This window comes from Ottowia sp. (assembly GCF_035325765.1).
In the GTDB taxonomy this organism is placed as follows: domain Bacteria; phylum Pseudomonadota; class Gammaproteobacteria; order Burkholderiales; family Burkholderiaceae_C; genus Ottowia.
Genome location: NZ_DAOKZG010000028.1, coordinates 1 through 43703, shown reverse-complemented (window position 1 = coordinate 43703; position 43703 = coordinate 1). Strand labels below are relative to the sequence as shown.

General features: G+C 69.8%; 43 protein-coding genes. 16 read left to right on the top strand and 27 right to left on the bottom strand.

Annotated features, from left to right (window positions below):
* Positions 1-494: 494 nt before the first annotated feature.
* Positions 495-2477 (bottom strand): cation:proton antiporter, encoded by a 1983-nt coding sequence (locus PKA16_RS10360; RefSeq protein ID WP_324402978.1) that lies wholly within the window; start codon positions 2475-2477, stop codon positions 495-497.
* A gap of 54 nt (positions 2478-2531) precedes the next feature.
* On the opposite strand from PKA16_RS10360, the gene PKA16_RS10355 reads away from it, so the two are divergent.
* From PKA16_RS10355 to PKA16_RS10340, 4 genes are all read left to right on the top strand, one after another.
* A complete protein-coding gene (locus tag PKA16_RS10355; protein ID WP_324402976.1) occupies positions 2532-3509 on the top strand; it encodes a KpsF/GutQ family sugar-phosphate isomerase in 978 nt (325 codons plus the stop codon).
* A gap of 230 nt (positions 3510-3739) precedes the next feature.
* The gene (locus PKA16_RS10350) at positions 3740-4297 is read left to right on the top strand and encodes an HAD hydrolase family protein (RefSeq protein ID WP_324402974.1); all 558 of its coding nucleotides are present in this window, start codon (positions 3740-3742) and stop codon (positions 4295-4297) included.
* A gap of 26 nt (positions 4298-4323) precedes the next feature.
* Positions 4324-4920, top strand: coding sequence for an LPS export ABC transporter periplasmic protein LptC (gene lptC / locus PKA16_RS10345; protein WP_324402972.1), 597 nt, complete (start codon positions 4324-4326; stop codon positions 4918-4920).
* Positions 4917-5726 carry an SDR family oxidoreductase gene (locus tag PKA16_RS10340; RefSeq protein WP_324402970.1) on the top strand — a complete coding sequence of 270 codons (810 nt, stop codon included), beginning with the start codon at positions 4917-4919 and terminating at the stop codon, positions 5724-5726. The genes lptC and PKA16_RS10340 overlap by 4 nt, the downstream gene beginning before the upstream one ends.
* 104 nt (positions 5727-5830) lie before the next feature.
* Here the strand turns inward: PKA16_RS10340 and PKA16_RS10335 are convergent, their stop codons facing one another.
* A complete protein-coding gene (locus PKA16_RS10335) occupies positions 5831-6421 on the bottom strand; it encodes an RNA-binding protein (RefSeq protein WP_324402968.1) in 591 nt (196 codons plus the stop codon).
* 387 nt (positions 6422-6808) lie between these two features.
* Here PKA16_RS10335 and PKA16_RS10330 point away from each other — a divergent pair, with 387 nt between their 5' ends.
* The 3 genes from PKA16_RS10330 (at position 6809) to metW (ending at position 9271) form a co-directional block, all read left to right on the top strand.
* Complete coding sequence (locus PKA16_RS10330) at positions 6809-7375, top strand: TMEM165/GDT1 family protein (RefSeq protein ID WP_324402966.1); 567 nt, start codon at positions 6809-6811, stop codon at positions 7373-7375.
* A gap of 175 nt (positions 7376-7550) precedes the next feature.
* Positions 7551-8693, top strand: a complete 1143-nt coding sequence (locus tag PKA16_RS10325; protein ID WP_324402964.1) for a homoserine O-acetyltransferase — start codon at positions 7551-7553, stop codon at positions 8691-8693.
* Positions 8690-9271 (top strand): methionine biosynthesis protein MetW, encoded by a 582-nt coding sequence (metW, locus tag PKA16_RS10320; RefSeq protein WP_324402962.1) that lies wholly within the window; start codon positions 8690-8692, stop codon positions 9269-9271. The genes PKA16_RS10325 and metW overlap by 4 nt, the downstream gene beginning before the upstream one ends.
* Before the next feature lie 467 nt (positions 9272-9738).
* On the opposite strand, the gene PKA16_RS10315 is transcribed toward metW, so the two are convergent.
* Genes PKA16_RS10315 through PKA16_RS10305 form a run of 3 tightly spaced genes read right to left on the bottom strand, consistent with a single transcriptional unit; the run spans position 9739 to position 13874 of the window.
* The gene (locus tag PKA16_RS10315) at positions 9739-11481 is read right to left on the bottom strand and encodes a biotin carboxylase N-terminal domain-containing protein (protein WP_324402982.1); all 1743 of its coding nucleotides are present in this window, start codon (positions 11479-11481) and stop codon (positions 9739-9741) included.
* Positions 11481-13112 (bottom strand): 5-oxoprolinase/urea amidolyase family protein, encoded by a 1632-nt coding sequence (locus PKA16_RS10310; RefSeq protein ID WP_324402960.1) that lies wholly within the window; start codon positions 13110-13112, stop codon positions 11481-11483. The genes PKA16_RS10315 and PKA16_RS10310 overlap by 1 nt, the downstream gene beginning before the upstream one ends.
* 3 nt (positions 13113-13115) lie before the next feature.
* Positions 13116-13874, bottom strand: a complete 759-nt coding sequence (locus PKA16_RS10305) for a 5-oxoprolinase subunit PxpA (RefSeq protein ID WP_324402958.1) — start codon at positions 13872-13874, stop codon at positions 13116-13118.
* Between the two features lie 57 nt (positions 13875-13931).
* Between PKA16_RS10305 and PKA16_RS10300 the strand changes: the two genes are divergently transcribed.
* From PKA16_RS10300 to PKA16_RS10280, 5 genes are all read left to right on the top strand, one after another.
* Positions 13932-14627, top strand: a complete 696-nt coding sequence (locus tag PKA16_RS10300) for a GntR family transcriptional regulator (RefSeq protein ID WP_324402956.1) — start codon at positions 13932-13934, stop codon at positions 14625-14627.
* A gap of 223 nt (positions 14628-14850) precedes the next feature.
* Positions 14851-15837, top strand: coding sequence for a TRAP transporter substrate-binding protein (locus PKA16_RS10295; RefSeq protein ID WP_324402954.1), 987 nt, complete (start codon positions 14851-14853; stop codon positions 15835-15837).
* An 89-nt stretch (positions 15838-15926) separates the two neighbouring features.
* A complete protein-coding gene (locus PKA16_RS10290) occupies positions 15927-16433 on the top strand; it encodes a TRAP transporter small permease subunit (RefSeq protein WP_324402952.1) in 507 nt (168 codons plus the stop codon).
* Complete coding sequence (locus PKA16_RS10285; RefSeq protein WP_324402950.1) at positions 16426-17721, top strand: TRAP transporter large permease subunit; 1296 nt, start codon at positions 16426-16428, stop codon at positions 17719-17721. The genes PKA16_RS10290 and PKA16_RS10285 overlap by 8 nt, the downstream gene beginning before the upstream one ends.
* A gap of 116 nt (positions 17722-17837) precedes the next feature.
* Entirely contained in the window at positions 17838-19223 is a 1386-nt protein-coding gene (locus tag PKA16_RS10280) for an amidase (protein WP_324402948.1), read from the top strand.
* 207 nt (positions 19224-19430) lie between these two features.
* On the opposite strand, the gene PKA16_RS10275 is transcribed toward PKA16_RS10280, so the two are convergent.
* From PKA16_RS10275 to PKA16_RS10260, 4 genes are read right to left on the bottom strand one after another with little or no spacing between them, the layout of a single operon-like run.
* Positions 19431-19754 (bottom strand): AzlD domain-containing protein, encoded by a 324-nt coding sequence (locus tag PKA16_RS10275; protein WP_324402947.1) that lies wholly within the window; start codon positions 19752-19754, stop codon positions 19431-19433.
* A complete protein-coding gene (locus PKA16_RS10270) occupies positions 19751-20455 on the bottom strand; it encodes an AzlC family ABC transporter permease (RefSeq protein ID WP_324402945.1) in 705 nt (234 codons plus the stop codon). The genes PKA16_RS10275 and PKA16_RS10270 overlap by 4 nt, the downstream gene beginning before the upstream one ends.
* 7 nt (positions 20456-20462) lie before the next feature.
* Positions 20463-21170 (bottom strand): transglutaminase family protein, encoded by a 708-nt coding sequence (locus PKA16_RS10265; protein ID WP_324402943.1) that lies wholly within the window; start codon positions 21168-21170, stop codon positions 20463-20465.
* A 43-nt stretch (positions 21171-21213) separates the two neighbouring features.
* Entirely contained in the window at positions 21214-21870 is a 657-nt protein-coding gene (locus tag PKA16_RS10260; protein ID WP_324402941.1) for an HAD family phosphatase, read from the bottom strand.
* A 149-nt stretch (positions 21871-22019) separates the two neighbouring features.
* Here PKA16_RS10260 and PKA16_RS10255 point away from each other — a divergent pair, with 149 nt between their 5' ends.
* Positions 22020-22601, top strand: a complete 582-nt coding sequence (locus PKA16_RS10255) for a histidine phosphatase family protein (protein ID WP_324402939.1) — start codon at positions 22020-22022, stop codon at positions 22599-22601.
* Between the two features lie 103 nt (positions 22602-22704).
* On the opposite strand, the gene PKA16_RS10250 is transcribed toward PKA16_RS10255, so the two are convergent.
* The 11 genes from PKA16_RS10250 to PKA16_RS10200 form a co-directional block, all read right to left on the bottom strand.
* The gene (locus PKA16_RS10250) at positions 22705-24165 is read right to left on the bottom strand and encodes a potassium transporter TrkG (RefSeq protein WP_324402937.1); all 1461 of its coding nucleotides are present in this window, start codon (positions 24163-24165) and stop codon (positions 22705-22707) included.
* A gap of 12 nt (positions 24166-24177) precedes the next feature.
* Complete coding sequence (gene trkA, locus PKA16_RS10245) at positions 24178-25563, bottom strand: Trk system potassium transporter TrkA (RefSeq protein ID WP_324402935.1); 1386 nt, start codon at positions 25561-25563, stop codon at positions 24178-24180.
* A gap of 121 nt (positions 25564-25684) precedes the next feature.
* The gene (locus tag PKA16_RS10240; RefSeq protein WP_324402933.1) at positions 25685-26107 is read right to left on the bottom strand and encodes a YchJ family metal-binding protein; all 423 of its coding nucleotides are present in this window, start codon (positions 26105-26107) and stop codon (positions 25685-25687) included.
* Positions 26108-26116: 9 nt separating this feature from the next.
* A complete protein-coding gene (locus PKA16_RS10235; RefSeq protein ID WP_324402931.1) occupies positions 26117-27253 on the bottom strand; it encodes an acyl-CoA dehydrogenase family protein in 1137 nt (378 codons plus the stop codon).
* A 43-nt stretch (positions 27254-27296) separates the two neighbouring features.
* Positions 27297-27968 (bottom strand): SDR family oxidoreductase, encoded by a 672-nt coding sequence (locus PKA16_RS10230; RefSeq protein ID WP_324402929.1) that lies wholly within the window; start codon positions 27966-27968, stop codon positions 27297-27299.
* A 251-nt stretch (positions 27969-28219) separates the two neighbouring features.
* Complete coding sequence (locus tag PKA16_RS10225) at positions 28220-29401, bottom strand: acetyl-CoA C-acyltransferase (protein WP_324402926.1); 1182 nt, start codon at positions 29399-29401, stop codon at positions 28220-28222.
* 98 nt (positions 29402-29499) lie between these two features.
* Positions 29500-31404, bottom strand: coding sequence for a bifunctional isocitrate dehydrogenase kinase/phosphatase (aceK, locus tag PKA16_RS10220; protein ID WP_324402924.1), 1905 nt, complete (start codon positions 31402-31404; stop codon positions 29500-29502).
* A gap of 11 nt (positions 31405-31415) precedes the next feature.
* The gene (gene can / locus PKA16_RS10215; protein WP_324402922.1) at positions 31416-32084 is read right to left on the bottom strand and encodes a carbonate dehydratase; all 669 of its coding nucleotides are present in this window, start codon (positions 32082-32084) and stop codon (positions 31416-31418) included.
* A 31-nt stretch (positions 32085-32115) separates the two neighbouring features.
* Positions 32116-33291: an isovaleryl-CoA dehydrogenase gene (locus PKA16_RS10210; RefSeq protein ID WP_324402920.1), complete on the bottom strand. Its 1176-nt coding sequence runs from the start codon at positions 33289-33291 to the stop codon at positions 32116-32118.
* Between the two features lie 25 nt (positions 33292-33316).
* The gene (locus PKA16_RS10205; protein ID WP_324402918.1) at positions 33317-33769 is read right to left on the bottom strand and encodes a PaaI family thioesterase; all 453 of its coding nucleotides are present in this window, start codon (positions 33767-33769) and stop codon (positions 33317-33319) included.
* A complete protein-coding gene (locus tag PKA16_RS10200; protein WP_324402916.1) occupies positions 33766-34188 on the bottom strand; it encodes a MerR family DNA-binding transcriptional regulator in 423 nt (140 codons plus the stop codon). Before PKA16_RS10200 ends, PKA16_RS10205 begins: the two co-directional genes overlap by 4 nt.
* Positions 34189-34315: 127 nt before the next feature.
* Between PKA16_RS10200 and PKA16_RS10195 the strand changes: the two genes are divergently transcribed.
* From PKA16_RS10195 to PKA16_RS10185, 3 genes are all read left to right on the top strand, one after another.
* Positions 34316-35395: an MBL fold metallo-hydrolase gene (locus PKA16_RS10195; protein ID WP_324402914.1), complete on the top strand. Its 1080-nt coding sequence runs from the start codon at positions 34316-34318 to the stop codon at positions 35393-35395.
* A 177-nt stretch (positions 35396-35572) separates the two neighbouring features.
* On the top strand, positions 35573-36343 hold the full coding sequence (locus PKA16_RS10190; RefSeq protein WP_324402980.1) for an SDR family oxidoreductase: 771 nt from the start codon (positions 35573-35575) through the stop codon (positions 36341-36343).
* Between the two features lie 86 nt (positions 36344-36429).
* Entirely contained in the window at positions 36430-37104 is a 675-nt protein-coding gene (locus PKA16_RS10185; RefSeq protein ID WP_324402913.1) for an MT-A70 family methyltransferase, read from the top strand.
* Positions 37105-37116: 12 nt separating this feature from the next.
* On the opposite strand, the gene PKA16_RS10180 is transcribed toward PKA16_RS10185, so the two are convergent.
* The 7 genes from PKA16_RS10180 to glyQ form a co-directional block, all read right to left on the bottom strand.
* Positions 37117-37941, bottom strand: coding sequence for a BglII/BstYI family type II restriction endonuclease (locus PKA16_RS10180; protein WP_324402911.1), 825 nt, complete (start codon positions 37939-37941; stop codon positions 37117-37119).
* 22 nt (positions 37942-37963) lie between these two features.
* Positions 37964-38821, bottom strand: coding sequence for a SprT family zinc-dependent metalloprotease (locus PKA16_RS10175; RefSeq protein ID WP_324402909.1), 858 nt, complete (start codon positions 38819-38821; stop codon positions 37964-37966).
* Positions 38822-38838: 17 nt separating this feature from the next.
* The gene (locus PKA16_RS10170) at positions 38839-39612 is read right to left on the bottom strand and encodes a lysophospholipid acyltransferase family protein (RefSeq protein ID WP_324402907.1); all 774 of its coding nucleotides are present in this window, start codon (positions 39610-39612) and stop codon (positions 38839-38841) included.
* Positions 39609-40214 (bottom strand): D-glycero-beta-D-manno-heptose 1,7-bisphosphate 7-phosphatase, encoded by a 606-nt coding sequence (gene gmhB / locus PKA16_RS10165; RefSeq protein ID WP_324402905.1) that lies wholly within the window; start codon positions 40212-40214, stop codon positions 39609-39611. The genes PKA16_RS10170 and gmhB overlap by 4 nt, the downstream gene beginning before the upstream one ends.
* Positions 40215-40299: 85 nt before the next feature.
* Positions 40300-40446, bottom strand: coding sequence for a hypothetical protein (locus PKA16_RS10160; RefSeq protein WP_324402903.1), 147 nt, complete (start codon positions 40444-40446; stop codon positions 40300-40302).
* A gap of 309 nt (positions 40447-40755) precedes the next feature.
* The gene (gene glyS / locus PKA16_RS10155; RefSeq protein ID WP_324402902.1) at positions 40756-42891 is read right to left on the bottom strand and encodes a glycine--tRNA ligase subunit beta; all 2136 of its coding nucleotides are present in this window, start codon (positions 42889-42891) and stop codon (positions 40756-40758) included.
* Positions 42892-42897: 6 nt separating this feature from the next.
* Positions 42898-43703 (bottom strand): glycine--tRNA ligase subunit alpha (gene glyQ / locus PKA16_RS10150; protein ID WP_324402900.1); only part of this gene is annotated, 806 nt, incomplete at its 5' end.

Genomic DNA, 43703 nt, shown 5'->3' with positions numbered 1-43703 from the left:
AACGTCCATGGCCATGCGGGTTTGGAGAAGGTTGCAAGCGGTCAACTGCCGTTTCTGGGATCACTGGTTACATCGCGCCTGGCGCGACCGAGGACGCATGAAACGCCACGGCTCCAAAGGCCGCGGAGCAGGCCAGGCGGGGGCACCCGTGGCCGGGGTCTTACTGGACACTGGGTGCGTCCCCCTTGCAGGGGGATCGAGCGCAGCGACATAGACAGTATTTCATTCTAGTGCAGTGTTTCACGCTATCAGGTACTTATAACGAGTCGCCAAGGGGCCAGCTGCGCGGCGCGTGGCCGCAGGCATGGTGGGTCCATGTCAAGGCCACGCAACAAAGCAGATGGCCCCTTGGCGGCTCGCCCTGCGGGAAGCCAGAAAAAGGCTCGCGGCGGCGTTGCAGTTCTTGCCAAGGCCGCCAGCATTGGCTGCGAACCGCGCCTTGCCGCAAACCTTTTTCTGGCTTTTATAAGTGCCTGATAGCGTGAAACACTGCACTAGCCCGCGAGCGCGCGCTCGGCGCGCTCCAGTGCCTCCGCCTGGCCGGCCAGCACCAGGGTTTCGCCGCCTTCCAGCACCAGGTCGTCCTCCGGCGCGACGGGCTGGCCCTCACGGCTGCGCAGCCGCACCACGCGCGCCGACGTGGCGTCCAGCAGCGCTTCGCCGAGCCGGCGCCCGGCCAGCACGGCGGGTACCGTGAGCGTCAGCAGGCGGTCGGCCTGCAGCTCGTCCTCGTGGCTGTCGCCGGCGCCGTGGAAGAAGCCGCGCAGCAGGCCGTAGCGCTCGTCGCGGTGCTGCTGCACGATGCGGATTACGCGCCGCGTCGGCACGCCCACCAGGGCCAGCGCGTGGCCGGCCAGCATCAGCGAGCCCTCCTGCGATTCGGGCACGACCTCGGTGGCACCCGCGGCGCGCAGGCGATCCAGGTCGTGATCGGTCTGGGTGCGCACGATCACCGGCGTGTGCGGCGCCAGGCCGCGGATTGTGGCCAGGGTCTTGAGCGCGGCCGCGACGTCGAGGTAGGTCAGCACCACCGCGCTGGCGCGCGTCAGTCCGGCCGCCACCAGGGTCTGCGGCTTGGTGGCGTCGCCGAACACCACGGCGTGGCCGGCGGTGCGCGCCTGGCGCACGCGGTCGGGGTCGAGGTCGAGCGCCATGGTGACGATGCCTTCGCGCTCCAGCAGGCGGTCGATCGCCTGGCCACTGCGCCCGAAGCCGCAGATCAGCACGTGGCCGCTGGCGTCGATCGACTCGGCCGCGATCGCCGTCATCTGCAGCGACTGCTGCAGCCATTCGCTGGCCACCAGGCGCAGCACGATGCGGTTGCTGGCCATGATGATGAAGGGCGTGGCCAGCATCGACAGCACCATGGCCGCCAGGATCGGGTGGAACAGCTCGGGCGCCAGCAGGCCTTCGCGCCGCGCCAGCGTCAGCAGCACGAAGCCGAACTCGCCGGCCTGCGCCAGGTACAGGCCGGTGCGCAGCGCGACTCCGGCGCTGGCGCCCAGGCCGCGCGCCAGCAGGGTCACCAGCGCCAGCTTGAGCAGCACTGGCACGACCAGCAGGAGCAGCACCAGCGGCCACTGCAGCGCCACCTGGCGCAGGTCCAGCAGCATGCCGATGGTGATGAAGAAGAGGCCCAGCAGCACGTCGTGGAACGGCCGGATCTCGGACTCCACCTGCAGCTTGTACTGGGTCTCGGAGATCAGCACGCCGCAGATGAAGGCCCCGAGCGCCATCGACAGCCCGGCCTGCTCGGTGAGCCAGGCCAGGCCCAGCGTGAGCAGCAGCAGGTTGAGCATGAACAGCTCCTGGCTGCGCCGGCGCGCCACCAGCGTGAGCCACCAGCGCATCACGCGCTGTCCGCCCCACAGCAGCAGCACGATCACCAGGGCAGCCTTCAGGCCGGCCAGACTGAGTTCGGCCAGCAACTGCTCGGGCGGCGAGCCGAGCGCCGGGATCAGCACCAGCAGCGGCACCACCGCCAGGTCCTGCAGCAGCAGCACGCCCATCACGCGCTGGCCGTGTGCGGTCTCCAGTTCCAGCCGGTCGGCCATCATCTTGACGACGATGGCGGTGCTGCTCATCACCAGCGCGCCCGACAGCGCCAGCGCGGTCTGCCAGCCGACGCGCCACAGCGCAGGCAGCAGCCAGGAGAGAAACAGCGTGCCCAGCGTCGCCAGCAGCATCGTCAGTAGCACCTGCGACAGGCCGAGCCCGAACACGTAGGCGCGCATGGCGCGCAGCTTGTGCAGGTTGAACTCGAGCCCGATCACGAACATCAGGAACACCACGCCGTATTCGCCGAGCTGGCGGATGCTCTCGGCGTCCTGGCCGAACGCCAGTCCCAGCGTGTGCGGCTCCATCAGCACGCCGGCGATCAGGTAGCCGAGGATCGGCGGCAGGCGAAAACCGCGGCACAGGGTCACGCCCAGCACCGCGGCCAGCAGGTAGAGCAGGGTCAGCTCGAGCGAGCTCATGCGCCATGGTAGAGCAGGCCGGCCCCCGCGGGGTGGACCGATAAAATCCACGGCATGACCCTGGATCCGCAACAGGTACTGCGACTGGCGCGCCAGACGCTCGACATCGAGGCCGAGGCCCTGCTGGGGCTCAAGAGCCGGCTGGGCGATGGTTTCACGCGCGCCGTCTCGCTGATGCTGGCGGTGCGCGGGCGCGTGGTGGTGATGGGCATCGGCAAGAGCGGCCACGTCGGGCGCAAGATCGTCGCCACCCTGGCCTCCACCGGCACGCCCGCCATGTTCGTGCACCCGGCCGAGGCCAGCCACGGCGACCTCGGCATGATCAAGCCGGTCGATGTGGTGCTGGCGATCTCCAACAGCGGCGAAAGCGAGGAGCTCAACGCCATCGTGCCGCTGCTGCGGCGCCTGGGCGCGCCGCTGGTGGCGATGACCGGCCACCTCGACTCCACGCTGGCGCGCCACGCCGACGTGGTGCTCGACAGCGGCGTCGCGAAGGAGGCCTGCCCGCTCAACCTCGCGCCCACCGCCAGCACCACCGCCCAGCTCGCCCTGGGCGACGCGCTGGCCGTGGCGCTGCTGGACGCGCGCGGCTTCAAGGCCGAGGACTTCGCGCGCTCGCACCCGGGCGGCGCGCTCGGACGGCGCCTGCTCACGCGCGTGTCCGACATCATGCGCACCGGCAGTGAGGTGCCGCGCGTCGCGCCGGAAGCCTCCTTCAGCGAACTCATGCGCGAGATCACGCGCAAGGGCCTGGGCGCCTCGGCCATCACCGACGTCGCCGGTCATCCGCTCGGCATCTTCACCGACGGCGACCTGCGCCGCCTGGTGGAAACCGGGCGCGACCTGCGCGCGCTCACCGCGCGCGAGGTCATGCACGCCGAGCCGCGTACCATCCGCGACGACGTGCTGGCCGCCAGCGCCGCCGAACTGATGGAGCGCCACCGCATTTCGGTGCTGCTGGTGGTCGACGCCGCTGGCTGCCTGGTGGGCGCGCTCAACACGCACGACCTGATGCAGGCCAAGGTGATTTGATGTGAAACACCGCCGTGTCTCCACTCGCTGCGCGATGTTGCGCCTGCGCGTGAGCGCCGCTCGGCCGCCCGAGGGCGCGAGGGCTCCCCCTGGGGGCGTCGTCCTGGGGGCGCAGCCTGTGGCCAGGGGGACCTCGACCACGGCGGCTGCTGGCGCGGCCTGCTCCGCGGTCATTGGAGCGCAGCCGATTCGTGCGCCGCAGGTGGTGCGCCACACCCCGGGCAACTGACGTGATCGCTCCAGCGCAGGCCTGGCCTCCCGAACTGCTGCTGCGCGCGCAGGGCGTGCGCGTGCTGCTGCTCGACGTCGACGGCGTGCTCACCGACGGTGGCCTGTACTTCGGCGCCGAGGGCGAGGCGCTCAAGCGCTTCCACACGCTGGATGGCCACGGCCTGAAGCTGCTGCGCGCGGTCGGCATCGCGCCCGCCGTGATCTCGGGGCGCGACTCGCCCGCGCTGCGGGCCCGCCTGGCGGCGCTCGGCATCGACCGGCTGCGCCTCGGCACCGAGGACAAGCTGCCGGCCGCCGAGGCGCTGCTGCAGGAGCTGGCGGCCGACTGGTCGCAGGTCGCGGCGATCGGCGATGACTGGCCCGACCTGCCGGTCCTGCGGCGCGCGCACTTCGCCTGTGCGCCGCCCGGCGCGCACCCGGAGGTGCTTGCCGTGGCCAGCCACGTGACGCGCGCGCCGGGTGGGCAGGGCGCGGTGCGCGAGTTGTGCGACCTGCTGCTGGCCGCCGGCGGCCACTACCGGCGCCTGCTCGATCACGCCTGCGGGGCGCCGGCGTGAATGCACGTCGCCTGTGGCGCCGCGGCATGGATCAGCTGGCCGCCTGGCTGCCGGCGGCGCTGATGATGTTGTTCGCCCTCGGCACCTGGTGGCTGGTGCGCAGTACCGAGGCCTTACGCGTGCCGGGCATCGAGCGGCCGGTGCTGCACGAACCCGATTACGACATGCGGGATTTCACGGTGCGCAACTTCGATGGCGACGGGCGCCTGAAGTCCGAGCTGACCGGCACCCAGGGACACCATTACCCGGACACCGACACCTACGAGATGAGCCAGCCGCGCGTGCGTGCCTACGACGCGCAGGGTCAGCTGACGATCGGCCGTGCCGAGCGCGGTGTCTCCAACGGCGACGGCAGCGAAATCCAGCTGTACGGCGACGCCCACGTGTTGCGCGGCGCAGGCGTTGCGGCTGACGGGCGTGCCACGCCGCGGCTGGAGTTTCGCGGCCCGTACCTGCAGGCCTGGCCCGAGGCCCGGCGCGTGCATTCGGACCAGCCGGTGGAGCTGTTGCGCGGCGTCGACCGCTTCACTGGCGACGCGCTCGACTACGATGCCCAGAGCGGTGTCGCCGAGCTGCGCGGCAACGTGCGCGGGCTGATCCGGCCCGCGCCCGCGCGTCCGTGAGCCCGCCTCCGAACCTTGCGCCAGGCGACGCCGCGCCCCTGGTCTTCATCACCGGTGCCTCCAGTGGCATCGGCCAGGCGCTGGCGGCGCGCTATGCGGCCGCCGGCTGGCGCCTGGCGCTGGTGGCGCGGCGCGGCCCGTTGCTGCAGGCCTGGATCGAGGCGCAGGGCCTGCCGCCCGAGCGCTGCCTGGTGCAGGCGGCCGACGTGGCCGACGTCGATGCCATGGTCGCGGTGGCGCGCGCCTGCGTCGAGCGCCTGGGCGTGCCCGACGTGGTGATCGCCAACGCCGGCATCAGCATCGGCATGGACAGCGCCGAGCGTGCCGACCTGGACATCATGGCGCGCACCTTCGCCACCAACAACCTCGGCCTGGCCGCCACCTTCCATCCCTTCATCGAGCCCATGCGCCGGCGTGGCAGCGGGCGCCTGGTCGGCATCGCCAGCGTGGCCGCGATGCGCGGCCTGCCTGGGCATGGCGCTTACTGCGCCAGCAAGGCGGCCGTGGTGGCGTACTGCGAAAGCCTGCGCGGCGAGCTGCGTGGCAGCGGCGTGCGCGTGGTGACCCTGCTGCCCGGCTGGGTCGACACGCCGCTCACGCGCGGCAACCGCTACCCCATGCCCTTCATCCTCACGCCCGAGGCCTTTGCCGAACGCGCGCAGCGCGCCATCGAGTCTGGTGCAAGCTGGCGCGTCATCCCCTGGCCGATGGCGCTGGTGGCGCGCGTGCTGCGGCTGCTGCCCAACCGCCTGTTCGATCGTCTGCTGGCCGGGCGACCGCGCAAGGCGCGCGCCAGCGGCCATTGAGGGTCTGGCCAGCGCGGTGCGCGCGCGCGAAAAAAAGAGCTCCCAAGCGGGGGCTCTCGAGGCCGCACCCGACAGCCGCGTCGCGGTTGCCGGGCCGAGTGGCTTCAATACTCGTCGTGACCGCCGCCGTGGCCTTCACCACCGCCGCGGCGACCGCCGCCGCGCGGGCCGGTGCCGTAGGGGCTGCGGAAGTGGCCGTCCTGGCCGTCGCTGCGGCCGTAGCCACCTTCGCGCCGACCGCCACCGCTGCCGCCGTAGCCACCTTCGCGCCGGCCGCCGCTGAAGCCGCCTTCGCTGCGGCCACCGCCACCGCCGCCGTAGCCGCCTTCACGGCGACCACCGCCGCCATAGCCGCCTTCGCGCCGGCCGCCGCCGAAGCCACCGCCTTCACCGCCGTAGCCACCACCACCGCCACCGCCATAGCCGCCGCCGCGCGGGGGACGCGGCTCCATCGGACGCGCCTCGTTCACGACCAGGTTGCGGCCGCCCATGGCGTGACCGTTCATGCCGGAGATGGCAGCCTGCGCCTCGGCGTCGCTGCCCATCTCGACGAAGCCGAAGCCCTTGGAGCGGCCGGTGTCGCGCTCCATCATGACCTTGGCGCTGGTGACCGCGCCGTATTCGCCGAATGCCTGCGCGAGATCTTCATCGCGCACGGAATACGGCAGGTTGCCCACGTAAAGTTTGTTGCCCATCGAACCGGGACTCCTCATTGACAAAGAAAAAGCGATGGAGTCCGGAAAACGCCTTCGACAAAGCTTCGTGGGGCTGCGCCCGAAGGGAAACTGACTGCTGTCACCGCAGGATCAAATCGTGCACGGATGCGCACGGGCGCGATTATGCGGCAAAAACAGCGACGTCAAGCATAGGGAAAATAACCATTCGTCGCGCTCAACAATACCGGGGTCGGTGTCGGCGGCGGTGCCGCAGGCGCGCCACGTCCGTACAATCGGAAAGCATCCCGGGATCTCCAGGAACCGCCAGGTTGCTCTTGTAATGGGAGCGGTATTTCAATCTGGGGCGTGGCCTGTCAGGCAGTCCTGTTCATCGGTCCGGCTTGTTTCCGGATCTTTCGAGACCGCATGGAAGCCTTCTTTCTGTCCGCTGGAATTGTCGCGCTGGCAGAAATGGGCGACAAAACCCAGCTGCTCTCGCTGTTGCTCGCCGCACGCTTTTGCCGGCCCTGGCCGATCGCCCTGGGTATCCTGGTTGCAACACTGGCCAACCACGCGCTGGCCGGCGCGCTCGGCGCCTGGGCGACGACGCTGCTGGGCGAGCAGGTGCTGCGCTGGAGCCTGGGATTGTCGTTTCTTGCCATGGCCGGCTGGGTGCTGGTGCCCGATCGGCTGGATGGCGCGGCACCGGTCGGCGCCTCGCGCCTGGGCGTGTTCGGCGCCACGTTGCTGGCGTTCTTCCTGGCCGAAATGGGCGACAAGACCCAGGTCGCGACGGTGGCGCTGGCGGCCCGCTTCGACGCCTGGGCCCTGGTGGTGGCCGGCACCACGCTCGGCATGCTGCTCGCCAACGTTCCGGTGGTGTGGCTGGGCGACCGGCTGGTGCAGCGGGTGCCGATCCGGCTGGTGCATGGCGTGTCCGCCGCGATCTTTGCCATCATGGGGGCGGCCGTGCTGGCGGGGTGGGGCAGATGAAAGGGTAGGGGCGGCGCCGCGGGTGACTCCGCACCCCGCGGTCGCGCCGAGCCGCGCTATACTGGATTTTTAGCGCCGATTTGCCTCAGCTTGCGGGCGCTCAACAAATTCCGCTAAATCCGAGCCCGCACGACATCCGGCCCCGAATTTGGCGAGCTGGATCGTCTGTCTGCCCATGTCGTTCGTTGCCCATCCACAGACCCTGCACTTCGATGCCCCGCTGCCCCTGCAGAGCGGCGCCTCGCTGCGCGACTACGACCTGAGCTACGAAACCTACGGCCAGCTCAACGCCGCCCGCGACAACGCGGTGCTGATCTGCCATGCGCTCAACGCATCGCACCACGTGGCCGGGGTGTACGAAGGCCAGGAGCGCAGCGAGGGCTGGTGGGACAACATGATCGGGCCGGGCAAGCCGGTCGACACCGAGCGCTTCTTCGTCATCGGCATCAACAACCCCGGCTCCTGCTTCGGCTCCACCGGCCCGATGCACCGCAACCCCGACACGGGCGAGATCTACGGCGCCGACTTTCCGGTGGTCACGGTGGAGGACTGGGTCGACGCGCAGGCGCGGCTGCTCCATGCACTCGGCATCGAGCAGCTTGCCGCCGTCATGGGCGGCAGCCTGGGCGGCATGCAGGCGCTGTCCTGGACGCTGCAATATCCAGAGCGCGTGCGCCACGCCGTGGTGGTGGCCAGCGCGCCCAACCTGTCGGCCGAGAACATCGCCTTCAACGAGGTCGCACGCCGCGCCATCGTGACCGACCCGGACTTCCATGGCGGGCACTTCTACCGCCATGGGGTAGTGCCCAAGCGCGGCCTGCGCATCGCGCGCATGATCGGCCACATCACCTACCTGTCCGACGACGTGATGAACGCCAAGTTCGGCCGCGAGCTGCGCGAGGCGGTGGCGCAGAACGCGGGCGGCTACAAGTTCAGCACGCAGGACGTCGAGTTCCAGATCGAAAGCTACCTGCGCTACCAGGGCGACAAGTTCAGCGACTACTTCGACGCCAACACCTACCTGCTGATCACGCGCGCGCTCGACTACTTCGACCCGGCGCGCGCGCATGGCGACAACCTGACGCGGGCGTTCGAGGCCACGCGGGCGAAGTTCCTGCTGGTCAGCTTTTCCACCGACTGGCGCTTTCCGCCCGCGCGTTCGCGCGAGATGGTCAAGGCGCTGCTGGAGAACCGGCGCGACGTCAGCTACGCCGAAATCGACGCACCGCACGGGCACGACGCCTTCCTGCTCGACGACGCGCGCTACCTGAACGTGGTGCGCTCCTACTTCGAGCGCATCGCCGGAAGCGCGTCATGAGCGACCAGGCCGTGCTCGACTGCATCGCGCGCATGGTGCCGGACGGCGCGCACGTGCTCGACCTGGGCTGCGGCGACGGCGCGCTGCTGGAGCAACTGCAGCGGTCCAGGCGCTGCACCGGCTACGGCATCGAGATCGACGACGCCAACGTGCTGGCCTGCGTGCGCCGCGGCGTCAACGTGCTGCAGGTCAACCTGCGCGAGGGCCTCAGGGCCTTCGGCGACCAGAGCTTCGACGTCGTGCTGCAGATCAACACCCTGCAGCACCTGCGCAACGCGGAAGTCATGTTGCGCGAGACCGCGCGCGTCGGGCGCATCGGCATCATCGCCTTTCCCAACTTCGCCCACTGGCCGAACCGCATCAGCGTGCTGCGTGGCCGCATGCCGGTCACGCGCCATCTGCCCTACCAGTGGTACGACACGCCCAACATCCGCGTCGGCACCTACAAGGACTTCGAGGTGCTGGCGGGCAAGAATGGCCTCAAGGTGCTCGATGCCTTCGGCCTGGAGGACGGGCGCGAGGTGCGCACGCTGCCGAACCTGCTGGCGGGGACGGCGGTGTTCAAGCTGCAGCGGTAAATGACGCCACCCCCTATGTCGCTGCGCTCCTTCCCCCTGCAAGGGGGACGCACCCTGTGCCCAGGGGGACCCTGGTCACGGGTGCCCCGCATGGCCTGCTCCGCGGCCTTCGGGCGCCCACCGAAAGCGGCGGGCGCAGCCGGGTTGGACGCCTGGTGAGCGTGGCAACGACGAGGGCGATCCGGCCAGACGCTCTCGCGCAGCCCGTTGCCTCGCTTTGCTGGGCCAAGCCCAGGGGGACTCTGGTCACAGGTGCCCCTTATGGCCTGCTCCGCGGCCTTCGGGCGCCCACCGAAAGCGGCGGGCGCAGCCGGGTTGGACGCCTGGTGAGCATGGCAACGACGAGGGCGATCCGGCCAGACGCTCTCGCGCAGCCGGTTGCCTCGCTTTGCCGGGCCAAGCTCGGGGGGCCCTGGTCACGGGTGTCCGCGCATGACCTGCCCCGCGTTCGTTGGAGCCGCGAAGTCTCATCCGACATGGCTTGAGGTTCGGATCCGCGCGAGCAGCGTGTCGGCCTGCAGCAGCTCGCCGGGCGTCGCCAGGCATTCCAGCGTGCCGGCGCAGGGGGCGCTGACGGCGGTTTCCATCTTCATCGCTTCCAGCGTGGCGATCACCTCGCCGGCTTCCACCAGCGCGCCGGACTCGCAATGCCAGCGCACCAGGGTGCCGGCCAGCGGGGTCAGCACGTCGCCCGGGTCGGTTGCCGGGGCCGCCGGTGGCGTGGCGGCGGGCGCGCCGCCGGAGCTGACGCCCAGCGCCAGTCCGGCAGGCAGGCCCAGGCGCAGGCGCCGGCCGTCGACCTCGATGAAGCTGCGCACCATCGCGGGGCCATCCTCCGTATCGGGCCGCGGCGCGGGCTCGAAGCGCGCCTGCAACTCGGTCTCGATCCAGCGCGTGTGCACGCGAAAGCCATCATCGCCGGTGAAGGCGGGGTCATCCACCACCGCGCGGTGGAACGGCAGCACCGAGGCCACGCCCTCGATCTCGAATTCGGTCAGCGCCCGCCGTGCACGCGCCAGTGCCTGGTCGCGCGTGGCGCCGGTGACGATGAGCTTGGCCAGCAGCGAGTCGTAGCTGCCGGGTACCGTGCTGCCGGGGCCAAAGCCGGTGTCGACGCGCACCCCCGGGCCGCCCGGCACGTCGAAGCGCGTGATGCGGCCGGGCGTGGGCAGGTAGCCGCGCCCCGGGTCCTCGGCGTTGATGCGGAACTCCAGGCTGTGGCCGCGCACCGGCGGTGTCTCGGTGAAGGACAGCGGCAGGCCGTCGGCCACCCTCAGCTGTTCGATCACCAGGTCGACGCCGCTGGTCTCCTCGGTCACCGGGTGTTCCACCTGCAGGCGCGTGTTGACCTCGAGGAAGGAGATCTGGCCGCCCTGGCCCAGCAGGAATTCCACCGTGCCGGCGCTTTCATAGCCGGCGGCGGCGCAGATGGCGCGCGCTGCGTCATGCACCTGCGCGCGCTGGGCGTCGGTGAGGAAGGGCGCTGGGGCTTCCTCCACCAGCTTCTGGTTGCGCCGCTGCAGCGAGCAGTCGCGCGTGCCGACCACCACCACCTGGCCGTGGCGATCCGCGATGACCTGGGCCTCGATGTGGCGCGGGCGGTCGAGGAACTGCTCCAGGAAGCATTCGCCGCGCCCGAATGCGGCCGTGGCCTCGCGCACCGCCGACTCATACAGCTCGGCCACCTCGTCCATCTGCCAGGCCACCTTCAGCCCGCGCCCGCCGCCGCCGTAGGCGGCCTTGATCGCCAGCGGCAGGCCGTGCTGCTCGGCAAAGGCCAGCACCTCGGCGGCGCTCGCCACCGGCTCGGCGGTGCCGGCCACCAGGGGTGCACCGACCTTCAATGCGATCTTGCGCGCCGCCACCTTGTCGCCCAGCATCTCGATCGTCTCCGGGCGTGGGCCGATCCAGATGAGACCCGCGTCCAGCACGGCCCGCGCGAACTCGGCGCGCTCGGACAGGAAGCCGTAGCCCGGGTGCACGGCGTCGGCACCGGCCTTGCGCGCTACCGCCAGCAGCTTGTCGATGGCGAGGTAGGTATCGGCCGGGCGCGTGCCCGGCAGCGCCCAGGCCTCGTCGGCGGCGCGCACGTGCAGGGCATCGGCGTCCGGGTCGGCGTAGACCGCCGCCGAGTGCACGCCGTAGTCACGGCAGGCGCGCGCGATGCGCACGGCGATCTCGCCGCGATTGGCAATCAGGACCTTGGTGATCATGCGGGGGTCTCCTTGGCGGGCGCGCCCAGGTCGGCAAACGGCGCGATGACGCGAAAGCGCAGCCGGCAGCCCACCGGCAGTTGCGCCGCCAGTGGCAGGTGGTGGCTGGCCACGGCGGCGATCACCGGGTAGCCGCCGGTGAGCGGGTGGTCGGCCAGGAACAGCACCGGCTGGCCGCCGGCCGGCACCTGGATGGCGCCGGTGACCGTGCCCTCGCTGGGCAGTTCGTCGTGGCGCGCGCGCGTGAGCGGCTGCGCGCCGTGCAGGCGCAGGCCGATGCGGTTGGATTGCGGCGTGACCTGCCACGTCTGTCGTTCGAGCCGGGCCAGCGCGTCGGGCGTGAACCAGTCGGTGCGCGGGCCCGCCACCACGTCCAGCGTGACTTCATCGCCGGGGCGCGGCAGGTCGGCCGGTGCGGCCTCGGCGGGCTGGGTGGCGCGCAAAGCGTGCGGCGGCACGGAGCCGATGGCGATGCGCTGGCCCGCCTGCAGCGCGGGCGGGCCGACGTGGGCCAGCGTGTCGGTGGCGCAGCTGCCCAGCACCGGCGCCACCTGCCAGCCGCCGCGTACGGCCACGTAGCAGCGCACGCCGGCGGTCGGCGTGCCCACGACGAGCACGTCGCCATCGTCCAGCGCCACGGCAGCATGGCTGGCGAGCGCCCACTGGCGGCCGTCGGCGCCGTGCAGGGTGAGCGGCACTGCAGCGCCGGTGACCGCCAGCGTGGCGCGGCCATGGCAGCGCAGGCGCAGGCCGCCGAGCAGGTTCTCCAGCACCGGCGTGTGGACCGGGTTGCCCACGAGGCGGTTGGCCTGGCGCATCGCGGGCTGGTCCAGGGCGCCCGAGGGGGAAATGCCCAGCCCCGCCATGCCGTGGCGGCCGGCGTCCTGCACCAGGGTCTGCAGGCCGACGCGCTCGAACTCGATCGCTGTCGTCGCGGTGGGTTCGGGCGCAGGATCCGGTTCGGATGCCACTGTCGGCGGCAGGCTGACGTGGCGGCCGCCGGCGTCGGCGTCGACGAACTGCACCTGGAAGCCCGGCTGCACGTAGGCGGGCTCGGTGCGCCGCAGGTCCCACATCGGCACGTCGGTGACGCCGATCAGCTGCCAGCCGCCGGGCGAGGCGGCGGGATAGACGGCGCTGAAGTCGCCCGCCAGCGCCACCGAACCCGCGGGCAGGCGCGTGCGCGGGGTCGGCCGGCGCGGGATGCCGCGAAAGCAGGGGTGGCCACCGGCCAGGTAGACGAAGCCGGGCGCGAAGCCCGCGAACGCGGCCTGCCAGGGCTGGCCGGTGTGGCGCGCGATCAGTTCTGCCACCGGGATGCCCAGCAGCTCGGCCACCTCGGCCAGGTCCTCGCCGCGGTAGTGCACCGGGATCTCGACCTGGCGCGTGGCCGCTCGGTCGGACGGTCCGCGATCCGCGACCGCGGATCGTTCGCGCAGCGCCGCGATGAGGGCGGCGGGCGCCACGGCCTCGGGCCGGTAGTGCACCAGCAGGGTGCGCGCCGCTGGCACCAGCTCGTGCACGCCTGGGATCGGCCTCTCCTGCACGGCGCGATACAGCGCCAGCGCATGATCGAGGTCGGCCAGCTCGACCAGCAGCGCGCAGTCGCTCGCGGGCAGGAAGCGCATGGCTCAGGCGGCCGGGACGAAGGGCGCCAGCGGCACGCCGGCCGCCTGCAGGCGTGCCCGGATGCGCCGCGCCATCTCCACCGCGCCGGGGCTGTCGCCATGCACGCAGATCGAGTCGGCCTGCACGCGCACCGGCTTGCCATTGATCGACGTCAGCGTGTCGCTCTCGACCCAGCGCAGCATGCGCTCGGCGACCTCGTCGGCATCGTGCAGCACCGCGCCCGGCAGGCGGCGCGATACCAGGGTGCCGTCGTCGTTGTAGGCGCGGTCGGCAAAGGCCTCGGCCACCACGGCGAGGCCGCGTGCGCGGGCGCGCTCGATCAGCGCCGAGCCGGCCAGCGCCAGCAGCGTGAGGCCAGGGTCGACTTCCAGCAGCGCCGTGATCACGTCGCCACCCTGGCGCTCGTCGTGCGCGATGGTGTTGTAGAGCGCGCCGTGCGGCTTGACGTAGCGCACTTGCGTGCCGGCGGCGCGCGCCAGCCCCTGCAGCGCGCCGATCTGGTAGATCACGTCGGCCACCAGCTCGCGGCTGCTCGGGTCCATGTTGCGCCGGCCAAAGCCGACCAGGTCGGGGTAGGCCACGTGCGCGCCCACTGCCACGCCACGCCCGGCGGCCGCCTTCAGGGTTTCCAGGATGCCGGCCGAATCGCCGGCGTGAAAGCCGCAGGCCACGTTGGCGCTGGTGACGATGCCCAGCATCGCGGCGTCATCGCCCATGCGCCAGGCACCGTAGCTCTCGCCAAGGTCGCTGTTGATGTCCATGATGTATCCTGATTCCGGTTGATGATTCAGGTTGATTGTTCAACGATCCACCCTGCCATGCCAAGCTCGACCGGTCCTGCCGTCTCTTCCCGTGCTGCATCCGGTCGCGTCCAGCCGGTCGGCCTGGCCGACAGCGTGGCGGCGACCATGCGCCAGAAGCTGATCGACGCCGAGTGGCGGGCCGGCCAGCGCCTGTCCGAGTCGGCCCTGACCGAGCAGCTCGACATTTCGCGCAACACGCTGCGCGAGGTGTTCCGCATCCTCATCACCAAGGGCCTGCTGCGGCACGAGCCGAACCGGGGCGTTTCGGTGGTGGTGCCCACGATTGCCGACATCATCGACATCTACCGCGTGCGCCGCATCATCGAGTGCCAGGCGCTGGAGAAGTCGTGGCCGATGCATCCCGCGCACAAGCGCATGCGCGAGGCGGTGGAGAGTGCCGTCGCGGCGCGCGATGCCGGGGATTGGCGTCATGTCGGCTCGGCCAACATGCGCTTTCATGCCGCCATCGTCGCGCTCAGCGACAGTCAGCGCCTGTCGGCCCTGTTCGAGGACATGGCCGCCGTGCTGCGGCTGGCGTTCGGCCTGCTCGACGACCCCGAGTATCTGCACGCGCCGTTCGTCGAATACAACGCCCGGCTGGTGCAGCTCTTCGTCGAGGGTCAGGCCAGCCTCGCGGCGCGCGAGCTGGAAGCCTATCTGGTGCAATCGGAGCGCATGGTGCTGGCGGTGTACGCACACGAGGCGGCCTGAACTGCAGCGAATCGCAGGCACGGTGGTCTCGTAATATGTTGAACGATCAAACATTATGTGATCAACAATTACTGGGATATTGTCGAAAACCCCTATGGTGGCGCGTTCAACGCAGGGCTATCTTCATGTTCTCGCAAGCGTGCCGCGGCACGTGTGGCGAATCGGTGCGGGCGACGTGGGCTTTGCACGCGCGCCGGTTCATGGACTGATTCCGGAGACCCCCATGAAACGTCGAGACTTTTGTGCAACGGCAGCCCTGGCCACGGGCCTGGGCTTCGTGCCCCAGGCCGGGGCGCAAACCAAGTGGGATTTTGCGACGGCCTACCCGGCCATCAACTTTCACTCGAAGAACAACGAGCAGTTCGTCAAGGATGTGGCGGCGGCCACGGGCGGCAGCCTGCAGATCACGCCGCACTTCGGCGCCTCGCTGTTCAAGATGCCCGAAATCAAGCGTGCCGTGCAGACCGGCAACGCGCAGATGGGGGAGTTCTTCCTGGTGAGCTTCCAGAACGAGGCGCAGATGTTCGGCCTCGACGGCCTGCCGTTCCTGGTCAAGGATTACGCCGAGGCGTTCAAGCTGTACCAGGCGCAAAGGTCCTACCTCGAGCAGATCCTGGAAAAACAGGGCCAGAAGCTGCTCTACGCCGTCGCCTGGCCGCCGCAGAACATCTACTCGAACAAACCGATTAATTCGGTGGCCGATCTGAAGGGCCTGAAGTGGCGCGTCTACTCGCCGACCACGGCGCGCATCGGCGAGCTGGTGGGCGCGCAGCCGGTCACGATCCAGGAAGCCGAGCTGTCGCAGGCCCTGGCCACCGGCGTCATCGAGGGACTCATCACCTCGAGTGCCACCGGCGCCGACAACAAGCTCTACGAGAACCTGAAGTACTTCTACCAGGTGCAGGCCTGGATCCCGAAGAACGCCGTCACCGTCAACGCCAAGGCGTTCAGCGCGCTGGGCAAGGCCGAACAGGACGCCGTGCTGAAGGCGGCAGGGGAGGCCGAGCAGCGCGGCTGGAAGTCCTCGGAAGAGGTCAACACGCGCGCGATCGAAACGCTTCGGCAGGGCGGCATGAAGATCGAGCAGCCCTCGGCCGACCTGATGGCAGGGCTGGCCAAGGTGGGCGACGTGGTCGTCAAGGAGTGGATCGAGAAGGCCGGCGCCGACGGCAAGGCGGTGTTGGACGCGTTCGAGGCATCCAAGAAGTAGGCGTCTGAAGCCAGGCCGGTCGGCAGCCGGGGCGGCGCACGGGCCGCCCGCGCTGCCCGTCACCCGTCGGGATCGAGAAGGAAGGTCGCATGCGCAAATGGCTCGACCGGCTGTACCAGGCCAGTGCCGTGCTGGCCGGCCTGTCGATGATCGGCGTGCTGGCGATGGTGAGCCTGACCATCGCCAGTCGCTTCTTCGGCTTCTCGGCCGCCGGCAGCGATGCCTACGCGGGCTACGCAACGGCCGGCGCAGGATTCCTGGCGCTCGCCGCCACCCTCAAGAAGGGCGAGCACATTCGCGTGACGCTGTTGCTCGGGTCGCTCAAGGGCGGTGCGCACAAGGCCTTGGAACTGCTGGCACTGGCCATCGCCACCCTGCTCTCGGGCTTCCTGGCCTTCTATTCGGCGCACCTGTTGTGGCAGTCCTGGGAGATCAACGACATCTCCGTCGGCATCGACGCCACGCCGATGTGGATCCCCCAGATCCCGATGGCGCTGGGCACGCTGGTGTTCTTCATCGCGTTCGCCGACGAGCTGATCCTCGAGCTGCAGGGCAAGCGCGTGGCGCCGAGCCAGGAGGACGCACACCATGAGTGAGATCGCCGCCAGCGCGACGCTGCTCGCGGTGCTGTTCGCGATGCTCGCCGGAGGCATCTGGGTCGGGCTCACGCTCGCGGGCGTGGCCTGGTTCGGCATGGCCGTCTTCACGGCGCGCCCTGCGGGCGATGCGATGGCGCTGACCATCTGGGGCTCGACCAGCAGCTGGACGCTCACGGCGCTGCCCCTGTTCGTCTGGATGGGCGAGATCCTGTACCGCACCAACCTCTCGGCCAACATGTTCCGCGGCTTGGCGCCGTGGGTCAACAAGCTGCCGGGGCGCCTGCTGCACGCCAACGTGGCCGGCTGCACCATCTTTGCCGCGGTATCGGGCTCGTCGGCCGCCACCTGCGTCACGGTGGGCAAGATGAACCTGCCCGAACTGACGCGCCGCGGCTATCCGGAGCGCCAGGTCATCGGCACGCTGGGCGGCCCGGCCACGCTCGGCTTGCTGATCCCGCCATCCATCATCCTCATCATCTATGGCGTCTCGGCCGAACTCTCGATCGCCAAGCTGTTCATGGCCGGCGTGCTGCCGGGCCTGCTGCTGGCGGCGCTGTTCAGCGGCTGGATCGTGGTCTGGGCGTTGCTGCACCCGGACCAGGTGCCCAGGGCGGATGCCGAGCTGACTTTGCTGCAGAAGCTCGCCGAAGCGCGCCACCTGATTCCGGTGGTGCTGCTGATCGTCGCGGTGATCGCCTCGATGTACACCGGCATCGCGACCGCGACCGAGGCGGCGGCCATCGGCGTGCTCGGGGCGCTCGTGCTCTCGGCCTGGCAGCGCTCCCTGACCTGGCAGAACTTCCGCGACGCGCTGATGGGCGCGACGCGGCTGTACTGCATGATCGCGCTGATCCTGGCGGGCGCGGCCTTCCTGACGCTGGCGATGGGCTACATGGGCCTGCCGCGCCAGCTCGCTGCGTACGTGGGCAGCCTGCAGCTCTCGCCGGCGATGCTGATCGTGGCGCTCGGCATCTTCTACATCGTACTCGGCTGCTTTCTCGACGGCATCTCGACCATCGTGCTGACCATGGGCGTGGTGCTGCCCATCATCCAGGCCGCCGGGATCGACCCGATGTGGTTCGGCATCTTCCTGGTGATCACCGTGGAGTCGGCGCAGATCACGCCCCCCGTGGGCTTCAACCTGTTCGTGCTGCAGGGCATGACGGGCAAGCAGGTCACCTGGATCGCGCGCGCCTGCATGCCCTATTTCCTGATCATGATCGTGATGCTCGTCATCCTCTGGTATTTCCCAGGGCTCGCGACGGCGCTGCCGGCGCGCATGTAGCGCAGGCGCTGGCGGGCGCTGGCGGCGTGTCGCGGCGCCGCGCATGACCTCGATCGGCGCGCCGGTTGCGCCTGCGCGGCAGAATCGGGGTGCCCTCGCTTCCGGAGCCTGTCCGCATGAATGGATCGCGCCTGCCAGTCCCGCCCACCCTCGACGCTCTTGCCGCCGAACTGGCGGCGGGCCGCACCACGGCCGTCGCCCTGGCCGAAGCGGCGCTGGCCCGCGCGCGCGACCCGGCCGGGGAGGGCGCGCGCGTGTTCACCACGCTCGGTGCCGAGCGCGCGCTGGCCGCGGCGCGTGCCTCCGACCTGCTGCGTTCGGCGGGCGTGGTGCGCTCGCCCCTGGAAGGCATTCCGGTCTCGGTCAAGGACCTCTTCGACGTCGCCGGCGAGGTGACGACCGCCGGCTCGGCGGTGTTGCGCGGCGCCGCGGCGGCGACGCGCAACGCGCCGGTGATCGATCGCCTGGTCGCTGCCGGCGCGGTCATCGTCGGGCGCACCAACATGAGCGAGTTCGCGTTTTCCGGCGTCGGCCTCAACCCGCACTACGGCACGCCAGCCAACCCGTGGGAGCGCGCGGCGCGGCGCATTCCAGGCGGCTCCAGCAGCGGCGCGGCGGTGTCGGTGACGGACGGCATGGCGGCGCTGGCGATCGGCTCCGACACCGGTGGCTCGGTGCGCATCCCGGCGGCACTGTGCGGCATCACCGGCTTCAAGCCGACGCAGCGGCGCGTGCCGACCGAGGGCGCGCTGCCGCTGTCGACCTCGCTCGATTCGATCGGGCCGCTGGCGGCCAGCGTGCGCTGTTGCGCCATCGCGGATGCGATCCTGGCCGGCGAGCCGGCCGTCGCGCCGCCGGCCCTGACAGTGGCGGGCGCGCGGCTCGCCGTGCCCGAAACCGTGGTGCTGGACGGCCTGGACGCGACCGTCGCCGCGGCGTTCGAGGCGGCGCTGGGGCGGCTGTCGGCCGCCGGGGCGCGCATCACACGCATCGTCGTGCCCGAGTTCGCCGAATTCGCGGCGTTGCACGGGCGCGGCACGCTGGCGGCAGCCGAGTCCTGGGCCTGGCACCGCGGCCTCCTGGCGGCGCGCGCGGCCGAGTACGACCCGCGCGTGGTCAGTCGCATCCGCGGCGGCGAGCGCATGAATGCCGCCGACTACATCGACCTGCTGGCGGCGCGTCGCCAGTGGATCGCACAGGTTGAGGCGCGCATCGCCGGTTTCGACGCGCTGGCGCTGCCGACGGTGCCGATGGTGGCGCCGCCGATCGCCGAGCTGGAGGCCAGCGACGAGGCCTTCTTCGCCGCCAACGGCCGGATCCTGCGCAACCCGTCACTGATCAACTTCGTGGACGGTTGTGCGCTGTCGCTGCCCTGCCACGAACCGGGCGCGGCGCCGGTGGGCCTGATGCTGGCCGCGCCGGGCGGGCACGATGCCGTGCTGCTGGCGCTGGGCCAGGGCGTGGAGACGGCGCTGGCGGCAAATGGCGAAATGGCGACATGACCTCGGTGCGCGTCGATGATGCGCCTGTGGCGCATGGGGGATCGCGGTCATTCGTCGGTGCGGTCGGCACGGCGGCGGCGTCGTGAGTCCGGGCGCTGCTGCCGGATCGCCACGGCCTGCGACCCCGCGATGGCGGCGTCGCGTTTGGCTGGTCTTGATCCGGCGCCGGCGGTCGCTGCTGGTGCTGTTCTTGAATGCGCCTTGGCATTAACCGCTGCCGCGCAGCACCACGTACAGCAGGGTCGCCGCGGCGATGCTCAGCAGCGGGCGCCGCCAGCGCCACTGCAGCCCGAGTGCGACGGCCACGGCCAGCAGTTCCTGCCAGGCGCTGGCCGGATTGGCGGTGCTGGCGCCACGCAGCGTGTCGAGCAGCAGCAGGGTCATGATGGCAGGCGGCAGGAAGTGCCCGAGGCGCGCGATCACCGGGTAGCGCCGCAGCCAGGGCGCCGCCAGGAAGGGCAGGGCGCGCAGCGCCAGGGTGACAGCCCCCATGCCGACGATGGCCCAGATCGCGTAGCTTGCGTCGATCATGCTGGTTCGCTCCGGTCGCGCTGCGGCAGCAGCACGGCGGCGACCAGGCTGGCGCCGATGGCCGCCGCCAGGGCCTGCGCCGGCACCAGCCAGCTCGCCAGCGCATAGGCGAGCGCGGCGACGCCGAACGGCAGCCACCGGCGGGTGGCGCGCCACTGCTCCACCACCAGCACGGCAAACAGCGCCGCCAGCGCGAAATCGATGCCCGTGACGGCGCGCGTGAACCGGGTTCCGAGCAGCGCCCCCAGCAGCGTGCCGAGCAGCCACCAGCCATGGTTCAGCAGGGCGATCTGCACCATGCGGCGCGGCGGCGTGCCGGCCGGCAGCGTCGAGACGAGGGCGTAGGTCTCGTCGGTCAGCAGCCAGATCAGCGCCGCGCGCGCCCAGCGGTTGGCCGGCAGAGCGTGCAGCAGCGACAGGCCGTAGAACACGTGGCGCAGGTTGATGATGGCCGTGGTCAGCACGAGCGTCCCGAGTGATGCGCCTGCTGCCAGCAGCGGCACGGCGGCGAACTGGGCGGCACCGGCATACACCAGCAGGCTCATCAGCGGCGCCAGCCACCAGGCGCCGCCCGCCTGCACCAGCAGGAAGCCGAACACCGCGCCCAGCGGCACGTAGCCCATGGCAACGGGGATCGACAGCGTCAGCGTGGCGGCGGCGGACGATCGGCCGCGCGGGGCGGCGGGGGCTTCCTGGCTCATGCGGAGGTCAGGACTTGCCGGGTCGCTGCGCTGGCGCCTCGCGCGCGACGTCGGCCAGGAAGTCGTCAGGACCCAGCTCGCTGTGCCGGGCGTCCGCCGGCAGCCAGTCGCCATAGACGCGCTGGAAGTCGGCCACGATGCGCGCCAGCGGCAGGTCGTCGAAGGTGCCGCGGTCGTTGACGTATTCCATGTGGCGCTGGCCGGCGGCATCGAACGGGTGGTAGATCGAGTCGTGCACGCCGTCGAAGTCGAGCGGCAGCAGGCCGAACTTCTGGCACAGGCTCAGGTTGAAGGCCGGTGTCGCCTTGCGCCAGGCGCCATCCAGCCACAGCTCGGTGTAGCCGTGCCAGATGAACAGGTCGGTCTTCATGGTTTCGCGCAGGCGCTGCGTGGACAGGTGGTTGCGCACGTCGGCGAAGCCGAGCCGCGCCGGGATGCCGGCGGCGCGCGCCACTGCCGCCAGCAGCGTGGCCTTGGGCACGCACCAGCCGTGGCCGGTCGCGATCACGGTGCTGGCACGCATGCCGGCCGGTGACAGGTCGATGCGGTAGGGGTCGTAGCGGAAGGCGTCGCGCACCGCATGCACGAGCGCGACGGCGCGCTCGCGTTCGTTCGCACCGCGGTCGTGCGCGCGCACGAAGGCTTGCACGGCCGGGTGCTGGCGGTCGATCGCGGGGGTGGCGGCCAGGTGCGCGGGGGTGGGTTGGTCGGTCATCAGGCGACGGTAGCACGCGCGCGTCGGTCGTGCCCCGGTACGGTCAGGGCGCCAGCCACTGCGCCAGTTCGTCCATGTGCCGCAGCAGGCGCGTGGCGCCGGCGGCACGCAGCCTGTCAGCGCCACGGGCATCTGGGCAATAGGCCCAGACCTCGGCGCCGGCGGCCGCGCCGGCCTGCACGCCGGTGGGCGAGTCCTCGATCACCAGGCAGCGTGCGGGGGCGGCGCCGAGGTGCTGCGCGGTGGCCAGGTAGACGTCGGGCGCGGGCTTGGTGCGCCGCAGTTCGTGGCCGCTGAACACGGCGTCACCAAAGGGCTCGGCCAGCCCCACCATCTGCAGCTGCAATTCGAGCTTGAAGCGGTCGGCGCCGGAGGCGCAGGCGATGCGGCCGGCGGTGGCGTCACGGGCCGCGTGCACTGCGGCGTGCGCACCCGGGATCGGCTGCAGCCGCGCCGACAGCGCGGCATTGCGGCGCGCGTAGAAGTCCGCCATCCAGGCGTCGGTCAGCGGGCGGCCGGTGCGCGACTCGATCAGCGCGGCCTTGTTGCGCACCGTGACGCCGACGAACTCGGCCATGCACTCGGCCAGCGGCATGTCCCAGCCGCTCTCTGCCAGCAGGTCACGCAGCACGCCCATGGTGATGGGCTCGCTGTCGACCAGCACGCCGTCGCAGTCGAACAGGATGGCTTCGAAATCCATGATGGAGACACGCGAAGGATTTGAGGGTAAAAGGATTCTACGGAGTGGGACCACGGCAGCCTGGATGGGCGCCCATTGCGTCGTTGGGAGTGTGTGGCGCCGGTCAACGCATGGACTGCGGGCGGGACCGGGCAGCAAGGAGCTTCAACATGGCATTCGGCGTCATCCGATGGACCAGCGTCGTGCTGGTTGCTGCACTGGCTCAGTCCGGGGCGTTGGCACAGGACGATTTGTGGCAAAGACTGGCGACCGGCGAACGGCTGGTCGTCCTGATGCGCCATGCGCAATCCGCCGGCGGCGACCCCGTGCGCTACGATGCCAGTGGGCAGTGCCAGGGCGAGAACATGCTGACGCAGCGAGGCAGGTTCCAGGCGCAAGCCGTGGGCCAGCGCTTCGCCCAGCACAAGGTGCCCGTGGTGCAGGTGATCCATTCGCCCATGTGCCGCACGCGCGACACCGGGCAGTTGGCCTTTGCCGGCGTGGCCGCGCGCACCGATCCCGATTTGCGCGAGATCGCCAGCGCCGATGCCGAGCGTCGACAGGCGTTCCTGCAGAGCGCCGCCCGGCTGTTGCGTGACGCGCCCGAGGGTGGGGCGACCGTGTTCATCAGCCATGCCCCCAACCTGTTCGAGATCGCGATGGAATCGGTGCCGCATGGCGTCGGGCTGGTGGGGCAGGTCGATGAGCGGGGGGAATTCAGTCCTCTGGGCCTCGTGCGTCTTGATGAATGAAGGCGTCGCTGAATCTGGGCTTGCCCGGCGTTGCCTGAAAGACAACCCTGATGGATGAGACGCAGCGCGGGTCGCGCATGCTGCGCATGGCCCCGGCTGCGGCTCAGCGCCGCCAGAACTGCGGCGTCAGCAGCACCAGCACCGACAGCAGTTCCAGACGCCCCAGCAGCATGGCCAGCGAACACACCCAGATCTGGAAGCCGGTCAGCGCCCCGTAGTTGCTGGCGGGGCCGACCAGGCCCAGGCCGGGTCCGATGTTGTTCAGGCAGGCGATGATGGCGCTGAACGCCGTCACCACGTCCAGGCCCGAGGCCAGCAGCACCAGGGTCAGGCCGACCATGACGCCGCCGTAGATCAGCATGAAGGCCATCACCGCTGCAACCACGTTGGCCGGCAGGATCGCGCCGTTGAGCGTGACCGGATGCACCACGCGCGGGTGGATGATGCGCAGCAGCTCGCGCCGCGCCAGCTTGATCAGCACCACCATGCGCACCATCTTGATGCCGCCGCCGGTCGATCCGGCGCAAGCGACGAAGCAGCCCAGCAACAGCAGCAGCACCGGCACGAAGGTGGGCCAGAGCCCGTAGTCAGTGGTCGAGAAGCCGGTGCCGGTCGCCACCGACAGCACCTGGAAGGCCGCCTGGCGCACCGCCGTCAGCAGGTCGCCGTAGACCCGCTCGGCCAGCAGCATCAGGGTCACCAGGGCGATCGAGGCGAGCAGCACCGCGAAGTAGGCGCGCACTTCGGCGTCGCGCGTCAGCGGCGTGAGCGATCGCCGCTGCCACAGCATCAGGTAGCGCATGAAGCTGATGCCCGACAGCGCCAGGAACAGCACCGCCGTCCATTCGAGCTGGGGCGACGCCCAGTAGCCGAAGCTCTGGTCGTGCGAGGACAGGCCGCCCAGGCCGACGGTGGTGCACATGTGCATGAAGGCATCGGCCCAGCTCATGCCGCCCCAGCGGTAGGCCAGCATGCAGGCCAGCGACAGCACGAAGTAGACGCCCCACAGGCCGCGCGCGGTTTCGGCGATGCGCGGCGTCAGGCGCGTTTCCTTCATCGGGCCGGGCATCTCGGCCTTGAACAGCTGGGCGCCGCCCAGGCCGAGGAAGGGCAGCACGGCAATCGCCAGCAGCATGATGCCCAGCCCGCCGATGAGCTGCAGGAAGCAGCGCCAGATGTTGATCGAGGGCGCCAGGTCGTCGAGCCCCGACAGCACCGTGGCCCCGGTCGCCGTGAGCCCGCTCATGGCCTCGAAGTAGGCGTTGGTGAAGCCGATGCCCGGCACCAGCAGCAGCAGCGGCAGCGCCGCGTAGGCCGGCAGCACCAGCCAGACCAGGTTGACCAGCAGGAAGCCGTCGCGCACCGACAGCTCGCGCTGGTGATGGCGCGTGCGCCACCAGAGCCAGCAGCCCGTGGCCAGGGTCAGCCCGAAGCAGCCGGCCCAGACGCGCAGGTGGCGCCCGCCGTCGCTCCACCAGTCCCAGGCCAGCGGCACCAGGAAGGCGAAGGCAAAGCCCATGACGACCCACGACAGGACGACGAAGGCCGGAGCGAGACGCTGCATCGCGGGAGTCGTTCAGAAGAAGGTGGCGCGCACCTCGAACAGCTTTTCCGCCTGCCGGACCATGCGCTTGTGCGGCAGGAAGATGATCACGTGATCGCCTTCCTCGATCACGGTGTCGTGGCGCGGCACCAGGGTGTGGGCGTCGTCGTCCTCGCCGCGCACCAGGGCGCCGACGCGCGCGCCGGCCGGCAGCTTGAGCTGGTCGATGCGCCGGCCCACCAGGTGCGAGGTGCTGGCGTCGCCGCGCGCGATGCCCTCCAGTGCCTCGGCCATGCCGCGGCGCAGGCTGTGCACCGCCGCCACGGCGCCGCGGCGCACGTGCATCAGCAACTCGCCGATCACCGCCTGTGCCGGCGAGATCGCGATGTCGATCGTGCTGCCCTGCAGCATCTCGGCGTAGGCGCGCCGGTTGATCAGGGTGATGGCGCGGCGCACGCCCATGCGCTTGGCCAGCATCGAGGCCATGATGTTGTCCTCGTCGTCGCTGGTGAGGGCGATGAACAGGTCCATCTCGCCCACGTGCTCGGACAGCAGCAGCTCCTCGTCCGAGCCGTCGCCTTCCAGCACCAGCATGTCGGGCGGCAGCTCGCTGGCCAGGTATTCGCAGCGCTTGTGGTCGCGCTCGAAGATCTTCACTTCGTAGCGGCCCGCCAGCTGGCGCGCCAGGCGCAGGCCGACGCGTCCGCCGCCGACGATCATCACGCGGCGCACGCGCCGGTCCGGGTTGCCGATCGCCTGCAGCGCCGGGCGCAGGCTTTCACGCCCGACCAGCACGAAGATCTCGTCGCCCGCCAGCACGCGTGTGTCGGGGCCCAGCGGCAGTTCCGCGTCCTGCCGGTAGACGGCGACGATGCGCATGGGCAGATCGGGATGCTGCTGGCGGAACTCGGCGATGCTGTGGCCGGCCAGCCCGCTGTCGCTGGCCACGCGCACCACCGCCAGGTGCGCCTGGCCTTGCGAAAAGCGCACCACCTGAAGCGCACCGGGATAGTCGATCAGCAGCTGGATGTAGCGTGTCACCGACTCCTCCGGGCAGATCATGCTGTCCACCGCGAAGCCTTCCTTGCCGAGCAGTTCGCTGTCGCGGAATTCGGAGGAGCGCAGCCGCGCGATCGTGCTCGGGATGCCGAACACGTCGTGCGCCACCTTGCAGGCCACCAGGTTGGTGGCATCGTCGCCGGTGCAGGCGATGAACAGGTCGCAATCGCCGGCGCTGGCGCCGCGCAGCACCGAGGGCAGGGTGCCATTGCCAGCCACGCCGCGCAGGTCGAGGCGCTCTTCCAGCGCGCGCAGGCGTTGCGGGTCCTGGTCGATCACCGTGATGTCATTGGCCTCGGAAACCATGGTTTCCGCCACGCTCTCGCCGACGCGGCCGGCACCGACGATCAGGATGCGCATGTCCGCGGGCCTGGGTCACGGCCGCCGGCGGTGCCCGGTGGCAGGCTCCAGCGCCAGGAATATGCTCTTGTTTGCATAGCTGTTTGTGCTTGTCTGGAAAGCGCTGAAGCCGCAAATCATTCTAGAGCAAATCACCGTCCAGGTAGAACCAGCGCCACTGCCCGGCGACGAGTTCGCGCACGAAGCGGCTGCGTTCGTGCAGGCGCTGGGCCGCGCCGCCGCCACGGCGCGAGCGCGCGACGAATTCGACCGTGGCGTGCGATGCATCCTGCACGTCGTGCCGGATCACCTCCAGGCCGAGCCAGCGTGTCCCGGGCTCCAGCTCGAGCGTGGCGGGGCGATGGCTGGGGTGCCAGGTCTCCAGCAGGTAGGCGGCGTCGCCGCGCGCGAAGGCAGAGTAGCGCGAGCGCATCAGGGCCTCCGCATCGGGCGCCGGGGTGTCGGCGACGTCGTCCAGGTAGCGGCCGCAGCAATCTTCGTGGGACGCGCCCGCCGGCCGGCCGCCGCAGGGGCAGGCCGCGGCACGGACCCGGCTCGGCTTCATGGGGGACGCCTACAGCGCCCGCGTGATGATGATCTTCTGCACCTCGCTCGTGCCCTCGTAGATCTGGCAGACGCGCACGTCGCGGTAGATGCGCTCGAGCGGGAAATCGCTGACGTAGCCGTAGCCGCCCAGGGTCTGGATGGCGGCGCTGCACACGGCCTCGGCGGTCTCGGTGGCGAACAGCTTGGCCATCGCTGCTTCCTTCAGGCAGGGGCGGCCGGCGTCGCGCAGGCTGGCGGCGTGCCAGATGAGCTGACGCGCCGCTTCCAGGCGGGTGGCGCATTCGGCCAGGCGGAAGGCCACCGCCTGGTGGTTGATGATGGCGGTGCCGAAGCTCTCGCGCTCCTTGGCGTACGCAATCGCCACCTCCAGCGCGCTGCGCGCCATGCCGACGCTTTGGGCGCCGATGCCGATGCGCCCGCCCTCCAGCGCCGACAGCGCGATCTTGTAGCCCTCGCCCTCCTCGCCGATCAGGTTCTCGGCCGGCACGCGGCAATCCACCAGGTTGATCTGCGCCGTGTCGCTGCTGTGCTGGCCGAGCTTGTCCTCCACGCGCGCCACCTGCCAGCCGGCGTTCCCGAGCTTGTGCGTGGGCACGATGAAGGCGCTCATGCCGCGCTTGCCGGCGTCCCGGTCGGTGACGGCGATGACCACGGCGGCGTGGCCGTTCTGGCCGCTCGTGATGAACTGCTTGACGCCGTTCAGCACATAGTCGCTGCCGTCGCGCACCGCCGTGGTGCGCAGGCTGGAGGCATCCGAGCCCACCTGGGGTTCGGTCAGCGCGAAGGCGCCCAGGTAATCGCCCCGCGCGGCGGGCGCCAGCCACTGCTGCTTCTGCGCCTCGCTGCCGTAGCGCATCAGGATGGCGTTGAAGGGGCAGTTGGTGACGCTGATGGCGGTGCTGGTGCCACCGTCGCCGGCGGCGATCTCTTCCAGCACCAGGGCCAGGGTCAGGTAGTTCAGGCCGGCGCCACCGTATTCCTCGGGCACGCAGATGCCATAGGCGCCCAGTTCGGCCAGGCCCCGGTGCGCCTCGGCCGGGAAGGTGTGGCCCTTGTCCCAGGTCGGAGCGTAGGGCCACAGCTGTTCCTGTGCGAAGGCACGCACCGCGTCGCGGATCATCAGCTGGTCTTCGGTCAACAGCATGGCGGAACTCCGGAAGTCTTGAACCAGGGCAGCATAGCGCGGCTTACCAGCCGGCCACGCGACTGCCATCGTGGTCGAAGAAGGCGCCGTTGTCGTGCGGCAGGGTACTGGCCAGGGTGGCGCGCAGGCGCGTTACGCTGTCGCTCACGGCGACGGCGGCTTGCGGGCCGCCCATGTCGGTGCGCACCCAGCCGGGGTGAAGCAGCACGAACAGCGCTTTCGGGTAGCTGTGGCGCGCCGAGGCCACTGCCATGTTGAGGGCCGCCTTGCTGGTGCGGTAGAGCCAGGCGTTGCTGCCGCTCACTTCCGTGATGCGGCCCATGGTGCTGGAGAGGAAGCCGAAGCGACCGTGGGCCGCCTCGACCAGGGGCGCCACCAGCGGGATCACCTGCATCGCGCCCAGTACGTTGCTGTGCATGACGCGGTCGAACTCGAGCCGCGCCGGCGGCAGCCGGGCGTCGGTGCGGCGGCACATGACGCCGGCCACGTACCAGGCGGTGTCGATCTTCTCGCCTTCCAGCTGCCAGGACAGGCCGCTGACGCTGGCCGGATCGGCAACGTCTAGGCGCAGCACCTCGGCGCCGAGCGCGCGCAGTGCGGCCAGGCCCTCGTCGCCGCGGGCCGTGGCGATCACGCGCTCGCCGGCGGCCAGATGCTGGCGCGCCAGCTCCAGGCCGATGCCGCGCGAGGCGCCGAGGATCAGGGTGGTGGGCATGGGTTATGAGATTGCCAACATCCATGCGCAGAGGACGCAGAGCTTGCGCAGAGGGCGCAGAAGGAACCACGGGCGTATGTGTTGCAGGCACGCACTTGCGAGCGTGAGCGGTAGTGCGGGTCGGTGCATGCGTGATGAAGATCGGATTTGCCATGGGCGCGCAGCCCATTCAATTTGAATTCTTCGCGTCCTCTGCGAATCCTCGGCGTCCTTTGCGTACGGATGTCTGTCTGCTCCGTTCCCGCCAGTCCTCAGACCAGTTCCACCGTCACCGCCGTGGCCTCGCCGCCGCCGATGCACAGCGTCGCCAGGCCCTTCTTCAGGCCGCGCGCCTTGAGCGCGTACAGCAGGGTGACGATGATGCGTGCGCCGCTGCAGCCGATGGGATGGCCGAGCGCACAGGCACCGCCGTTGACGTTGACTTTCTCGTGCGGAACCTTCAGTTCGTGCATCAGCGCCATCGGCACCACGGCGAAGGCTTCGTTGATCTCCCACAGATCCACGTCGCCCACCTGCCAGCCGGCCTTCTGCAGCGCCTTCTCGCTCGCGCCCACCGGAGCGGTGGTGAACCAGCCGGGTTCCTGCGCATGCACGGCGTGGCTCACGATGCGCGCCAGGGGCTGGCAGCCGAGCTTCTGTGCGGTACTCTGGCGCATCAGCACCAGCGCGGCGGCGCCGTCGTTGATGCTGGAACTGCTGGCCGCCGTCACCGTGCCATCCTTCTTGAACGCCGGCTTGAGCGTCGGAATCTTGTCGAGCTTGATCTTGCCGGGCCCTTCGTCGGTATCGACCACGCGCTCGCCCTTGCGGTCCTTCACGGTGACCGGGACGATCTCGGCCTTGAACGCGCCGCTCGCGATGGCCGCCTGTGCGCGCTGCACGCTGGCCGTGGCGAAGGCGTCCTGCTGTTCGCGCGTGAAATGGTACTTGGCCGCGCAGTCCTCGCCGAAGGTGCCCATGCTGCGGCCGGCCTCGTAGGCGTCCTCCAGGCCGTCGAGCATCATGTGGTCGTACACCTTGTCGTGGCCCATGCGGTAGCCGCCGCGACCCTTGAGCAGCAGGTAGGGCGCGTTGGTCATGCTTTCCATGCCGCCGGTGACCATCACGTCGGCGCTGCCGGCCACCAGCATGTCGTGCGCGAACATGGTGGCACGCATGCCCGAGCCGCACACCTTGTTCAGCGTGACGGCGCCGGCGCTGCGCGGCAGGCCGGCCTTGTGCGCTGCCTGGCGCGCGGGCGCCTGGCCCTGGCCCGCCGGCAGCACGCTGCCGAACAGCACCTCGTCCACCTGCCCGGGCTGGATGCCGGCGCGCTCGACCGCGGCCTTGATCGCCGCGGCGCCCAGGTCGTGCGCGGCCAGCGGCGAGAAATCACCCTGGAAGCTGCCCATGGGCGTGCGGACGGCGGAAACGATGACGATGGGATCGGACATGGCGTGCTCCTGTAAATGATTCAGCCTCATTGTTGGCCGGTTCTGCGATTCGGGTCGGATGCGGATGGCGATCGTGGTTATTCGGACGGCGATCGTGGTTATTCGGACGGCTGCGCGGCGGACGTGGCGAGCTGTCGGTCCTGTCGGTCAGCCGGCAGATCATGCCGCAGCGCCGCGCGGTCGGGCAATGCGCGCGCGTCGGCCACGCCACCGTTGCGGTCGAAGCGCCGGTGCGCGCCGTAGGGGAAGAAGTCGAGCACCTCCCCGCGCCGGATGCGCGCCTGGTGCTCCTGCCAGAACTCGGGCGTCAGCAGGTCGGCGTGGTGGCGCAGGAAGGCTTCGCGCACGCGTGGGTTGCCGAGCAGGAAGGGAGCGAAGGTCTCCGGAAACACATCGCCCTTCGCCACCGGCCACCAGACCTCGCCCGACAGCTCGTCCTCCTCGCAGCGCGGCGCCGGCACCTTGCGGAAGTTGCAGTCGGTGACGTACTCGATCTCGTCGTAGTCGTAGAACACCACCTTGCCGTGGCGCGTGACGCCGAAGTTCTTGTAGAGCATGTCGCCCGGGAAGATGTTCGCCGCCACCAGGTCCTTGATCGCGTTGCCGTACTCGATCACCGCGTGCTCCAGCCGCGCCTGCGCCGCACCGTCCTCGGGCCCGGCATCGAAGGCTTCCTGCAGGTAGAGGTTGAGCGGGATCATGCGCCGCTCGATGTAGGCGTGGGCGATGATCACTTCGAGCTCGCCGTCGCCGTCGCGGTCCGAGACCTCGAGCTGGCTCGCCGCTTCCTGCTCGATCTCGGCGATCAGCGCGTCCTCGAAGCGCGCGCGCGGAAAGGCGAGCATGGAGAATTCCATGGTGTCGGCCATGCGTCCCACGCGGTCGTGGTGCTTGACCAGATGGTACTTGCGGCGCACCTGCTCGCGCGTGGTTTCCTTCTGCGGCGGAAAGCGGTCCTTGATGAGCTTGAACACGTAGGGAAAGCTCGGCAGGTCGAACACCAGCATCACCATGCCCCGGATGCCGGGCGCAATGCGGAACTTGTCCGTCGAATGGCGCAGGTGCCACAGCAGGTCGCGGTAGAAGAGGTTCTTGCCCTGCTTGGCCAGGCCGAGTGCGTTGTAGAGTTCGGCGCGCGGCTTTCTCGGCATCAGCGAGCGCAAAAACTGCACGTAGGCGGACGGGATTTCCATGTCCACCATGAAGTAGGCGCGCGAGAAGGAGAACAGGATCAGCAGGTCGTCCTCGCCGAACAGGGCGGCGTCCACGTACACGGTGCCGGGTTCGCGGTGCAGGATCGGCAGCGCGAACGGCAGCTCCTCGTAGCCGTTGATGATCTTGCCGACCAGGTAGGCGCCCTTGTTGCGGTAGAACAGGCTGGCCAGCACCTGGATCTGGAAGTTGGCGCGTGCGCGCCCCGCGCCGAGCTCGCGCCACATGGCCCGTGCCACGCGCCGCGCGTCGCGCGCCAGGTCTTCCCAGCGGCAGCGCAGCTCGAACGAGCGGATCACCGCGGCCACCGTGTCCTCCAGCCGCTCCAGCGTGGGGTAGAAGCTGCGAAACGTGGGCGCGGCGCGCGGGTCCTCGGTCTCCATGTACTCGGTGCTGATGGCCGGGCGCACGAAGATGAAGTCGTTCTGGAAGTAGGTGCGGTGCAGGATCTTGGTCGTCACCGAGTTGAAGAAGGTTTCGGCCAGCTCGGGCTGCGGGTGCGTCACCAGCAGGCCGATGTAGAGCAGCTTGGCCTGGTGCCAGACCGCCATCGGTTGCGCGCCGGCGTGGAACTCGCGCTCCAGGCGCTTCTGGCACTCGCGCACGCGCAGGTCGTAGAACTCGATGCGCTCGCGCTGGGCGCGCTGCTGGCCGTGCCAGTCGCAGGTCTCGAAGCGGTGCCTGGCGCGTGCCGATTCGGTGCGGAACAGCCGGTAGTGCCGGTTGAAGCCGTCGATCATGGCCTGCGCCAGGGCCTGCGCCAGGGCGGCCTGCTCGGACGTCAGCGCCATCGCCGCGGGCCCTACTGGCTGGCGCCGACCGGCTGGCGCGGATAGCGCTTGATGGCCTCGGTGTAGACCCGCACCACGTGGTCGGCGCGCGTCATCGTCACGCCCAGGTTCTTCACCAGGCCGTCCTTCAGGCCGTAGCACCAGCCGTGCACGGCCAGTTGCTGGCCGCGCGCCCAGGCGTCCTGCACGATGGTCGTCTCGGCCACGTGGCCGACCTGCTCGATCACGTTCATCTCGCACAGCACGTCTTCCTGCTCGTGCGTGCACAGGTGCATCCAGCGGCCGCGATGCCGCTGCTTGACGTCGTGCACGTGGCGCAGCCAGTTGTCGCCCAGGCCGATGCGCTGCTCGCGCAGCACCGCCAGCACGCCGCCGCAGCCGTAGTGGCCGACCACCAGGATGTGCTTGACCTTGAGCACGTCGACGGCGAACTGGATTACCGACAGCGCGTTCAGGTCCGAGCTGACCACCACGTTGGCGACGTTGCGGTGCACGAACACCTCGCCCGGCGCCAGCCCCACCACCTGGTTGGCCGGCACGCGGCTGTCGGAGCAGCCGATCCACAGATACTCGGGCGACTGCTGCCGGGCCAGGGTCTCGAAGAAGCCCGGGTGCTCGCGCTCGACCTGGGTGGCCCAGGCGCGGTTGTTTTCGATCAGGTGGTCCAGGGATGAGGGCATGGGTCTTCTTCTTTCTGCTTCGAGGGGGTGATCACAGGGTTTCGGAGAACAGCTCGCGGCCGATCAGCATGCGGCGGATCTCGCTGGTGCCGGCGCCGATCTCGTACAGCTTGGCGTCGCGCCACAGGCGCTCGACCGGGAAGTCCTTGGTGTAGCCCACGCCGCCCAGCGCCTGGATCGCCTCGCCGGCCATCCAGGTGGCCTTCTCGGCGCTGTAGAGGATGGCGCCGGCGGCGTCCTTGCGGAAGCTGCGCGCGTGCTCGGCGTGGTCGGCTGCGCGGCCCACGGCATAGACGTAGGCGCGCGTGGCCTGCCAGGTGCTGTACAGGTCGGCCAGCTTGCCCTGCATGAGCTGGAACTCGCCGATCGGCTGGCCGAACTGCCGCCGCTCGTGCACGTAGGGCACCACCGCGTCCATGCAGGCGGCCATGATGCCCAGCGGTCCGCCCGACAGCACCGCGCGCTCGTAGTCCAGGCCGCTCATCAGCACCTTGACGCCGCCCCCCTCGCCGCCCATCACGTTCTCTGCCGGCACCTCGCAGTTGTCGAAGAAGAGCGGATAGGTGTTGGAGCCGCGCATGCCCAGCTTGTCCAGCTTGGTGCCGGCGGAGAAGCCCTTGAAGCCCTTCTCGACGATGAAGGCCGTCATGCCGCGCGCGCCCAGCTCGGGCTCGGTCTTGGCGTAGATCACCAGGGTGTCGGCGTCGCCGCCGTTGGTGATCCACATCTTGCCGCCGTTCAGGACGTAGTAGCCGTCCTTGCGGTCGGCGCGCAGCTTCATGCTGACCACGTCGCTGCCGGCGCCCGGCTCGCTCATCGCCAGCGCGCCGACGTGCTCGCCGCTCACCAGCCTGGGCAGGTATTTCTTCTTCTGCGCCGCGCTGCCGTTGCGGTGGATCTGGTTGACGCACAGGTTGGAGTGGGCGCCGTAGGACAGGCCGACCGAGGCCGAGGCGCGCGAGATCTCCTCCATCGCCACGATGTGGGCCAGGTAGCCCATCTCGGTGCCGCCGTATTCCTCCTGCACGGTCATGCCGTGCACGCCCAAAGCGCCCAGCTTGGCCCACAGGTCGGGCGGGAACAGGTTGTCGCGATCGACCTGCGCCGCGCGCGGGGCGATCTCGGCGGCGGCAAAGTCGCGCACCGCCTCGCGCAGGGCGTCGATGTCCTCGCCGAGGTGGAAGTTCAGGCCGGGCAGGTTGCTCATGGTGAGGCTCCTCGCAGGGTTGAAGTCAGTAATTCTTGGGCACCACGGCCAGCGTCTGCTGCATCACGGCGCAGGGCGTGATCTTGCCGTCGCCGGCCACGTGCAGAACCTCCGCCTGGGTCACGATCAGGCGCTTGCCCGATTTGATCACGCGACCGATGGCGCGCAAGGCGCCGCCGCGCTGGCCGGCCAGGAAGTTGATCTTGTATTCGGCGGTCGCCACCTCCATGCCCTCGGGCGCGGTGGTCAGGCCCGCATACCCGGCAGCGATGTCGGCCAGCGCACCCATGGCCCCGCCGTGAAAGCCGTCCTGCTGCTGCGTCACCTTGTCCGAGTACGGCAGCCACAGTTCGACCTCGCCCGGCGCCACGCGCAGGATGCTGGCCTGCAGGTGGCGCATCATGCCCTGGCGCTCGAAGCTCTCGGCGACGCGCTGGTGCAGGGCGGGGTGCTCGATCGGGGCGGCTGGTGGCTTCATGGCGTGGTTTCGTGCATGGGTGCCGTCGCGCCGGCCTTGACTCGGGCCAGCAGGGCACGCGCATCCTTCTCGTGCTGCTTCACCTCGTCCAGCGTGGCCTGCAGCTCGGCCAGTTGTTCTTCGAGCTGGGCGCGGTGCTGGCCCAGCACCAGCAGGAAGCGCTCGAGCTGGGGTCGCGTGTCGCGCGGACTGTCGTACATGTCGATCAGTTCGCGCGCTTCGGTCAGCGACAGGCCCAGGCGCTTGGCGCGCAAGGTGAGCTTGAGGCGCGTGCGGTCGCGGCTGGAGTAGACGCGCTGGCGCCCGCCGGGCCCGCTGCGCGTGGGCTGCAGCAGGCCCATGTCCTCGTAGAAGCGCATGGCGCGCGGTGTCAGGTCGAACTCGCGCGCCAGATCGCCGATGCTGTAGGTGACGGACATGGCCGGGTGTAGGGGTGGCTGTCGCGCGCGTGCTGGGCGCGTCGGTGGGCTCTCTCTAAAATGCTGCTTCAGGTTGACGTTTACGTCAACTGCGCCGCCATCCTACTCCACCTGCTCCGCCCGCCCCATGTCGCTTGCCGCCGAACTCGAACGTGCCCTCCACTACCCGCTGGCGGACCAGCTCCCTGATTCGGGCCGGGCCATCGAGCTGGCCCCTGGCGTCAAATGGCTGCGCATGGCACTGCCGTTCGCACTCGACCACATCAACCTGTGGCTGCTGCGCGACCGCTTCCAGGGGCGCGAGGGCTGGACTGTCGTGGACTGCTGCATCGACCGTCCCGAATCGCGTGCGCTGTGGCAGCAGGTGGCCGAACATGAGCTGGAGGGCCTGCCGGTCCTGCGCGTCGTCGTGACTCACATGCATCCCGACCACATCGGCCTGGCGCACTGGCTGTGCGAGCGCTGGAGCACGCCCGAGCACGAGTGCCGGCTGTGGATCAGCGCCACCGACTACAGCACGGCGCGCTACGCCTGCGAGGTGGTCAACAGCTTCGGCGGCGAGCGCCTGGCCGAGTACTTCCGCAGCCACGGGATGGTGGACGAGGGCGACCTGGAGCAGATCCGCAAGCGCAAGAGCTACTATCGCGGCCTGGTGCCCGCCGTGCCGCCGACCTACGCCCGCCTGCGGGACGGCCAGCAACTCGTCATCGGCGGCCATGCCTGGCGCTGCGTCGCCGGCTACGGGCATGCGCCCGAGCACATGGCGCTGCACTGCGAGGCGCTGGGCATCCTGATCAGTGGCGACATGGTGCTGCCGCGCATCTCGACCAACGTCAGCGTCTACGAGATGGAACCCGAGGCCGATCCGCTCACCCTGTTCCTCGACTCCATCGATCGCTTCCGGCCGCTGCCCGCGGACACCCTGGTGCTGCCCTCGCACGGCAAGCCGTTCACCGGCCTGCACACGCGCATCCAGCAGTTGCACGACCACCACCGGGAGCGCCTGGCCGAGGTGCTGCAGGCCGCGCGCGAGCGGCCCGTCAGCGCCTACGACATGCTGCCGGTGCTGTTCAAGCGCCCGCTCGACCTGCACCAGACCACCTTCGCGCTGGGCGAGTCGGTGGCGCACCTGCACCGGCTGTGGCATGGCGGACAGTTGCGGCGCGAGCGGGATGCGCAGGGCATCTGGCGGTTTGCGCCGGTGTGATGGGGCGCTCCAGAGACCGGACCTCCATACGCGGAGGACGCGAAGGATTCGCAGAGGACGCAGCAGCAACCTGAAGTCCTCTTTTGCGTCCCCTGCGCGATCTCTGTGCATGGGCGTCCGGTTTTTCGTCTCATCCCACGCCCGCCCTCACCCACTCATCCAGGAGAAATGAACATGATGAACATCGACCGGCTTTTCTCGCTGCAGGGCCGCAGCGCCCTGGTCACCGGCGGCTCGCGCGGCATCGGGCGCATGATCGCCGAGGGCTTCCTCGCCGCCGGCGCGCGCGTCTACATCTCGGCGCGCAAGGCCGAGGCCTGCGACGCCGCGGCGCGCGAGCTGTCGGCCCTCGGGCCCTGCGTGTCGCTGCCGGCCGACGTGTCGACGCTGGACGGCATCCGCGCTCTGGTGGCGGCCTACCGGCAGCATGAGCAAGGCCTGGACATCCTGGTGAACAACGCCGGCGCCGCCTGGGGCGCGCCCTATGCCGAGTTCCCGGAAAGCGGCTGGGACAAGGTGGCTGACCTCAACATGAAGACCCCGTTCTTCCTGACGCAGGCGCTCACGCCGATGCTCAAGGCCGCCGCCACCGATCACCTGGCCAAGGTGATCCACATCGCCTCCATCGACGGCATCAGCGTCAACCCCTGGGAAACCTATTCCTACGCCGCCAGCAAGGCCGGCTTGATCCACCTGACCAAGCGCATGGCGCTCAAGCTCGCGCCCGAGCGCATCATCGTGAGCGCCATCGCCCCCGGTCCCTTCGCCTCCGAGATGAACAAGACCGCGCGCGACCACGCCGACGAGGTGGCCGCCCACACCCCGGCCGGACGCATCGGCACGCCCGAGGACATGGTGGGAGCCGCCATCTACCTGGCCTCGCGCGCCGGCGACTACGTGGTCGGATCGACCCTGGTGGTGGATGGCGGCGTGGCCTGGGCGCGGTGAGCACAAAAGACTGTATGCGGATCCAGTTTTTGTGTATGATGGATTTTCGTTCATCGGCACAGTTCGACCATCATTGACAGCCCAACATGCAGGCCAGCCACTCCAACGATGCCCCGGCATCCAGCGATCTGCTTGAGTTCGTGGCGGACCGCCGCTTCAAGACCATCCTGGCGGATCCGCCGTGGCAGTTTCAGAACCGCACTGGCAAGGTGGCGCCCGAACACAAGCGACTGACGCGCTACGGCACCATGACGCTGGACGAAATTCAGGGGCTGCCGGTCGAGACGGCAGCGGCAGACACGGCGCATTTGTATCTCTGGGTGCCCAACGCCCTGCTACCTGAAGGGTTGGCCGTGATGCAGGCCTGGGGTTTCCGGTACAAGTCCAATATCGTGTGGCAGAAAATCCGCAAGGACGGCGGTCCCGATGGACGTGGCGTGGGTTTCTACTTTCGCAACGTTACCGAATTGCTGCTGTTCGGCGTGCGCGGCAAGAACGCGCGCACCCTGCAGCCCGGCCGCACCCAGGTGAACATCCTGAGCACGCGCAAGCGCGAGCATTCACGCAAGCCCGACGAGCAATACGCGCTGATCGAAGGCTGCAGCCCGGGGCCCTACCTGGAGCTGTTTGCGCGCGGCGAACGAGCCGGCTGGGCGATCTGGGGCAATCAGGCGAACGAGGACTACACGCCGACCTGGCCCACCTATGCACACCATTCGCGCCGCCAGCAGAGCGAGCGACAACTGTTGCTGACGGACTGATCGGATTCGGGATCAGCTGGAGCCTGGATCGGACGGCTCATCGTCCTCCATCGCATCGACCGACGCGCGATCGAAGTGGATGATGGAGGCCGGCAGGCCGATCAGCAGCAGCGGGCAAGGGTTGCCCACCCCGCGCTGCACTCGCGCCATCAGCTTGTCCCAGTGCGTGGTAGCCTGTCCGTACTTGTTGCCGACGAAGTTGTCGGTCCACGCGTCGGCAAACTGCAATGGATTTACCGAGCGCGTCACGCGCCGATTGATTGCGGCCTTTTGCTTGGGTGTCGGGACGTAGCCGTTGGCTGCCAGGTCCTCGAAACCGCCGATCGACCGCTCATCGGCAAACCGCCGTACCGCCGCGTGCAATTCGTTCTGCAGCGTTGCGCCGCGTGTGATCAGGATGCCCACGCTGATGGCTCCCTCGGCATGCAGGCGTTTGAAGTTTTCCAGGTCACGATCAAAGAATGGATCCTTGTTGTTCCATTCGATTTCCAGCGCCACCACGCCACGGTCGGTGCGTCGGACGTGATCGACCTCGTGGGATGCGGATTCCTTCGGGATGCCATCGACCGTCTTGGCGATGACAAAGGTGTGCTTGGGCCACCCGAGTGCCGAGAGCGCGCGGCGCAGGCGCTGAGTGAAGCGGGTTTCGCCGCCGCCGCTGCCGATGATTTCTGTGATGGGCAGTGTCAGGGAGGACAGCGTGGACTCCAGTTCCGCGATGACTTCCGGGAACTCGCCACAGAGGATCGCTTCGCCATGCGATACGAACAGGATGTCGTAGCCGCGCTTGCGCAGGGCCTGCAATGAAGGCGCGGGATGTTGTCGACGTTGGTTCATGGTCTGGCTGGATGGGGGTCTTCTACCAGGCCGGCGCCAGCGCCTCGCGCAGCGCGCCGCGCCGCTCGCCGTAGTCGGGCAGCACGCTTTCGACATGCTGCCAGAAGCGCGCGCTGTGGTTCATCTCGCGCAGGTGGGCCAGCTCGTGCACGACCACGTAGTCGATCAGCGCCGGGCTGAAGTGGATCAGGCGCCAGTTCAGGCGGATCGAGCCGTCGGCGCTCGCCGAGCCCCAGCGCGTGCGCGCGGAGGACAGCGTCAGGCGATGCCAGCGCACGTCGAGTCGGGGCGCGAAGAGGTCCAGCCGGGCGCTGAAGTGGCGCCGCGCCTGGCCCAGCAGCCAGGCCTGGGTGGTGTCGCGCAACTGCTCCGGCGTCGCGCCGCGCGGCAGGCCGATCCAGAGCGTGGCCGGCGTGCCGCTGCCGACGGCCAGCACCGCGCCGGCGCGGCCGTGCCGTTGCCGGGGGTCGAGCTGCAGGCGCAGCGGCTGGCCCAGGTAGGGCAGGGTCGCGCCGTCGTGCCAGTCGATGCGCGCCGCCGCCAGGGCGCGCTGGCGCTCGTGGCTGGTGGCCAGCTTGTCCAGGATCCAGCGCGTGCGCGCGTGCAATGCGGCCTCGATTTCGGCGATCGACGTCCAGCGCGGCGCCTGCACGCGCAGGCCATCGACGTCGATGGCCAGGCCGATGGTGCGGCGGCGGCCGCGCAGCAGCGCATAGCTGATGCGGGCCTGGCCGAGCCGGATCTCGCGGTTCGCCCGCGGATGCGCGAACGTCACCGACGCCAGGGGTGCCGCGTGGGCCGGTTCGCCCGGCGTTGCCGGCTCGCGGGGGTCGGACGCCGCGGTGCCGAAGCTGAACAGGTCGAACTGCAGGGCTTGCATGGCTGGGCGTTGTCGGCTCAGGCGCTGGGACGCACCGCCGAGCGCACGGCCTGGCCGCTGGGATAGGCCTCGGGATCGAGTCGCAGCATCTCGGCCTCGATCCAGGCCTCGACCTCGCGCATCAGCTCGTGCGGCTTGCGCCCGGTGCTGGCGATCGGCACGCCGATCGAGATGTCGACCACCCCCGGGCGCTTGACCCAGGCCTTGCGCGGCCAGCAGCGCGCCGAGGTCAGGGCGATCGGGATCACCGGCACGCCGCATTCGATCGCCAGGCGCGCGCCACTGGACTGGTAGGTGCCCTTTTCGCCGCGCGGGATGCGCGTGCCCTCGGGGAACATGATGACCCACACACCCCGGCCGAGCAGGCGTCGGCCCTGTTCGACCACCTTGTGGAACGCTTCGATGCGCTGGCCGCGGTCGATGTGGATCATGTCCAGCCGCCCGATGGCCCAGCCGAAGAAGGGGATCGACAGCAGCTCCTTCTTGAACACGTAGGCCAGCGGGTGCGGCATGATGGTCGGCAGCGCGAAGGTCTCCCAGGCCGACTGGTGCTTGGCCAGCAGCACGGCGCCGGCGTGGGGGGCCCGCGGCAGGTTCTCGAGGCCCTGCACGCGCATCTGGATGCCGAGGATCCAGCGCCCGCCGGCGGTCGCAGTGGCCAGCCAGCCGACGCAGATGCGGTAGAGGCGGTCCTTGCCGACGAACGGCGCGACCAGCACCACGAAGCTGGCCCAGGGGATCACGGTGAGCGCCATCCACAACAGGTGCAGCGCGGAGCGGATCGGATTCATGCGGGGCGTCCGCTCATGGCCGGCGGCGCTTCCTGGGCTTCGCGCGCGGCAGCTTCCTGCTCGGCGATGAAGGCATCGGCAAACGCGGCCAGGTCGGCGTGCACGCGCGTGTGCGCCGGGTAGTCCGGTGGCAGTGGGTCGGTCTGTGCGGGCGCGCCGTGGCCCGTGAGCACCAGATGCGGAACGCAGCCCGCCGCCGTGGCAGCCTGCACGTCGGCCAGGCTGTTGCCCACCGCATGCACCTGCGCCAGGTCGATCTTGAAGCGCTCGCCGATCTGGCGGAACAGGCCGGGCAGCGGCTTGCGGCAGTCGCAGGCCTCGTCCGGCGCGTGCGGGCAGAAGAACACCGCCTCGATGCGCCCGCCGGCTGCGGCGAGCTGGCGGTTCATGCGCGCATGGATGGCGTTGAGCGTCGTCATGTCGAACAGGCCGCGCCCCAGGCCCGGAAAATTTGCCGCGATCACGACCTGGAAGCCCGCCTGGTTGAGCTGGGCCACGGCGTCCAGCGCGCCGGGCAGCGCCTCCCAGTCGTCCGGCGACTGCAGGAAGCCTTCGCGCTCCACGCACAGCGTGCCGTCGCGGTCGATAATGACGAGCTTCATGGCGCCATTATCGGGGCGGCATCGGTGGATGCCGAAATGGCCGCGCGGCACCTCGGCCGCGTGCCCGCAGCCCGAGACCGGCGCATCAAGGCTGAGCGCCTTTCCTTCTCGTGGCTGCAAGCTGCTTTGAACCCAAAAACGGCGGTTGACCGCTTGCCTTCTTCACGAGCGCCGCATGAACCTTGACTTCTGCTGCTTCGATCACCTCCACCTGCTGGACGAACGCGTCCAACTGCCGGATTCAGGCTGATGAGTCTCAGCCGCGTCCAGTGGCCGCGGAGCAGGCCATCCCAGTGCACCCGTGGCCGGGGTTTCCCTGGCCACGGGTGCGTCCTCCCTTTCAGGGGAAAGGCGCGCAGCGGCACAGGGGGTGGGCTTAGGGCAACGCTGAACAAGTCCCTCGCGCGCTGCGCATCCCTGCCTGCGGCGGTCTGCGGCGTTGCAAATGCTCGCAATAGCTTCGGCTATTGCTGCGCTTCGCGCCTTGCATCCCATCCCCATGCAGGGTGCGCCGCATCACGGAGACTTATTCAGCGTCGCCTTAGATCACCAGGCGCGCCAGATCGGCCACGCGGTTCATCGCATGGTGCAGCGCGTCCAGCAGGGCCAGGCGGTTGGCGCGCAGCGCGGCCTCGTCGGTGTTCACGAGGACGCCGTCGAAGAAGGCGTCGACTGGCGCGCGCAGCGCCGCCAGGGCTTGCAGGCTGGCACGGTATTCGCCGGCTTCAAAGCGGGCATCGGCGATGGGAACGGTCTCCTGCATCGCATCCCACAGCGCGCGTTCGGCGGCTTCCATGAAGCGGGCCGGATCGACCGTGCCCGTGGCGTCACCGGCCTTCTTCAGGATGTTGCCGATGCGCTTGTTGGCCGCTGCCAGCGCCTCGGCCTCGGGCAGCTGGGCAAAGGCGCGCACGGCGTCCAGGCGCCGCGGCACTTGGGCTAGGCGGCGCGGATGCAGGGCGAGCACGGCGTCGATCTCGTGCGCGCTGAAGTCCTGCTCGCGCAGGTAGCCGGCCAGGCGCTCGGGCAGGAAGCGCTCCCGCAGTTCGTCCTGCACCGGCCGGACGTCAAAGCCGGGCACATCGGCAAAGGTCCGGGCCGCATCCTCGATCAGCGCGGGCAGATCGAGCGGCAGATGCTGTTCGAGCAGCATGCGGATCACGCCCAGCGCGTGCCGGCGCAGCGCGAACGGATCCTTGTCGCCGGTGGGGATCTGGCCGATGCCGAACAGGCCGACCAGGGTTTCCAGCTTGTCCGCCAGCGCCACCACCGTGCCGACGTTGCCGCGCGGCAGGTCGTCTCCGGCAAAGCGCGGCTTGTAGTGGTCTTCGATGGCCAGGGCAATCTCTTCCGCCAGGCCGTCGTGGCGCGCGTAGTAGCCGCCCATGATGCCTTGCAGTTCCGGGAACTCGCCCACCATGTCGGTCAGCAGGTCGGCCTTGGCCAGGCGTGCGGCGGTGTCGGCGGCCTGCGCCAGCGCGGCGCCGCCCAGCCGCTCGCCGATGGCACGCGCGATGGCGCGCACGCGCTCGCTGCGCTCGCCCTGGCTGCCAAGCCTGCCGTGGTAGACCACGTCGGCCAGCTGCGCGACCCGGCTTTCCAGCGTGCGCTTGCGGTCCTGGTCGAAGAAGAACTTGGCGTCCGCCAGGCGTGGGCGCACCACACGCTCGTTGCCGGCGATGACGGCGCTCGGGTCGGCCGGCGTGATGTTGCTGACGACGAGGAACTGGTGGGTCAGGCGCCCCTGCGCGTCCAGCAGGGGGAAGTACTTCTGGTTCGCCTTCATGGTGAGGATCAGGCACTCGGGCGGCACGGCCAGGTACTCGGGCTCGAAGCGGCAGGCCAGCACGTTGGGGCGCTCCACCAGTGCCGTGACTTCGTCCAGCAGGGCCTCGTCCTCGATCGCCACCAGGCCCGAGCCGGCCTGCGCCGCGGCGGCCTTGAGCTGGTCGGCAATGGCGGCGCGCCGTGCCTCGAACGCGGCAATCACCGCACCGCGCGTGCGCAGCAGCTCCACGTACTGGTCGGCGTGCGGGATTTCGATCGGGTCCTGCAGCGCCTCGAAGCGGTGGCCGCGCGTGCGGCGGCCGGCGGCCAGGCCGAGCGCCGTCACCGGCACCACGGCGCTGCCGTGCAGCGCCACCAGGCCGTGCGCCGGGCGCACGAACTGCACGCTGTCCCAGCCCGGCAGCGGCGTGCCGTGATGCAGCTGGTAGGTCATGACCTTCGGGATCGGCAGGTGCGTGAGCGCCTCGTGCAACGCCTGCTGCAGGCCGGTCTCCAGCGTCGCGCCGGGCGTCACGCTGTCGATGAACAGGGCCTCGGTCTTGCCGTCGGGCGCACGCTGCAGCGTGGGCACGGCGGTCGCGTCCAGGCCGAGCGCGCCGAGCTTTTTCAGCAGCGCCGGCGTCGGCTGGCCGCCCGCGTCCAGCCCGACGCTGACCGGCATCAGCTTGCGCCGCACGGCCTGGTCGGCGGCGCGCGCCGCCACCTGCGTCAGGTGCACGCCCAGGCGGCGCGGGCTGGCGTAGGGCGTCACTTGCGTGTCGGCGGGCGCCAGGCCCAGGGCCTTCAGTTGCGCCGCCAGGGTGTCGGCAAAGGCGGTGCCGAGCCGGCGCAGCGCCTTGGGCGGCAGCTCCTCGACCAGCAGTTCGACCAGCAGGTTCTGTGCAGTCATGATGTCTCAGCCGAGTTCCGGCAGCTGCGCCACCCACTCGCGCGGCGCCAGCGGGAAGCCCAGGCGCGCGCGTGAGTCGTGGTAGCTGCGTGCCACCGCGCGCGCCAGGTTGCGGATGCGGCCGATGTAGGCGGCGCGCTCGGTCACCGAGATGGCGCCGCGCGCGTCCAGCAGGTTGAAGGAATGCGCCGCCTTGAGCACCTGCTCGTAGGCCGGCAGGGCGAGCTGCAGTTCGATCAGGTGCAGCGCCTGCTTCTCGTGCGCGTCGAAGGCGGCGAACAGGAAGGTGGTGTCGGCGTGCTCGAAGTTGTAGGCGCTCTGCTCCTGCTCATTCTGCAGGTAGACGTCGCCGTAGAGCAGGCGGCTGCCCGGCTGGCCCGACGTGCCCTCGGTCCAGACCACGTCGTAGACGTTGTCCACGCCCTGCAGGTACATGGCCAGGCGCTCCAGGCCGTAGGTGATCTCGCCGGTGGCGGGGCGGCAATCGATGCCGCCGACCTGCTGGAAGTAGGTGAACTGCGTCACTTCCATGCCGTTGAGCCAGACCTCCCAGCCCAGGCCCCAGGCACCGAGCGTGGGGTTCTCCCAGTCGTCCTCGACGAAGCGGATGTCGTTCTGGCGCAGGTCGAAGCCGAGCGCCTCCATGCTGCCCAGGTAGAGGTCCAGGATGTCGTCGGGTGCCGGCTTGAGGACCACCTGGTATTGGTAGTAGTGCTGCAGGCGGTTCGGGTTCTGGCCGTAGCGGCCGTCCTTGGGGCGGCGGCTGGGCTGCACGTAGGCGGCGCGCCAGGGCTCGGGGCCGATGGCGCGCA

Excerpts from the sequence above, each read along its gene's own strand:
- PKA16_RS10360 (WP_324402978.1), bottom strand. The coding sequence starts at position 2,477 with ATGAGCTCGCTCGAGCTGACCCTGCTCTACCTGCTGGCCGCGGTGCTG.
- PKA16_RS10355 (WP_324402976.1), top strand. The coding sequence starts at position 2,532 with ATGACCCTGGATCCGCAACAGGTACTGCGACTGGCGCGCCAGACGCTC.
- lptC (WP_324402972.1), top strand. The coding sequence starts at position 4,324 with ATGGATCAGCTGGCCGCCTGGCTGCCGGCGGCGCTGATGATGTTGTTC.
- PKA16_RS10335 (WP_324402968.1), bottom strand. The coding sequence starts at position 6,421 with ATGGGCAACAAACTTTACGTGGGCAACCTGCCGTATTCCGTGCGCGAT.
- PKA16_RS10330 (WP_324402966.1), top strand. The coding sequence starts at position 6,809 with ATGGAAGCCTTCTTTCTGTCCGCTGGAATTGTCGCGCTGGCAGAAATG.
- PKA16_RS10325 (WP_324402964.1), top strand. The coding sequence starts at position 7,551 with ATGTCGTTCGTTGCCCATCCACAGACCCTGCACTTCGATGCCCCGCTG.
- metW (WP_324402962.1), top strand. The coding sequence starts at position 8,690 with ATGAGCGACCAGGCCGTGCTCGACTGCATCGCGCGCATGGTGCCGGAC.
- PKA16_RS10310 (WP_324402960.1), bottom strand. The coding sequence starts at position 13,112 with ATGCGCTTCCTGCCCGCGAGCGACTGCGCGCTGCTGGTCGAGCTGGCC.
- PKA16_RS10305 (WP_324402958.1), bottom strand. The coding sequence starts at position 13,874 with ATGGACATCAACAGCGACCTTGGCGAGAGCTACGGTGCCTGGCGCATG.
- PKA16_RS10300 (WP_324402956.1), top strand. The coding sequence starts at position 13,932 with ATGCCAAGCTCGACCGGTCCTGCCGTCTCTTCCCGTGCTGCATCCGGT.
- PKA16_RS10295 (WP_324402954.1), top strand. The coding sequence starts at position 14,851 with ATGAAACGTCGAGACTTTTGTGCAACGGCAGCCCTGGCCACGGGCCTG.
- PKA16_RS10290 (WP_324402952.1), top strand. The coding sequence starts at position 15,927 with ATGCGCAAATGGCTCGACCGGCTGTACCAGGCCAGTGCCGTGCTGGCC.
- PKA16_RS10285 (WP_324402950.1), top strand. The coding sequence starts at position 16,426 with ATGAGTGAGATCGCCGCCAGCGCGACGCTGCTCGCGGTGCTGTTCGCG.
- PKA16_RS10280 (WP_324402948.1), top strand. The coding sequence starts at position 17,838 with ATGAATGGATCGCGCCTGCCAGTCCCGCCCACCCTCGACGCTCTTGCC.
- PKA16_RS10275 (WP_324402947.1), bottom strand. The coding sequence starts at position 19,754 with ATGATCGACGCAAGCTACGCGATCTGGGCCATCGTCGGCATGGGGGCT.
- PKA16_RS10270 (WP_324402945.1), bottom strand. The coding sequence starts at position 20,455 with ATGAGCCAGGAAGCCCCCGCCGCCCCGCGCGGCCGATCGTCCGCCGCC.
- PKA16_RS10265 (WP_324402943.1), bottom strand. The coding sequence starts at position 21,170 with ATGACCGACCAACCCACCCCCGCGCACCTGGCCGCCACCCCCGCGATC.
- PKA16_RS10260 (WP_324402941.1), bottom strand. The coding sequence starts at position 21,870 with ATGGATTTCGAAGCCATCCTGTTCGACTGCGACGGCGTGCTGGTCGAC.
- PKA16_RS10255 (WP_324402939.1), top strand. The coding sequence starts at position 22,020 with ATGGCATTCGGCGTCATCCGATGGACCAGCGTCGTGCTGGTTGCTGCA.
- PKA16_RS10250 (WP_324402937.1), bottom strand. The coding sequence starts at position 24,165 with ATGCAGCGTCTCGCTCCGGCCTTCGTCGTCCTGTCGTGGGTCGTCATG.
- trkA (WP_324402935.1), bottom strand. The coding sequence starts at position 25,563 with ATGCGCATCCTGATCGTCGGTGCCGGCCGCGTCGGCGAGAGCGTGGCG.
- PKA16_RS10240 (WP_324402933.1), bottom strand. The coding sequence starts at position 26,107 with ATGAAGCCGAGCCGGGTCCGTGCCGCGGCCTGCCCCTGCGGCGGCCGG.
- PKA16_RS10235 (WP_324402931.1), bottom strand. The coding sequence starts at position 27,253 with ATGCTGTTGACCGAAGACCAGCTGATGATCCGCGACGCGGTGCGTGCC.
- PKA16_RS10230 (WP_324402929.1), bottom strand. The coding sequence starts at position 27,968 with ATGCCCACCACCCTGATCCTCGGCGCCTCGCGCGGCATCGGCCTGGAG.
- PKA16_RS10225 (WP_324402926.1), bottom strand. The coding sequence starts at position 29,401 with ATGTCCGATCCCATCGTCATCGTTTCCGCCGTCCGCACGCCCATGGGC.
- aceK (WP_324402924.1), bottom strand. The coding sequence starts at position 31,404 with ATGGCGCTGACGTCCGAGCAGGCCGCCCTGGCGCAGGCCCTGGCGCAG.
- can (WP_324402922.1), bottom strand. The coding sequence starts at position 32,084 with ATGCCCTCATCCCTGGACCACCTGATCGAAAACAACCGCGCCTGGGCC.
- PKA16_RS10210 (WP_324402920.1), bottom strand. The coding sequence starts at position 33,291 with ATGAGCAACCTGCCCGGCCTGAACTTCCACCTCGGCGAGGACATCGAC.
- PKA16_RS10205 (WP_324402918.1), bottom strand. The coding sequence starts at position 33,769 with ATGAAGCCACCAGCCGCCCCGATCGAGCACCCCGCCCTGCACCAGCGC.
- PKA16_RS10200 (WP_324402916.1), bottom strand. The coding sequence starts at position 34,188 with ATGTCCGTCACCTACAGCATCGGCGATCTGGCGCGCGAGTTCGACCTG.
- PKA16_RS10195 (WP_324402914.1), top strand. The coding sequence starts at position 34,316 with ATGTCGCTTGCCGCCGAACTCGAACGTGCCCTCCACTACCCGCTGGCG.
- PKA16_RS10190 (WP_324402980.1), top strand. The coding sequence starts at position 35,573 with ATGAACATCGACCGGCTTTTCTCGCTGCAGGGCCGCAGCGCCCTGGTC.
- PKA16_RS10185 (WP_324402913.1), top strand. The coding sequence starts at position 36,430 with ATGCAGGCCAGCCACTCCAACGATGCCCCGGCATCCAGCGATCTGCTT.
- PKA16_RS10180 (WP_324402911.1), bottom strand. The coding sequence starts at position 37,941 with ATGAACCAACGTCGACAACATCCCGCGCCTTCATTGCAGGCCCTGCGC.
- PKA16_RS10175 (WP_324402909.1), bottom strand. The coding sequence starts at position 38,821 with ATGCAAGCCCTGCAGTTCGACCTGTTCAGCTTCGGCACCGCGGCGTCC.
- PKA16_RS10170 (WP_324402907.1), bottom strand. The coding sequence starts at position 39,612 with ATGAATCCGATCCGCTCCGCGCTGCACCTGTTGTGGATGGCGCTCACC.
- gmhB (WP_324402905.1), bottom strand. The coding sequence starts at position 40,214 with ATGAAGCTCGTCATTATCGACCGCGACGGCACGCTGTGCGTGGAGCGC.
- glyS (WP_324402902.1), bottom strand. The coding sequence starts at position 42,891 with ATGACTGCACAGAACCTGCTGGTCGAACTGCTGGTCGAGGAGCTGCCG.